At 51.1% G+C, this 57,671-nt stretch carries 42 protein-coding genes and 3 pseudogenes (1 of these 45 running past the window's edge); 9 read left to right on the plus strand and 36 right to left on the minus strand.

Going from position 1 to position 57,671, the window contains the following annotated elements; genetic code table 11:
* Positions 1-17 precede the first annotated feature (17 nt).
* Positions 18-206 (minus strand): annotated as a pseudogene (locus FEK46_RS08745) (acyltransferase family protein); the annotation flags it as partial.
* A gap of 987 nt (positions 207-1,193) precedes the next feature.
* Here FEK46_RS08745 and FEK46_RS08750 point away from each other — a divergent pair.
* Positions 1,194-2,300, plus strand: coding sequence for an acyltransferase (locus FEK46_RS08750; RefSeq protein WP_276608984.1), 1,107 nt, complete (start codon positions 1,194-1,196; stop codon positions 2,298-2,300).
* Between the two features lie 620 nt (positions 2,301-2,920).
* Here FEK46_RS08750 and guaA read toward each other — a convergent pair.
* Together guaA and guaB are read right to left on the minus strand one after the other, a co-directional pair.
* Entirely contained in the window at positions 2,921-4,498 is a 1,578-nt protein-coding gene (guaA, locus tag FEK46_RS08755; RefSeq protein ID WP_000138266.1) for a glutamine-hydrolyzing GMP synthase, read from the minus strand.
* Between the two features lie 68 nt (positions 4,499-4,566).
* A complete protein-coding gene (gene guaB / locus FEK46_RS08760; protein ID WP_001296289.1) occupies positions 4,567-6,033 on the minus strand; it encodes an IMP dehydrogenase in 1,467 nt (488 codons plus the stop codon).
* A 161-nt stretch (positions 6,034-6,194) separates the two neighbouring features.
* On the opposite strand from guaB, the gene xseA reads away from it, so the two are divergent.
* Positions 6,195-7,571 (plus strand): exodeoxyribonuclease VII large subunit, encoded by a 1,377-nt coding sequence (xseA, locus tag FEK46_RS08765; RefSeq protein WP_135559332.1) that lies wholly within the window; start codon positions 6,195-6,197, stop codon positions 7,569-7,571.
* A gap of 68 nt (positions 7,572-7,639) precedes the next feature.
* Here the strand turns inward: xseA and FEK46_RS08770 are convergent.
* The 14 genes and pseudogenes from FEK46_RS08770 to yfhM all read right to left on the minus strand — a co-directional run bounded on the left by FEK46_RS08770 (position 7,640) and on the right by yfhM (position 34,291).
* Positions 7,640-14,088, minus strand: a pseudogene (locus FEK46_RS08770) (DUF823 domain-containing adhesin).
* 116 nt (positions 14,089-14,204) lie between these two features.
* Positions 14,205-15,170, minus strand: coding sequence for a SinI family autotransporter-associated protein (locus FEK46_RS08775; RefSeq protein ID WP_135559331.1), 966 nt, complete (start codon positions 15,168-15,170; stop codon positions 14,205-14,207).
* A gap of 55 nt (positions 15,171-15,225) precedes the next feature.
* Positions 15,226-17,406 (minus strand): intimin-like inverse autotransporter SinH, encoded by a 2,181-nt coding sequence (gene sinH / locus FEK46_RS08780; RefSeq protein ID WP_135407542.1) that lies wholly within the window; start codon positions 17,404-17,406, stop codon positions 15,226-15,228.
* A 209-nt stretch (positions 17,407-17,615) separates the two neighbouring features.
* Positions 17,616-17,831: a zinc ribbon domain-containing protein gene (locus tag FEK46_RS08785; RefSeq protein WP_130207487.1), complete on the minus strand. Its 216-nt coding sequence runs from the start codon at positions 17,829-17,831 to the stop codon at positions 17,616-17,618.
* A 62-nt stretch (positions 17,832-17,893) separates the two neighbouring features.
* Positions 17,894-19,366 (minus strand): ribosome biogenesis GTPase Der, encoded by a 1,473-nt coding sequence (der, locus tag FEK46_RS08790; protein WP_032281443.1) that lies wholly within the window; start codon positions 19,364-19,366, stop codon positions 17,894-17,896.
* A 117-nt stretch (positions 19,367-19,483) separates the two neighbouring features.
* On the minus strand, positions 19,484-20,662 hold the full coding sequence (bamB, locus tag FEK46_RS08795; RefSeq protein WP_130207489.1) for an outer membrane protein assembly factor BamB: 1,179 nt from the start codon (positions 20,660-20,662) through the stop codon (positions 19,484-19,486).
* 10 nt (positions 20,663-20,672) lie between these two features.
* Positions 20,673-21,293, minus strand: a complete 621-nt coding sequence (yfgM, locus tag FEK46_RS08800; protein WP_130207491.1) for an ancillary SecYEG translocon subunit YfgM — start codon at positions 21,291-21,293, stop codon at positions 20,673-20,675.
* A 17-nt stretch (positions 21,294-21,310) separates the two neighbouring features.
* The gene (gene hisS / locus FEK46_RS08805; protein ID WP_130237914.1) at positions 21,311-22,585 is read right to left on the minus strand and encodes a histidine--tRNA ligase; all 1,275 of its coding nucleotides are present in this window, start codon (positions 22,583-22,585) and stop codon (positions 21,311-21,313) included.
* A 110-nt stretch (positions 22,586-22,695) separates the two neighbouring features.
* Positions 22,696-23,814 carry a flavodoxin-dependent (E)-4-hydroxy-3-methylbut-2-enyl-diphosphate synthase gene (gene ispG / locus FEK46_RS08810; protein ID WP_000551807.1) on the minus strand — a complete coding sequence of 373 codons (1,119 nt, stop codon included), beginning with the start codon at positions 23,812-23,814 and terminating at the stop codon, positions 22,696-22,698.
* Positions 23,815-23,840: 26 nt separating this feature from the next.
* Complete coding sequence (gene rodZ, locus FEK46_RS08815) at positions 23,841-24,851, minus strand: cytoskeleton protein RodZ (protein WP_131162570.1); 1,011 nt, start codon at positions 24,849-24,851, stop codon at positions 23,841-23,843.
* A 284-nt stretch (positions 24,852-25,135) separates the two neighbouring features.
* Positions 25,136-26,290 (minus strand): bifunctional tRNA (adenosine(37)-C2)-methyltransferase TrmG/ribosomal RNA large subunit methyltransferase RlmN, encoded by a 1,155-nt coding sequence (locus FEK46_RS08820; protein WP_130207500.1) that lies wholly within the window; start codon positions 26,288-26,290, stop codon positions 25,136-25,138.
* Between the two features lie 149 nt (positions 26,291-26,439).
* The gene (gene ndk, locus FEK46_RS08825; protein WP_135559330.1) at positions 26,440-26,871 is read right to left on the minus strand and encodes a nucleoside-diphosphate kinase; all 432 of its coding nucleotides are present in this window, start codon (positions 26,869-26,871) and stop codon (positions 26,440-26,442) included.
* Positions 26,872-27,019: 148 nt separating this feature from the next.
* On the minus strand, positions 27,020-29,332 hold the full coding sequence (gene pbpC, locus FEK46_RS08830) for a peptidoglycan glycosyltransferase PbpC (RefSeq protein WP_135559329.1): 2,313 nt from the start codon (positions 29,330-29,332) through the stop codon (positions 27,020-27,022).
* A complete protein-coding gene (yfhM, locus tag FEK46_RS08835; RefSeq protein ID WP_135559328.1) occupies positions 29,333-34,291 on the minus strand; it encodes an alpha2-macroglobulin in 4,959 nt (1,652 codons plus the stop codon).
* Between the two features lie 206 nt (positions 34,292-34,497).
* Between yfhM and sseA the strand changes: the two genes are divergently transcribed.
* Positions 34,498-35,343, plus strand: coding sequence for a 3-mercaptopyruvate sulfurtransferase (gene sseA, locus FEK46_RS08840; protein ID WP_135559327.1), 846 nt, complete (start codon positions 34,498-34,500; stop codon positions 35,341-35,343).
* Positions 35,344-35,685: 342 nt separating this feature from the next.
* Positions 35,686-35,811, plus strand: coding sequence for a small toxic inner membrane protein TimP (gene timP / locus FEK46_RS23910; RefSeq protein WP_252152855.1), 126 nt, complete (start codon positions 35,686-35,688; stop codon positions 35,809-35,811).
* A gap of 31 nt (positions 35,812-35,842) precedes the next feature.
* On the opposite strand, the pseudogene FEK46_RS23390 reads toward timP (FEK46_RS23910), so the two are convergent.
* Positions 35,843-35,929: pseudogene (locus tag FEK46_RS23390) on the minus strand (enhanced serine sensitivity protein SseB); the annotation flags it as partial.
* A 434-nt stretch (positions 35,930-36,363) separates the two neighbouring features.
* Here FEK46_RS23390 and timP (FEK46_RS23915) point away from each other — a divergent pair.
* Entirely contained in the window at positions 36,364-36,489 is a 126-nt protein-coding gene (timP, locus tag FEK46_RS23915; RefSeq protein ID WP_252152854.1) for a small toxic inner membrane protein TimP, read from the plus strand.
* A 31-nt stretch (positions 36,490-36,520) separates the two neighbouring features.
* On the opposite strand, the gene sseB is transcribed toward timP (FEK46_RS23915), so the two are convergent.
* The 11 genes from sseB to trmJ form a co-directional block, all read right to left on the minus strand.
* A complete protein-coding gene (gene sseB, locus FEK46_RS08845) occupies positions 36,521-37,297 on the minus strand; it encodes an enhanced serine sensitivity protein SseB (protein WP_135559326.1) in 777 nt (258 codons plus the stop codon).
* Between the two features lie 118 nt (positions 37,298-37,415).
* Positions 37,416-38,699: an aminopeptidase PepB gene (pepB, locus tag FEK46_RS08850; RefSeq protein WP_130260403.1), complete on the minus strand. Its 1,284-nt coding sequence runs from the start codon at positions 38,697-38,699 to the stop codon at positions 37,416-37,418.
* A gap of 58 nt (positions 38,700-38,757) precedes the next feature.
* On the minus strand, positions 38,758-38,958 hold the full coding sequence (gene iscX / locus FEK46_RS08855; protein ID WP_000523616.1) for a Fe-S cluster assembly protein IscX: 201 nt from the start codon (positions 38,956-38,958) through the stop codon (positions 38,758-38,760).
* Positions 38,959-38,969: 11 nt separating this feature from the next.
* On the minus strand, positions 38,970-39,305 hold the full coding sequence (gene fdx, locus FEK46_RS08860) for an ISC system 2Fe-2S type ferredoxin (protein WP_001124471.1): 336 nt from the start codon (positions 39,303-39,305) through the stop codon (positions 38,970-38,972).
* 1 nt (position 39,306) lies between these two features.
* Positions 39,307-41,157, minus strand: a complete 1,851-nt coding sequence (gene hscA / locus FEK46_RS08865) for a Fe-S protein assembly chaperone HscA (protein ID WP_097467019.1) — start codon at positions 41,155-41,157, stop codon at positions 39,307-39,309.
* A gap of 16 nt (positions 41,158-41,173) precedes the next feature.
* Positions 41,174-41,689, minus strand: coding sequence for a co-chaperone HscB (gene hscB, locus FEK46_RS08870; protein WP_000384413.1), 516 nt, complete (start codon positions 41,687-41,689; stop codon positions 41,174-41,176).
* Positions 41,690-41,784: 95 nt separating this feature from the next.
* Complete coding sequence (gene iscA / locus FEK46_RS08875) at positions 41,785-42,108, minus strand: iron-sulfur cluster assembly protein IscA (protein WP_000028953.1); 324 nt, start codon at positions 42,106-42,108, stop codon at positions 41,785-41,787.
* A 16-nt stretch (positions 42,109-42,124) separates the two neighbouring features.
* Complete coding sequence (gene iscU, locus FEK46_RS08880) at positions 42,125-42,511, minus strand: Fe-S cluster assembly scaffold IscU (RefSeq protein WP_000331707.1); 387 nt, start codon at positions 42,509-42,511, stop codon at positions 42,125-42,127.
* Between the two features lie 27 nt (positions 42,512-42,538).
* Complete coding sequence (gene iscS / locus FEK46_RS08885) at positions 42,539-43,753, minus strand: cysteine desulfurase (protein ID WP_001295373.1); 1,215 nt, start codon at positions 43,751-43,753, stop codon at positions 42,539-42,541.
* A 111-nt stretch (positions 43,754-43,864) separates the two neighbouring features.
* The gene (iscR, locus tag FEK46_RS08890; protein ID WP_001241357.1) at positions 43,865-44,353 is read right to left on the minus strand and encodes a Fe-S cluster assembly transcriptional regulator IscR; all 489 of its coding nucleotides are present in this window, start codon (positions 44,351-44,353) and stop codon (positions 43,865-43,867) included.
* A 268-nt stretch (positions 44,354-44,621) separates the two neighbouring features.
* A complete protein-coding gene (trmJ, locus tag FEK46_RS08895) occupies positions 44,622-45,362 on the minus strand; it encodes a tRNA (cytosine(32)/uridine(32)-2'-O)-methyltransferase TrmJ (RefSeq protein ID WP_000940020.1) in 741 nt (246 codons plus the stop codon).
* A gap of 118 nt (positions 45,363-45,480) precedes the next feature.
* Between trmJ and suhB the strand changes: the two genes are divergently transcribed.
* From suhB to csiE, 3 genes are all read left to right on the plus strand, one after another.
* Positions 45,481-46,284 carry an inositol-1-monophosphatase gene (gene suhB, locus FEK46_RS08900; RefSeq protein WP_130260405.1) on the plus strand — a complete coding sequence of 268 codons (804 nt, stop codon included), beginning with the start codon at positions 45,481-45,483 and terminating at the stop codon, positions 46,282-46,284.
* A 145-nt stretch (positions 46,285-46,429) separates the two neighbouring features.
* Positions 46,430-47,284, plus strand: a complete 855-nt coding sequence (locus FEK46_RS08905) for an alpha/beta hydrolase (protein ID WP_135407556.1) — start codon at positions 46,430-46,432, stop codon at positions 47,282-47,284.
* A 190-nt stretch (positions 47,285-47,474) separates the two neighbouring features.
* A complete protein-coding gene (gene csiE, locus FEK46_RS08910; RefSeq protein WP_135559325.1) occupies positions 47,475-48,755 on the plus strand; it encodes a stationary phase inducible protein CsiE in 1,281 nt (426 codons plus the stop codon).
* Here csiE and FEK46_RS08915 read toward each other — a convergent pair.
* Positions 48,747-49,886 carry a 3-phenylpropionate MFS transporter gene (locus tag FEK46_RS08915; protein WP_135559324.1) on the minus strand — a complete coding sequence of 380 codons (1,140 nt, stop codon included), beginning with the start codon at positions 49,884-49,886 and terminating at the stop codon, positions 48,747-48,749. The genes csiE and FEK46_RS08915 overlap by 9 nt on opposite strands.
* Positions 49,887-50,142: 256 nt before the next feature.
* Here FEK46_RS08915 and FEK46_RS08920 point away from each other — a divergent pair, with 256 nt between their 5' ends.
* Complete coding sequence (locus tag FEK46_RS08920; protein WP_001087245.1) at positions 50,143-50,565, plus strand: DoxX family protein; 423 nt, start codon at positions 50,143-50,145, stop codon at positions 50,563-50,565.
* 159 nt (positions 50,566-50,724) lie between these two features.
* Here the strand turns inward: FEK46_RS08920 and FEK46_RS08925 are convergent, their stop codons facing one another.
* The 6 genes from FEK46_RS08925 to FEK46_RS08950 all read right to left on the minus strand — a co-directional run.
* The gene (locus FEK46_RS08925; protein WP_135559323.1) at positions 50,725-51,597 is read right to left on the minus strand and encodes an aldose 1-epimerase; all 873 of its coding nucleotides are present in this window, start codon (positions 51,595-51,597) and stop codon (positions 50,725-50,727) included.
* 11 nt (positions 51,598-51,608) lie between these two features.
* On the minus strand, positions 51,609-52,703 hold the full coding sequence (locus FEK46_RS08930) for a zinc-binding dehydrogenase (protein ID WP_000700809.1): 1,095 nt from the start codon (positions 52,701-52,703) through the stop codon (positions 51,609-51,611).
* A gap of 32 nt (positions 52,704-52,735) precedes the next feature.
* Positions 52,736-53,734, minus strand: a complete 999-nt coding sequence (locus FEK46_RS08935; RefSeq protein WP_130260411.1) for an ABC transporter permease — start codon at positions 53,732-53,734, stop codon at positions 52,736-52,738.
* 24 nt (positions 53,735-53,758) lie between these two features.
* Positions 53,759-55,270, minus strand: coding sequence for a sugar ABC transporter ATP-binding protein (locus tag FEK46_RS08940; RefSeq protein WP_135559322.1), 1,512 nt, complete (start codon positions 55,268-55,270; stop codon positions 53,759-53,761).
* Positions 55,271-55,292: 22 nt separating this feature from the next.
* Positions 55,293-56,276: a substrate-binding domain-containing protein gene (locus FEK46_RS08945; protein WP_105268353.1), complete on the minus strand. Its 984-nt coding sequence runs from the start codon at positions 56,274-56,276 to the stop codon at positions 55,293-55,295.
* 96 nt (positions 56,277-56,372) lie between these two features.
* On the minus strand, positions 56,373-57,671 hold the 3' end of the coding sequence (locus FEK46_RS08950; RefSeq protein ID WP_135490556.1) for a DUF5107 domain-containing protein. Its footprint extends 1,983 nt past the window's final position; the window shows 1,299 of its 3,282 coding nt (coding positions 1,984-3,282); the start codon falls outside the window, past its right edge; it ends in the stop codon at positions 56,373-56,375.

Here is a 57,671-nt window from a genome sequence, read left to right on the forward strand (position 1 = left end):
GTTTCTGGGGGCTACATCATTATAAATCCGCTTATGACGAAAAAAATATCAACACCTACTTCTCCGATCCTAAACAGGATATCCCCTAAATCCTTTTGGGCATACACTCCATTTAAATATATTCTAAAATGGAACGCAATAACTAATAGCACTGCAATTCCCCTAAGAACTTGAATTGTGTCTAACTTATTTATTTTTCTTTCCATGTCAAAATTTTTCTTGCTGATGATTTTTTCAAACCTTATCAAATTGAGTTAGCTATTTCAATTCAAATATATTTTAAATTTCTCCTTACGAGTTAAATTTTACAGTCCCAGCATCACGGAATACGTTATATATCTACGAACTAACCTAACTGATGGATTACTATTTACAACTCTCTTTTTATCCTTAGTTCAAATTCGCAGAAAAATGGTAAGCAAATTGTTTTATATTTGTTTCAAATATTATTAAATACTGCCGATACTGCACATGCCGAGATTGGTTTAATTAACACACCACAACTTATTATTACCAATTATTAACATTAATAATAATCATTGTGTCTTCTATAAAATACTGCAACCGATAAATTTTCAATGAGATATTTAATACTTTAGTTAAGATAATTAACGTTGCAATATAGATTATTACCCAAAACAAAGTCAAAGTTTCAGCATAGTGATATAAATTGCGGTAATCGCGTAACATTATTTGACCATCATCAATATTATTTACACTTTTCAGTGTATTTTGTACGACATATTAAATGTGCATAAAAATACAGACCTTATCCAACAATCAATCAGGTCGAGTTTCTAGCTAAGGTTTTTATTGTGTGCATTTTTATAACAGCATTTTCCGCTGGCGTGATGTTGCATATTATGGACGTCGGAATAAGAACGGCTATAAGCAAGCCAACGCCCGATTTACAGCATTATAAAAAGAGATAGAATTTTTGTGGCTAAACATTTTTTCCAACATACCGGTGCAGCAAGCTATACCTTAACAACGATCCTTTTCATCAAACTTTTTCGCTGGGTGTACCAATTACCCAACAATCAAAAATCGCTAGCAGTGTTAATCCATAGAGAGCCTGTAATCCATTGATAGTATTGCTGCTATTTATATTCAGCTCAGTAAAGTGGGAAGCCTCATCGTTCACGGCGGCGAGCAATCATTTTTTCGAAAATTAAAGATGGGGCGGGCGAAAATTGAGCAAAAAAATCGAGTTTGTTAACACGTTACGAGGCGTTGCCAGCATGGTTGTTATGCTGGCTCATTATATAATATCGTTTAATGCATTTTCTGGAGGTTATGGTGGCCTGCCAAAAATAGAAGGCGGTGTGTTTGATTTTGCTTCTGGTCTGTTAGGTTTTGGAATGCCAGGCTTCAGTTACGGAGCATTTGGTGTAGCTCTGTTTTTTTTAGTAAGCGGTTTTGTTATACCATTATCACTAACAAAATTAACCACTCAGCGATATGGAATACTTGCCTTCATAGTTTCCAGGGTTTTAAGGATATGGCCAGTATATATAATAGGTTTTACTATATCATTACTGTTCAGGTGGCTTTCATTTCATGGTTCAGAACTAAGAGACACCTACAACATACATGATGTCATTTATCATTTGACTCTTTTCAGGGATTGGATTGGCGGAATGCCTTTAGATGGAGTAGGCTGGACGCTTGAAATTGAGATTAAGTTCTATCTTCTTTCTGCTGTATTCGCCTATGCAACGGTTAAAGGAAAACAATATCTAACAGTCGTCGCTATAATCGGTGCTTTAACTGGCTACTACTATGGCGTACAAATCCCAATATATTTCATATTCCCTCATAGCATTTTATATTGTTTCCAGTTCATACTTTTTATGACAATAGGAACTAATTTATACTTATTATATGCAGGCACGATAAGCAAGAAAAAAGCTATAATGTGGATATGGTTATCACTCGCTTCATTTATATACATTTGCCCTTCTGACGCCAAATTAGGATATCTGATCGCATTCTTGGTATTTGTATCATGCTATATTGGAAGAGATAACTTCACTGGTAGTATAGTGACATCATTCTTTGCTAAAATAAGCTATCCAATGTATGTGGTTCACGCACTTTTTGGATACGTGACAATGTGGTACATGATTAATGTAGGATTAAACGAATATATTGCTTTATTAATTCAAATAACTCTTACTATATCATTGTCGTATTTTATTCATTTGTATATTGAGATACCATCTCAGAATTATGGAAAAATAGCATCAAACTTCATAACAGGAAAGAAAAAGACAGTAAAAACTGGAGTGACAGTTTAGTGATATTTCTTCGCTAGAATTTCTGGCTTTTTTAGAAATAGCCTTCTGATAGATAACCATATATACCAGGCTCGCCAGCCATGTTACATGTCCAAACCTTTGGCTGGACTGGCGCTGGGTTACTATTTATGCCCTCTCACCAACATCCTAAAATTCTGTGTTCGGAGCGGATGAATATGGAACACAACTTTCTGATGTAGAAACTATTGTTTATTCACTTGTGCAAACCAGAGAATACAGTACGAGTTTCGTGTCAGTTTCATCGTAGCCATAGCTCCGACATTATCCATAGACTGGAAATATGCACCGATGTATTCAGACTGAAGCGAGTGGTCACGTGGCTTGAACATTACAATCAATGGAGATTTGATCTCGGTTGCCGGATTAAAAAACATGCACCTGCAGTAATTAGCATGGCAATTTACGCTACAGATAATCCCCCGAGCCTTTACCGCAAATGCTTCAGAATCTCAAATCTTTTTAATACCGTCACCAATATCGGCGAAAAAGTGAAATAGAGTTAATAGATATAAATGCATATAAACAAAAGCCCTCTGTAAATACAGAGGGCTAATGATGAAATTAAATAAGTGTATGAGTAGCTATGAACTAGCAGTTAATCATTCCCACTCAATGGTAGCTGGTGGCTTGCCGCTGATGTCATACACCACGCGGGAAATACCGTTCACTTCATTGATAATGCGGTTGGAAACGCGACCGAGGAAATCGTACGGCAGATGTGCCCAGTGTGCGGTCATAAAGTCGATGGTTTCGACAGCACGCAGAGAGACAACCCAGTCGTATTTACGACCATCGCCCATTACGCCAACGGAACGTACCGGCAGGAAGACAGTAAACGCCTGGCTGACTTTGTCGTATAGATCCGCTTTACGCAGTTCTTCAATGAAAATGGCATCAGCACGGCGCAGCAGGTCACAATACTCTTTCTTCACTTCGCCCAGCACACGAACGCCGAGGCCCGGTCCCGGGAACGGGTGACGGTACAGCATGTCGTATGGCAGGCCCAGCTCCAGACCAATCTTACGCACCTCGTCTTTGAACAGCTCTTTCAGCGGTTCAACCAGGCCCATCTTCATCTCTTTCGGCAGACCGCCCACGTTGTGGTGAGATTTGATGACGTGTGCTTTACCGGTTGCAGATGCGGCAGATTCGATAACGTCAGGATAGATAGTCCCCTGCGCCAGCCACTTCACGTCTTCCAGTTTCAGCGCTTCTTCATCGAATACTTCAACGAAAACGCGCCCGATGATTTTACGTTTTGCTTCTGGATCGTTTTCGCCAGCCAGCGCTGCCAGGAAACGCTCTTCTGCCGGAACGTGAATGATGTTCAGACCGAAACGATCGCCGAACATATCCATTACCTGTTCAGCTTCATTCAGACGCAGCAGACCGTTGTCGACAAATACACAAGTCAGGTTTTTACCGATTGCACGATGCAGAAGCATCGCGGTAACGGAAGAATCCACGCCACCAGAGAGGCCGAGGATCACTTTATCGTCGCCCACCTGCTCGCGAATGCGGGCTACAGCGTCGTCGATAATTTTAGCTGGCGTCCACAGCGCTTCACACTGGCAGATATCGCGCACAAAACGCTCCAGCATACGCATACCCTGACGAGTATGAGTCACTTCCGGGTGGAACTGAACACCATAGAAACGTTTTTCTTCGTTAGCCATGATGGCAAATGGGCAGCTTTCGGTGCTGGCGACGGTAACAAAGCCTTCAGGAATTGCTGTTACCTTATCGCCGTGGCTCATCCACACATCAAGCAGCGGCTTGCCATCTGCGCTTAACGCATCTTCGATACCACGAATCAGCGCACTATCAGTTTGAACTTCAACCTGTGCATAACCAAATTCACGTTCGTTGGAGGCTTCAACATGACCGCCCAGCTGCATTGCCATGGTCTGCATGCCATAGCAAACGCCGAATACCGGTACGCCTGCTTCAAAGACATATTGCGGCGCGCGCGGGCTATTTTCTTCGGTGGTGCTTTCCGGGCCGCCGGAAAGAATAATGCCGCTTGGGTTGAAGTCACGAATTTGTGCTTCTGTCACATCCCACGCCCACAGTTCGCAGTAAACACCCAGCTCACGCACGCGGCGCGCAACCAGTTGAGTGTACTGAGAACCGAAGTCCAGAATGAGGATGCGATGCTTATGAATGTTTTCCGTCATTGACGCTTATTCCGAGGCAAGTGAAACAGATAATATAAATCGCCCGACATGAAGTCGGGCGAAGAGAATCAGGAGCCCAGACGGTAGTTCGGGGACTCTTTGGTGATGGTCACGTCGTGAACGTGGCTTTCCTGAATACCCGCACCGCTGATACGTACAAACTCCGCTTTAGTACGCAGTTCGTCGATAGTACCACAGCCGGTCAGGCCCATACAGGAGCGCAGGCCGCCCATCTGCTGGTGAATGATCTCTTTCAGACGACCTTTGTAGGCTACGCGACCTTCGATACCTTCCGGAACCAGTTTGTCGGCAGCGTTGTCGCTCTGGAAGTAACGGTCAGAGGAACCTTTGGACATCGCGCCCAGAGAACCCATCCCACGGTAAGATTTGTAAGAACGGCCCTGGTAGAGTTCGATTTCACCCGGAGATTCTTCAGTACCCGCCAGCATAGAACCTACCATCACCGCGCTTGCGCCAGCGGCGATAGCTTTGGCAATATCGCCAGAGAAACGGATACCACCGTCAGCGATAACCGGAATGCCGGTGCCTTCCAGGGCTTCAACTGCGTCAGCAACGGCAGTGATCTGCGGAACACCTACGCCAGTAACGATACGAGTCGTACAGATAGATCCAGGGCCGATACCGACTTTGACCGCGCTGCAACCGGCTTCTGCCAGAGCGCGTGCACCCGCAGCTGTTGCCACGTTGCCGCCGATGATTTGCAGATCCGGATATTTAGCACGAGTTTCACGGATACGCTGCAGAACGCCTTCAGAGTGACCGTGAGAGGAGTCGATCAGCAGAACGTCAACGCCTGCGGCAACCAGCGCATCAACACGCTCTTCGTTACCCGCACCTGCGCCAACCGCAGCACCAACACGCAGACGACCTTGTTCGTCTTTACAGGCGTTCGGTTTACGTTCTGCTTTCTGGAAATCTTTCACGGTGATCATGCCGATCAGGTGGAATTCATCATCAACCACCAGCGCCTTTTCAACGCGTTTTTCGTGCATTTTTGCCAGCACAACTTCACGGGCTTCCCCTTCACGCACAGTTACCAGACGCTCTTTCGGCGTCATGTAAACGCTAACCGGCTGGCTCAGGTCGGTCACAAAACGCACGTCACGACCAGTGATGATGCCGACCAGTTCGTTTTCTTCGGTAACAACCGGGTAGCCAGCAAAGCCGTTACGCTCGGTCAGTTCTTTCACTTCACGCAGCGTCGTGGTTGGCAGAACAGTCTGCGGGTCAGTCACCACGCCAGATTCGTGTTTTTTCACGCGGCGAACTTCTTCCGCCTGGCGTTCAATGGACATGTTTTTGTGGATAAAGCCGATACCGCCTTCCTGAGCCAGAGCAATAGCCAGGCGCGCTTCCGTTACGGTATCCATTGCTGCGGAAAGCATAGGAATATTCAGACGAATAGTTTTCGTCAGCTGAGTGCTGAGGTCAGCAGTATTCGGCAGAACGGTAGAATGAGCAGGAACGAGGAGAACGTCGTCAAACGTCAGAGCTTCTTTAGCGATACGTAGCATGGGCAATATCTCGACCAGAGTGGTTAATAAATATTGCCGCGGCATTATACAGAGCGTAACCGATTGCATCTACCCCTTTTTGCAAATAATGCTTGCGCTCCCCGGTCAGCACGTTACTATCGATTGAATAACCTGCTGATTTAGAATTTGATCTCGCTCACATGTTACCATCTCAATCCCCCGCAATTTTTACGGTTAGTCGCCTGAATCAGACCGTCCGTTTGCTGCTTGAGCAGGAGATGGGGCAAGTGTGGATCAGCGGCGAAATTTCTAACTTCACGCAACCGGCTTCCGGTCACTGGTACTTTACGCTCAAAGATGATACCGCCCAGGTACGCTGCGCAATGTTCCGCAACAGCAACCGCCGGGTGGCCTTTCGCCCGCAACACGGGCAGCAAGTGCTGGTTCGCGCCAATATTACACTCTATGAGCCACGCGGCGATTATCAGATTATCGTCGAAAGTATGCAGCCCGCCGGTGAAGGTTTGTTGCAACAGAAATACGAACAACTCAAAGCGAAATTGCAGGCTGAAGGTTTGTTCGATCAAGAGCTTAAGAAACTACTCCCCACCCCTGCGCACTGTGTAGGTGTCATCACCTCAAAAATAGGTGCCGCACTGCACGATATTTTGCATGTGCTTAAACGTCGCGATCCGTCATTGCCAGTGATTATTTATCCTACCGCGGTACAGGGTGACGATGCGCCGGGGCAAATTGTTCGCGCCATCGAACTAGCGAATCAGCGCAACGAGTGCGACGTGTTAATTGTCGGGCGCGGTGGCGGTTCGCTGGAAGATTTATGGAGTTTTAACGACGAACGCGTGGCGCGGGCAATTTTTGCCAGTCGCATTCCGGTTGTCAGTGCCGTTGGACATGAAACCGATGTGACCATTGCCGATTTCGTTGCCGATTTACGAGCACCAACTCCGTCGGCTGCCGCTGAAGTGGTGAGCAGTAATCAGCAGGAGTTACTGCGCCAGGTGCAGTCTGCGCAGCAGCGGCTGGAAATGGCGATGGATTATTATCTCGCCAACCGCACGCGTCGCTTTACGCAAATTCATCATCGCTTGCAGCAACAGCATCCGCAGCTCCGGCTGGCGCGTCAGCAGACTACACTCGAACGTCTACAAAAGCGGATGAGCTTTGCGCTGGAAAATCAGCTTAAACGTGCCGGACAGCAACAGGTGCGATTAACACAGCGGCTGAATCAGCAAAATCCACAGCCGAAGATTCATCGCTTGCAAACGCGCATTCAACAACTGGAATATCGTTTAGCAGAAACCCTGCGCGCACAGCTTAGCGCCACGCGTGAACGTTTCGGTAATGCGGTGACGCATCTGGAAGCGGTTAGCCCACTGTCAACGCTGGCGCGCGGCTATAGCGTCACCAGCGCCGCAGATGGCGCGGTGTTAAAGCAGGTGAAACAGGTAAAAGCGGGCGATACGATGACCACGCGTTTAAATGATGGCATTGTGGTAAGCGTAGTGAGCAACGTGACGAAAACCCGCAAACCACGCAAAAAAGCGGCTAATCCGTAGGTCGGACAAGATGCGCCAGCATCGCATCAGGTAATATCGCCATGCTAACATCAGATACAACCAGGCCATCACTGAAAGCAGGCGATTAGACCAGCCTTATTTTGCAGAACTACACTACAATCCTGCGTCCCCGTGTCTTCAAACATTCCGCATTGCTCGGAGGATAAATAGGGATAGCTTGGCGTAATTGAAGGCCACCCCAACGAGCTAAAACTTGTGTGCAGCGTTTCTAACTCACTGTACGTTGGCGCATTGCTCATACTTCCACACTGCTTTGCTATATCCCATTTGGCTGAATCAACTCTGTGTCCCAACGCCCAAGTTTCGTTGACCACATTTGGAGCCAACACAGCAACCGCACCAGCAGGTAATTCTGTTTTCAGCAAAGGTCGATGTAATGTTTTGCCATTCACCACTACCGAGTCTGCCATATGTCCCCAGAAGTGCGCGGAAGAAACATTGGGACTGGTTAATACGGTGAAAATAGTGTCCATCGTTGCTGTCAATGTTGGGTAATTATCCAGCGTTACTGTCAGCGGCGTTTTATAACCCGGCGTATTGTCCTGACGAACAGTAAAGCTTGCCGTGCCGTCTGCACCTGTCACGCCACTGATCTCGTCCCCACTTGCAGCCAACCGAGTAGCCACTCCTGATGATGGCTGGATGGTGATATCATCCATTTCCGCTACACTAACTCCATTTGCAGGCGACAACGTCGCCCCGCTGTTACGCGGCGCAGCATCGCCGCGGTGTAACATAAAGGCCACGTTCGGCACCGCTCTTCCGGAACTGTCTTTCACCGTAACCATCACCGACATGGCATCGCCTTTTTTTGCCACCGCCGCCTGATAAGCAGAATCAAACGTCGTCGAGGTCAGCGTCACGGCAGAAACCGTCGAGTGTGGATGCACCAGGCACGCCTCATAGGCCCAGGTTTTCCCTGATGCCAGTAGCCCCGTGTACAGATCTATTGCTTCACAAACAGTGGACCCTTCTTTCGCTGGACAGGTTGCATTGGTCCACCACGCATAACCGCTCTGCTTCACTGGCCAACCAATCTCTTTCACGATAGTGCCATTAGGGTAGCGAGCGTATAACGATTTAAGTTCGTCCAGCGAAGGGTGGCGCGCTTCTTCACACGGATCGGTTCCCCCCGCATCGCCTCTCTGCGAGGAATGTGGCGCAGGCCAGTCTTCATTATTAAGCTTCACTTTAGTGAGCGTTTTACCCGCACCGCTGGTGGCACCCATTTCAGCCCACAGTTTGGGGCGTTCAAACTCCGTACCGTCAGCCGCTGTGACCGTTTCCGGCATATGGCCCCACATATGCGCTTTGTCGCTGTTCGGGCTGGTGATAACGGTAAAAATAACGTCCAGCGGTACTATAGGTTTATCGGCGCGCCCAAACGCCGTCGCACTCATCGGGGTTTTCAGGCCGGTTGATTGATCCTGATGGAGCTTAAAGGTGACCTGCCCCTGAGCATCCGTTTGCAAGAGCAGATAGTTAAGGTTGGCACTTCCGTTGAGGATACTGGATGTCATGGTTTCCGCCGGATTAAATTCATCCAGCACAAGATCATCGAAAGTAGATGAACTCCCGATAGTCGTACCGTCTCGTTGCGTGCTGACGCCACGCTGAATCCCCACCGACTCATACGCCGCAGGCGAACCATCCGTATGGGTTACCGTTACTGTCACAGGCATCGCCTCTCCCGCCTTTGCTTTTCCGGCAGACAGCGCGCTGTCCCAGTTTTCCGCCGCAGGCGCAAGGGTTACGCTGCCAATCGGTTCCGCTGTCGCCAGGCAAACCTGTGAATAGGTGTTGGACGTACTCGACGTCGCGCCGGCTTCGCCCGTTTTGAGATTCATATATTGATACAAAGGCGTGGTAGTTCCGGCGCTTGATTTCACATTACGCGACCAGAACAAAGGTGATGATAAATAGAGAGGCCATCCCTGCACAGTCTGTAACGTTCCGTCAGGCCAGGCATCATACAATGACTGGAGATCGTTCATCACTGGCAATTTGTCTTTGCAGCCGCCATTGCTGCCGTCCAGTGCAGACGTGATGTTAACCCGCGGCCACACTTCATTATTTACCGTTACAGTAGCTGTTGATGCGGCTTCAGCCTGCAACAGTGGACGGCTGAAAACCTTGCCATTTTTTGCCGTGAGGGTTTCAGACATATGGCCCCAGTAGTTCGCTTTCGGCGTATCAGGGCTGGTCACAACCGTAAAGATCGCACTCAAACTCTGCGACACTACGCTGGTATCATCCAGCGTAGCCTGCATCGGTATTCTTTCACCAAAACCGGTATTGGGCTGGTTGATGGTCAGCGTCGCCGTACCGTCCGACCCGGTCGTGCCATAAAAATTATCACCAGTGTTCAGCTGATAGGCTGGTGATTATACTGGTCTGTCACTGAAATCAGTCTGGACTGATAATCGGTCACCTCGACATTCTGGCGACTAACCGTTTTCCCGTGGCTCAGTAAGAATGGCGTGTTGCCTACAACATTCCCCTGGGCATCACGGGTCGTCACTTTGAACGTCATTTGCTCATGAACATCTTCATAATTGGTTTTGACTTTTACTGCATCAAGACCGTCGACGCTAACCGTTTGTTCTGACGTCAGCTCAATTTTCGCCACTTTCTTATTTGCCGTCGTCTGACAACTCAGGTATCCCCCGTTCGTCTCCAGCACGCTGCTGGTACCGCTACTGAGCTGTACGCCGAGATAATTACGATTTTCCACGCTGGCGCTATCCGCCGTACTGGAGTCATAAACTTTCAACACCGGCCAGCCGTCTACGGTATGCCCGCCCCAGTTGCCGGACAACATAGTCAGCGCGTCTTTTGTCGGGATAAAATCCGCGCCGCAGCCGTTATTTTTAGTATTTTTAGCAGCCTGCGCTTCGGTAAACAGCGCCCAAATCTCATTGTCTTCTTCAGGCCCTTTGCGCACATTGCCCGCTGAACCGCTCAGTTCCGAGAACAGCAAAGGACGTTTAAACGTTAGCCCGCCCGCCGTTAGCGTTTCCGGCATATGGCCCCACATTTTGGCATTTGCGCTATCCGGGCTGGTCACCACAGTGAAGATGGTGTCCATGCTGGCTTTTTTGGTCGGGTCGGAATACAACGCTGCGATCAGCGCCGTTTTAGTGCCGTGGGTATCCGGACGGGTAATGGTGAGGATCTTGCTGCCATCGCTGCCGGTCATTGCGATATAGCTCGTGGCGGTATCGCTCAGCGTTATCTCATCAGGCTGGCCGCCATCGACAACCACTGAGGATACAATGCCATCGCCGCTGCCCGCCACATGACGTTCCTCTGAACGGGTATAACCATCACCACGTTGAAGGATAAACGGCATATCTGCCATTGGATTACCCGCGGCGTCTTTTACTGTCACCTTGACCTGTAATGTCTCGCCCTTTTTCAGCTTTGCCGCATTGAGGCTACTATTCCACTGAGCTGGATCCACAATTTCTAACGTGATGCTGTTGGCAACAGTATTTGCAGTAGTCAGACAGCTTATATAAACAGGAGGGGTAACATTGCTTTGTACATTACCATTATTTAACCAGACTGCCGCAAAATGCGGCACCTTATCGACTGGAGTGCTACTCCAGTATTCCTGGAGCTGAGTCGGCCAACCGTGTACTGTCTGAATGGCATTGTTAGTGTTGGCGCTGTACAACGCAGCAAGTTGGTTTTTGCGTGGTACTTTATTTTTTTCACAACCGCCCGCAGCACTGTTTTCAATATCCGCCTGATTGACTCGTACCCAGCTTTCATTATTTTCTACTTGTGGACTACGCCCGCCACTGACCTCCTGAATTAATTTCGGGCGATTAAAGGTCATGGTTCCAACAGTAATTGAGTCATCCATATGCCCCCACATTTGTGCCACAGAAACATCAGGACTTGTTGGCACGGTAAAGGTCACATTGTAATTTACAATATTATTCGGAACCGCTGATTGAGTTGGGGTAATTGTCAGTGGTGTACTTAAGCCAACGCCTGCGGGCTGCTCAATTACGATTGTCGCCACTCCCTGCGCATCCGTAAGACCTGAATAAATTACTGATGGTTGCGAGGTACCATAGGCGGTTCCGTTCATTGTGAGAGCACCACCAGACGGATCGGTAAAACCAGATACCAACCCAGCTCTGTTCTGACTCATCCCTTTGGTAACGGTAAATGCGGTAAAAGGGACAGGAGTATCATTGTTCATCGCGTTAACGGTACGAACCGTCATGGTTATTTTTTCACCCACCTTCGCTTTAGCAGAATTGGAACCGGGTGAGATATCTTTGTCTGTTTCTACCACGACACGAGCCACGAGATCATTGGCAGAACAAGTGAGATAGTTTTGCCTGAAACCAGAATAAGTGGTAACCGAGCCATTATCGAGAGCAACAGAGGAATGTGAATCTGCTTGTTCAACCGCTGTGAGGTAATCTTGTTTTATCGTCGGCCAACCATACTCAGTACCAATCGCATTTCCTTGATTTGCTACGTATAAAGCTTCCAGAGAACGTTGCCTCGGAATATGTCCAACGCCGCATTCCTTCTGCATACTGGACTCTTGATCAAACAAAGCCCAGTCCTCGTTGTTTTCGCGCATTACCCCCACTTCATGCGCCGTTTCATCTGCCAGCAGTGGGCGTTTATAGATATTCCCATCGGAAATAATCCCTCTTGCCATATGCCCCCACATCCGGGCCTGATCGCTGTCCGGACTGGTGATAACTGTAAAAATCACGTCCTTCTCATCCGATGCAGCAAAGTTGCTGCGCATTGTCGCGGTGATATGCGTTTTAACACCAGCACCGTCTGGTTGCGAAAGTGTAAGCGTAGCCTGACCGTTAAAGTCGGTTATGCCTTCATAGTTGTGTGCATCAATCTGGTGTAAATTCGAGTCGCCGGAAATATGTACTGGGTGCGCTTCCCACGTGGGATCGGATTGATTTTTACGGTTAATTCCATCATCTAAATGAAGTGAGAAATAGTAGTAAGCCAGCGGCTGATTATTATTTTTTTTATCAGTAATGGTCAGGCGCATGAGTGTATCTTCACCCACCTGAACTTTTACTGCCTGCAAACTCTCATCATAGTTTTCGGGGGTCAGCACCAGTTCGGGGTCAACCTCCGGTGCGTCTTTGTCCACACAACTCACCAGATACTTCGTACTATCTGCTTGCTGTGTTTCGCTATGGTTCGTAACATCTGCGGCATGATGCTTCCCGGAGGTCCCTGCCAGCGAAGACCAGTAATAATCTCCCTGCATTGGCCAACCGACGACTTCTTGCACTGAAGTAGGAATGACGGTTTTCATCGCACCAAACTGCCGCATACCATGCAGAATGTCGCAGTGGTTATCTGCACCACTCCAGGTGAAGGTTGACCATGTTTCGTTATGATCGATGACTGTACCCGCTTTATTATCCACTTCTGCTGCCAGTTTCGGACGGCTGAAGGTGTATTGCATCGCCTTTAACGTTTCTGCCATATGGCCCCACATATTAGCCTGCGGGACATCCGGGCTGGTGAGAACGGTAAAGATCACCGCCGTTTCGCTGCTTTGCGTAATGCCAGAAAGACTGACAACCAGGGGCGTTTTTACACCGGGACCGTTCGCCTGCGTTACCGTAACAGTAGCGGTGCCATTGGCATCGGTAGTACCACGATATTCCGTTGCTGTAGTCGTTAACTCGGTACTTCCGAGTCTTACTGGACCGGTGTTATTCACAACATTCTGCCGGTTTACCGCATCTTTACGTTTGATAATAAAAGGTATATTACCTGCCGTATTACCCTGACAATCTTTGGTCGTTACGGTTAAAGTGATTGAGTTGCCAACGGTAGTTTTAGCCGCGTTTAGTGTTTCATCATAGTCACTGGCACTGACAGTAACCAGATCACCCACTGCGCTGGCAATATTTAACGTGACCTGTTTTTCATTAAGTAACACCGTTCCCTGATTAGGTACGCCTGTAAGGGTAAAGAGATCCAATGTTGGGAGCGTTTTGTCTGGATCAAACTGCGGAATCGCCACCAGTTTATGACCCGCCAGGTTTTGTACACAAAAGGAACGATCAGGACGTGGTTGTGGGGTGAGCGGCATATCGGGCGTAGCGGCGTCTGCCCAGATAAGGGTGACGGCTGGCAACATTTGATCTTCCCAGCGCAGTAATGGCGGACTGTTGAATATGTCACCTTCATTGTCGCGCGGGTTGGTTAAAATCATGCTCGTTGCGCTGGCCTCAATGCTGAAATTACCGGGCATAGCTGTATTAGCAATATCATGCTCCACAGTGGGATCAAGCTGAACACTTCCTTGATAGACGGGTACGCTGGCGCTATCTGCAAAGGGAACGGTGCCATTTATAGCATCAGTTGAAGCACTTGATTGTTGCCACTGTCCCCCTTTTAACACGGCCATTGCAGGCAAGGTCAGGGATAGCAATAAAATCGCCGTTATTACTTTTATTAGTTTCAAAGCCCCGTCCATGATTGAAACCTGCCCGTTTAAAGTTGCGTTTTCACCTCAACCCACTTTGCTTAACGCTGGCTAAGCAAAGTGCGCGGAAAAACACCATTCCCTGGCGGGAATGGTGCTGGTAACGATTATTTTCTCTGGTAGTCGATAGATAAGCCGTAGCCCTGAACGCCATCGTTGCCGAGGACAACGCCACTTCCGGCAAAATCGAACGCGGTTTTCGCTTCGGCATTGGTAACAGGGATAACCAGGTCGCTGTTGTTGTAAGTCGGATTAACAAGACCACCGGCTGTGCCCAACTGGAGGCTGGTTCCGGTAAAGCGCCAGCGATAGTTGTACTGGCTGGTAACCTCTTCGCCTGCATCATAAGTACTGTTGTTGTTTTTATCTTTCCACAACATGACTTGATAAGTGGTATTAGTTTTGAGTTTCGTCGTTTTACCCAACAGATTCGTATTGATGTCTTTTTCGTGAATTACGACGTGAACGGCATCATCAAATACCGGACCTTCCGGAATATCATCGCTGTCAGAACCACCGCCCGCATTGGTGGAAAGATCAAGCATCACCACCTCATCCGCAACATTCGGATCACCGGTAGTGGTAGTCGGCGTGATTTTCAAACCTATGTATCGATCAGCATCCGCAGCCGCGATGGTATATGTATCGCTCCCTACGGTACCAATCTCTTTAGGATCTGCTCCTGACTGGTCGCTATAACTCATCCACTGGAGGGTTGCTTTAGTCGCTGTGTTATTGTCATCAAGGTCCCCCTGAGTATCACCAATCGCCCAGTTGGCTGTCAGTGTGTCCCCCACATGAAACTGCTTATCACCGTCCGTTGTGACCGTGCGGCTGCCACGATCAATATCAATAGTGACATGTGATTTATCAGCATCCGCTGTCTCTGAAGCACTTCTGGTGATCCACGGCACGGTCCCCTGAATGGTGCCGGTACTTTGTGATTCTGATTGCCACTGACCCGCCCTGAGATTACCCTGCCCTTCAGCCATCGCGGCAGGCACTGCACAGTATCCCGCTAAAGCCAGCGCTAGCGCGACTTTCGTCAACGGCCGCGTTAAATGATTGTTCATTCAATTCTCTCCTTGATTAATATCCAGCGACTGGCCGATCGGCCATTACGCCGATCTAGTGCTTGCTGTAAACCACACGTAATCCATACCCCTGCACGCCATCTTCTTTTTGGGCACCAAATTTCTGTACGGCCTCTTCGTTTGTCGCAGGGATGACAATATCTTCATTACTGGTATTCGATTGCGCACCGGTATAGCCATTGACGCTGTGCCCGGTAAACTCCCACTGGTAGTCGTATTGCGCCATTTCCTCTTCCGTCAGTTTTTCCGACTGCTGGAAAACTCCATCGTTGTTGACATCGCGCCACAAGACAAAGCGATAGGCATTATCAACAGGCAAATGCTCTTTCTCATTGCCGATAAGATTGACAGGGTTAGTCGCAGATACACGGTAGATAAAGGCATTAACATCATTGCCCCCCGCGCCGAGGAAAGTCACATCTACATAGTTACTGTCGTCATACGGCGCGGCTCTCGCTTTCCAGCGGAAAGTACCGGGTAGCGTACTGGAGAGCGTAACGGTGCCTTTTTCTTTATCCTGCTTAGCGATAAAGACGCAGGGATTCTCGGTTGAACAGGGTTTATTGGTGAGCGTAACTTTTTTATCCTGCGCATCGTAAAGCTGCGGCGAAAGGTTATCTACTGGCAGAGCATTGCCGTTGCGGTCAGTGTCATCCCCAAAGCTATCGGTGACGTCGAGATCCATCACCACGCCATCGACGCCGTCTGCCTGGGCGCTGGCTTCGTGGCTGTGATTGTTCTCATCCGGCACATCTGCGATGTTGTTGACGATCAGCTCAATTTTACGATCCTGCTGCACGGTGATTTCCACCACACCGGAGTTTTGCCGGTTGCCCTTTTCATCTTCCAGCGCCAGACGCACGCGCCAGGTATTGAGTTTTTCCTGGTCGGCAGGATCGGAGCTGTACTGCCAGGCTGGCAGCACCAGATTCCAGTGGTTGTTGTTACCTTCAGTGATGGTATTCGCTTTAACAACAGGCATGACCAGCGTGCGGGAAGCGTTATTTTTCGCCTGCCACGAGGCGGCGACAATTTTGTAATGGTGGTTGATCAGCGCGTTGATGGTCCATTTACATTTTTCCAGGCCAACCGCTTCCTCTGGCGTGTCTTTAATCACGCATTCCGGGTGCTCATTGGTGGCGTCTGCTTTAAGCCACAAGGTGACATCAAGTGGGTCTTTTTCTTTGTATTCCAGCACGATAAAGTTATTACGTTCGACGAAGTCATGGCGACTGCCCATCAGCGAGTGAGCAACTTTGACGTTATCGCTATTCAGTTGATCTTTTAGCGGAACACCGAACTGATAGTTAATCGTGGCGTTAACACTAAGATCACTGTTATCTCCGGTACCTGCTTTATAGTCTGTCCCGACCGTCAGTAACGGAACGGGTTGATAGTTCACGCCGAGCGTCACTGCATAGGGATCTTTTTCTAAATTATCGGTGCCGAAGAGCGCCACTTCGTCACCATAATATTGCTCGAAAACAATTTTGCCCCCCAGCTGCGGATAAGAAGGTAACCAGGCTTCCGCCCGGATATCCCAGCCACGTGCGGGTCGTTCTAAATAGAAATCAAAATCTTTTGAATCTTTCCAGTCTGAAAGCGGATGATAATAGTTACCAGAAAATTTTAAATAATCCGTCCAGGCTTCTGTTCCTAAGCCTAAACGGCGATGTCCACGGGTGAAATCATAATCATAAAATATATTCCCCCCCAGAAGCCATTTATCAAAATTATGTCTTACGCCTAAACCTATATTACCTATCGTTCGATCTTCTTTTCGTTGCGCAGAAAACTGACTGAAATAGACCGTACTCTGATTATCATACCAGGGGACAAAATAGTCGATTGAACTGCCGTCCAGATCGCCATCCTGACCGATGGAAAGGTTAGAGCGAACTTTACCATAAGGAGAAAGCGCACCTTCGATATAAGACTGTGCGGATGATGTGATTTGCCCTTGCAGATAGCTTCTCGCCTGGGATTCAAGCGCTTCTGGAGTCAGGTTCTCAAAGCCCTGTTGGGCGGACTCGGTAACGTAATTGGCACCACGTTCCTTGACGGATTTGCCTTTGTTACTTTGTTCTTCTTGTTGAGCAGCTTCGCTTGCCAGATCAGGTAATGAAGATTCGCTTTGCTTAATATTTATCTCCGGTGCTGCATAAGCAGCACCGGAGATAAATATTAGTGTTATATAGCGGATCCATTGCAACATGTTTTTCCCTGTGGGGATTTAATTCTAAAATAATGTCTAACATTGTATTCCAGATAACGCAGCAACTGCACACCAGAAGTGCTAAACATAGTCTTAAAGTTATAACAATGAGACTTTGTTCATTTTTAATTAGCCATTTATCTAATAGAGAAGAGATTATAATATTTATATTAGGAATATATAATGCGAAATCATATATTCCAGTGATATTAAGCAATGACAAATTCAATACGGGTTTTAGAAATTAAACCGTGACCATGCTGGCAGAAATAATCCACCGCACCACACGCTTTTAACACCTGTAACGGTTGGTGGCAGTCAGGGCAAAGTGCCTGGACGATGAAATCTTTGTCGCAAGTTACGCAGTGAGCCGTCTCGCCTTGACGTTCGAGAGGTTTTTGGCAGATTGGGCAGCTGAGTTCCATAAATAATCCTCACATTTTCATGAGTTTCCCTTTCCATATGGAAAGGGAAACCAGATAAGTAATTACTTACTTTTCTTGATATGCTTCATCAGGCGCTTACGCTTGCGCATCTGGGTCGGCGTCAGGGTGTTACGCTTGTTCGCATATGGGTTTTCCCCTTCTTTGAACTGAATACGAATCGGCGTCCCCATCACATCCAGAGACTTGCGGAAGTAGTTCATCAGATAACGCTTGTAGGAATCCGGCAGGTCTTTTACCTGGTTACCGTGAATCACCACAATCGGCGGGTTATAACCACCGGCGTGGGCATATTTCAGCTTCACGCGACGCCCGCGTACCAGTGGCGGCTGGTGATCTTCAACAGCCATGGTCATGATTCGTGTCAGCATAGACGTACCCACGCGACGGGTAGAGCTGTCATATGCTTCACGCACTGATTCAAACAGGTTACCAACACCACTGCCGTGCAATGCAGAGATAAAGTGCACGCGAGCAAAATCAATAAAGCCCAGACGGAAGTCCAGCGTCTCTTTCACCTGCTCTTTCACTTCCTGGCTCAGGCCATCCCACTTGTTCACCACAATCACAAGTGAGCGCCCACTATTGAGAATAAAGCCCAGCAGAGAGAGATCCTGATCGGAAATACCTTCGCGTGCATCAATAACCAGCATCACCACGTTGGCATCTTCAATTGCCTGCAACGTTTTGATTACTGAGAACTTCTCTACCGCATCGGTGATTTTGCCGCGTTTACGTACGCCTGCGGTGTCAATGAGTACATACTCACGTCCGTCACGTTCCATTGGAATGTAGATACTGTCACGTGTTGTGCCTGGCATGTCGTAAACCACAACGCGTTCTTCACCGAGAATACGGTTAGTGAGTGTAGACTTACCGACGTTCGGACGCCCCACAATCGCCAGTTTGATCGGCAGACTTTGCGGGTCGAAGTCGTCTTCCTCTTCTTCTTCGCCGTTCTCTTGCGCTTCAAATTGCGCCCAGTATTCTGCGTCTTCGTCCACTTCTTCTTGCGGCGCGAGATCTTCCATCCACGGCAGAAGAACGTGCTCCAGCAGGCTTAATACACCACGACCATGAGACGCGGCAATTGGGTAGATTTCGCCTAAACCGAGCGAATAGAAATCAACAACTGCCTGGTCTGGATCTAAACCATCAGTTTTGTTTGCCACCAGGAAGGTAGGTTTTTCTCGGGAGCGCAGGTGCTTGGCAATAGCTTCATCTGCTGGCATCAGGCCAGCACGCGCATCAACCATAAACAGTACAACGTCTGCTTCTTCAATCGCCAGTAGCGACTGTTCCGCCATGCGGGTTTCAACACCGTCTTCCGTACCGTCAATACCGCCGGTATCAATACAGATAAACTCGCGGCCTTCAATTTCTGCACGACCGTACTTACGGTCACGAGTCAGACCCGGGAAATCCGCAACCAGCGCATCTCGGGTGCGAGTTAGACGGTTAAATAACGTGGATTTTCCTACGTTAGGGCGCCCGACAAGCGCGACCACAGGTACCATGTTTAAAGCCTCATTTTTATAAATCATCAGACAACGATCGCTTTTTTTGCGTCGTTGTTAAAAACAGGAAAACGGCCCCTGTCCAGGAGCCGTTTTCAAAGTGAACGACAGAGACGATTAACGTGTAATGGAGTACACAGTCCCGTCTTTTGCCTGGATCAGCAGTTTGCCATCAGCGGCAACCGGTTCGGTCTGGAAACCGGAGCTATCAACTTTTTGCTGGGCAACGAAACGACCATCTTCGACGTTAATCCAGTGCAGATAGCCTTCACTGTCACCCACCACCAGGTTGCCATTATACAGCACCGGAGAAGTCAGCAGGCGATGCAACAGATCGCTTTGCGTCCACAGCGTAACGCCGCCATCAATAGTCAACGCCATCACCCGGTCATTTTGATCGACCAGATAGATGCGGTTGCCGTCGACGATGAAATCATTCACCGAACCCAGTTCGCGTTTCCACATAATCTGACCGCTGCGCAGATCAAGCGCCGTCAGGTTACCATTATAGGCCAGTGCAAAAACAACGCCGTTAATGATTACCGGAGTTGTGTCAACATCGCTCAGACGGTCGATTTCAGTAGAGCCGGTCGCCTGGGAGATGCGCTGTTGCCAAATCATCTGGCCCTGTTGCATCAGTACTGCGCTGACGCGGCCATTATCACCACCAACAACTGCTGCGCCAAACGCTGTGGCTGGCGCAGATTCGCCACGCAAAGAGAGCGAAGGCATATCGAGGTTAACTGTCCATTTAACAGCACCGTCTGCTTCGTTCAGCGCTTGCAACTGACCATTACTGGTGTGGATAAGTACCAGACCATCGCTAACCACCGGGCGAGAAAGTGCTTCACCTGCGACTTTAGTTTGCCATGCTACAGTACCATCGCTGGTATTCAGCGCGTAAACCTGCGCCTTTTCGCTGCCAATGTAAACGTGACCACCTGCTACGGTCACGCCGCCAGAAAGCAATGCCGGCTCTTTAGACAACCAGCCATCTTTCTCGGCCAGACTGACAGACCAGATTTCTTTGCCGTCATCCGCATTCATCGCTTTTACTAAACCAGCGCGGTCTGCTGCATAGACAACGTTGTCCGCCAGTGCCGGATGAAGATTAGAATAGAAGTTGCCAATGCCGCTACCAACAGAGGTGCTCCACGCCGTGGTCGGCGTAAACTGGTTTTCAACGGTCGGCAATGGGGACATCTTTACCACATCTTCTTCGCTGTTAAACAGCGAACAGCCGCTTAAAAGAGTAACGGAAAGCAGTCCTGGCAGCAGTAATTTACGCAATTGCATCGGGTCCCTCTCAGATGGACAAATTATTAATTTTCATCTGCATCATTTCGCTCAGTGCCGGGGTAGCATCGCTTTTCACGCCTGCTTCCCATGCACTACGCGCACCTTGCTTATCACCTTTGCTCAGCAATGCTTCACCACGCAGGTCGGCAACAATGGCAGCCCACCCTTCACCTTTAATGGTTTCAAGGGTTTTCAGCGCGGCATCAGCCTGCTTGAGCTGCACCTGAACTCGGGCAAGACGCAGATTTATCACGGCTTTGAGATTTTCATCGCTCGTGTCCGCCAACCCCTGTTGCAATTGGGCGGCAGCTTTCTCTAGTTCATTTTTGTCAACAAATTGCTGCGCAAGTTCCAAAGAAGCCAGCGCGCCATAAGTATTTTTATTTTCAGCAGCGAATTTTTCCGCCGCCGGAATGCTGTCTGGTTTGCCTTCGCTAACTGCGGTAACCGCATTTTGATAGGCAAGAGAAGTGGAGCGTGCGGAATCAACCTGATGGCTGTTCCAGTAGCGCCAGCCAATCAGTGCGCCAACGCCCAAAATCACCCCAACAGCCAGTGCTTTGCCATTTTCAGCAAAAAAGCGTTTAACCGCTTCAACCTGGTCGTTTTCGTTCTCGTAAATTTCCACGCTGTCCTTCTCCTTCCTTAACCCAGTAACGTGCGCAAATGCGCGGCTACGCTATCCTGCGCAACTGCCGTTTGCTCACCAGAGCGCAAATCCTTCACTACTGCCGTGCCGTTGGCCACTTCGGACTCACCCAGCACCACAGCAACGCGTGCGCCCCATTTATCAGCACGGGCAAACTGTTTCTTAAAGTTGCCGCCGCCGTGGTTGGTCATCAATTTCACACCCGGTAATTCATCACGTAGACGCTCAGCTAATGCCAGCGCCGCAGATTGTGTATCGGCGCCTGAAGCCACCAGGTATATATCGACAACGGGATCGGCTTTAAATTCCGGATTAACTGCCTGAACTAACAATACAAGACGTTCGAGGCCCATCGCAAAACCTACTGCCGGTGTTGCACGGCCACCCAACTGTTCCACCAGACCGTCATAACGACCGCCTGCGCACACGGTTCCCTGGGAACCGAGGCTGTTAGTCACCCATTCGAAAACGGTACGATTGTAGTAATCCAGACCACGCACCAAACGCTGGTTGACGGTGTAGGCAATACCTGCGCTCTCCAGCAGTTTGCACAGACCAGCAAAATGCTCGCGAGACTCCTCGTCAAGATAATCGCCTAACGCCGGAGCGTCATTGAGTAACGCCTGCACTTCCGGATTTTTGGAATCCAGCACGCGCAGCGGGTTGGTGTACATGCGGCGTTTGCAGTCTTCGTCCAGCTTTTCTTTATGCTGTTCGAGGAATGCCACTAAAGCGTCGCGGTAGTTCGCTCGCGCTTCCAGTGAACCGATTGAGTTCAGTTCGAGGGTAACGTGTTCAGAGATACCCAGCGCACGCCACCAGCGAGCAGTAAGCATGATCAGTTCGGCGTCAATATCCGGACCTTGCAGACCGAAGACTTCACAACCTAGCTGATGGAATTGACGATAACGGCCTTTTTGCGGACGCTCATGGCGGAACATCGGCCCGATATACCACAGACGCTGTTCCTGATTGTACAGAAGACCATGCTCGATGCCGGCGCGTACACAGCCCGCCGTCCCTTCAGGGCGCAAAGTCAGGCTGTCGCCGTTGCGATCCTCAAAGGTATACATCTCTTTTTCAACCACGTCGGTGACTTCACCAATCGCACGTTTGAATAGCGGGGTCTGCTCTACAATCGGCAAGCGGATTTCACTGTAACCGTAGCTGCCGAGCACGTTTTTCAGTGTGCCTTCAATGCGCTGCCAAATGGCCGTTTCGCCAGGCAGGTAATCGTTCATGCCGCGAATGGCTTGAATGTTTTTTGCCACGTTTATTCTCTTTCTGAATATAAAAATGAACCCTCAACGCTTCCGTCAATGTTTCGGGAGCTATGCGGGTTCAATCATACACGGGAAGCGAGGCGCTTCCCATCACGTTATTATTTTTCAACCTGCTGAACGTCAATTCGACGCGCTTCGTCCAGCTGACTGGCTTTCGCACGAATGCGCGCTTCCAGCTGGTCGATCATGTCATTGTTGTCCAGACGGTCTTTGCGCACGCCATCTTCATAAAGGCCGCTTTTCTTATTGCCGCCCGTGACGCCGAGTGTAGAAACCAGTGCCTCGCCAGGGCCATTCACCACGCAACCAATGATCGAAACGTCCATCGGGGTAATGATATCTTCCAGACGCTGCTCAAGTGCGTTAACCGTACCAATGACGTCAAACTCCTGACGAGAACAGGTCGGGCAGGCAATGAAGTTGATCCCGCGCGAACGGATTCGCAGCGATTTAAGGATATCGAAACCGACTTTGATCTCTTCAACCGGATCGGCAGCCAGCGAAACGCGCAGCGTGTCACCAATACCTTCAGACAGCAACAGACCTAAACCGATGGCAGATTTCACCGCCCCACTGCGTGCGCCGCCGGCTTCGGTGATCCCAAGATGCAGCGGCTGATCGATCTGTTTTGCCAGCAGACGATACGATTCTACTGCCAGGAAAACGTCTGACGCTTTGACACTGACTTTAAACTGATCGAAGTTCAGACGATCAAGATGATCAACATGGCGCATGGCGGACTCAAGCAACGCCTGCGGCGTCGGTTCGCCATACTTTTCTTGCAGATCTTTTTCCAGCGATCCCGCGTTAACGCCAATACGGATCGGAATGTTTTTATCGCGCGCACAGTCAACCACCATGCGAATACGCTCTTCATTACCGATATTGCCTGGGTTAATGCGCAGGCAGTCGACGCCGTATTCCGCCACTTTCAGCGCAATGCGATAGTCAAAGTGGATGTCGGCCACCAGCGGTACGTTAACCTGCTGTTTGATGAGTTTGAACGCTTCTGCCGCGTCCATCGTCGGTACTGAAACACGAACGATATCGGCACCAACACGTTCCAGCGCCTTGATTTGATTGACCGTCGCTTCGACGTCCGTCGTGCGCGTATTAGTCATGGACTGTACGGCGATGGGAGCTCCATCGCCAATCGGCACATTCCCAACGTAAATACGTGTTGATTTTCTACGTTGAATTGGAGCCTGGTTATGCATGCAAAATCTCCCGCGTTACCCGTCTGTTACTGCGCCGGTGATTGTTCGGCATTTAGGGTCAGACGCGCAACCTGGTTAGTTCTGATAAAACGACTCAGATCGACAGGTTTCCCTTGATACTGGATCTGTACTGCGGCCGGCGCACCAATTTTCAGTTTATACGGTGCCTGGCCGGTTAAATTCAAATTACCGTCTTTACGCTGCATCCCGCTGAACAGTTTTTTACCGGTAGCATCAGTGACTTCCAGCCAGCAATCGGCAGTAAAGTTCATCACCAGTGCATTCGGGTTAGCCGCCGGCGTAGTCACGCCTGCCTGATCGGTTGGCAGTGGTGCTGTGTCATCTGACGTCGTTGCCGTTGGCGCGGTCGTAGCAGTGGTATCCACATTCGCCTGCGAAGGCGGAACAACTGCGTTCTGCTGTGGTTCAACGGCAGGTGCCGGCGTGGTCACGTCTGACGTTTGCGTGTTTGCAGCGGTAGTATCCGCAGGTGCTGACGTCGTGGTGGAGTCACTCTGACTAGCGTTTGAGGAGGTATCTAACGGCACGCTCTGCGCCTGGCCGCTATTACCGTTCAGTTCCGCTGTGGTCTGATCTGCCATAGTCGTGATCTCTTCCTGCTGGGCTTTGTGATCTTGCCACCACCAGGCACCGCTCAGTCCAATCACCACGAATAACACCAGCCAAGTGAAGGTCATCAGCCAGCCATCGCGTTTTTTACGTCGCTTGCCGAGAGAGAAACTCTGCATAGGCGCAACTTTTGCGGCCCGTAACGGAGCCTGTTTTTCCAGCCCCGGCAGCAGCTCTTCTTCCGGAATATGCACCAGTCGTGCATAAGACCGGATATACCCGCGCAGGAATGTTGATGCAAGGTCGGCTGGCGCCTTATCCTCTTCAATATCGCGTACCGTGGAAACCTTCAGACAAAGTCGTTCGGCAACGGCTTGCTGGCTAAGTCCAAGTTGTTCGCGGGCATTACGCAAGCGAGCGCCGGTAGTAAGTGCTTCATTTTGGTCGTGCGTGGCTTCAGTATTCATTCGCTGCAGGTACGTTTAAATGAGAATTGAGATGCCGGTGAGCCATCATGCTCACCCACACCGCGAGACATCCATTAAGTTAACCTTTATCATACAGTATAAGACTGTCTGTGTGCTCATGACAAAGCCCACATGAATCAAAGCTAACTCACTGTTGCATCGTTACATACTGCCTTAAAGTCAGCAAAAACGCACCGTTAATATTGATCAGACAATTGCAACTTAATGCTATATTCATAAAAGATTACGCCACGGTACAAAAAGTAACCGTGGCGCAAGAGACATCAAACCGTTTTCACGTCGATGGCTTCACCCTGCATCCGTTTGCGCAGGGTACGTTTAGTGCGGTCGATAACCTCGCCCGCTAATTGCCCGCAGGCAGCGTCGATATCATCCCCACGCGTTTTACGCACGATGGTTGTGAATCCATAGCTCATCAACACTTTTGAGAAGCGATCGATACGACTGTTCGAACTGCGGCCATACGGCGCGCCCGGGAACGGGTTCCACGGAATCAGGTTGATCTTACACGGCGTATCTTTCAGCAGCTCCGCCAGTTGATGCGCGTGCTCTGTACCGTCGTTAACATGGTCAAGCATCACGTATTCAATGGTGACGCGGCCCTGATTGGCATTGGACTTTTCCAGATAGCGGCGTACTGCAGCGAGGAAAGTTTCGATGTTGTACTTTTTGTTGATCGGTACAATTTCGTCACGAATTTCGTCGTTCGGCGCATGCAGAGAGATTGCCAGCGCAACGTCAATCATATCGCCCAGTTTATCCAGTGCCGGAACAACACCCGATGTAGAGAGCGTCACGCGACGTTTAGACAAGCCAAAGCCAAAATCGTCGAGCATGATTTCCATCGCCGGAACGACATTGTTCAGGTTGAGCAGCGGTTCGCCCATGCCCATCATCACTACGTTAGTGATCGGACGCTGACCGGTGACTTTTGCTGCGCCGACGATTTTCGCCGCACGCCACACCTGGCCGATAATTTCCGACACCCGCAGGTTACGGTTGAAACCTTGCTGGGCAGTGGAACAAAATTTACACTCCAGCGCACAGCCGACCTGCGAGGAGACGCAAAGTGTGGCGCGGTCGTCTTCCGGAATGTACACCGTTTCAACGCGCTGATCGCCCACGGCAATTGCCCATTTAATGGTGCCGTCAGATGAACGCTGTTCTTCAACCACTTCCGGTGCGCGGATCTCCGCCACCTCTTTCAGCTTGCCACGCAACACTTTGTTGATGTCGGTCATCTCATCAAAGTTGTCGCAGCAATAGTGATACATCCACTTCATCACCTGATCGGCGCGGAAGGGTTTTTCACCCAAATCTTTAAAAAACTCCCGCATCTGCTGACGGTTGAGATCCAGCAGGTTGATTTTTCCATCTTTCGTGGTGACGTTTTCAGGTGTGACTAATTGTTCAGACATATGCTATTCCGGCCTCGTTATTACACGTTATGGCCCCTGGAGGGTTGAAAAAAGAAACGCCCCGGTGAGCGACTGCTCGTCCGGGGGCGCTGCATTGTACAAATTCTGGCGCATGGATGCCACGTTTGCACGCGGCATTTACGAAAATATTAACGTGTGCGCGGACACACTTCGCCTTCACCGAAGAAGAAGGCGATTTCGCGAGCGGCAGATTCTACAGAATCAGAACCGTGGGTACCGTTTTCGGTCAGGCTGTCAGCATAATCAGCACGCAGAGTACCGGCCAGTGCGTTTGCCGGGTTGGTCGCGCCCAGCAGATCGCGGTGACGCTGAACGGCGTTTTCACCTTCCAGTACGGAAACCACGATCGGGCCAGAGGTCATGAACTCAACCAGACCATCAAAGAACGGTTTTCCATCGTGTTCAGCATAAAAGCCACGAGCCTGTTCAACGGTCAGGTGCAGCATTTTGGTGCCGACAATTTTGAATCCAACAGCTTCAAAGCGCGCAAAGATATTACCAATAACGTTTTTTGCTACCGCGTTCGGTTTGATGATGGAAAAAGTACGTTCAATAGCCATTTTTACCTCTGTAAATTATTCTGTTGTTGTCTGTACCAGCGTACGAGATGGCGCGGATTATAATGAGCTACAGGGCCGTTGACTATTGATGAAGGTAACATTTTTTTAAAATAAACCGAGTTTAAGCAACAAAATCTGACAAAACAGACTACTGCATGGCAAATCTCACCGTCGCGACCTGTCCCATTTCATCCATCACCAGTAACTGATAATCACCTTTTTCACTCAAACGCAACGTAATGTTACGCCCACGTTCAGTTAACGGCGCACCATTAAGAAACCACCATCGTTCACCTGTGCCACCCGTGGTTTGCACAGGCAAAGAAGCATCAGCAGTGCCAGGTAAACGTTTAATAATCGCGCCATCGCGAACGCCTGTCAGCTGCAGCGGGAGCTGGGCATCGTGACCGTACGGCGGGCAACTTGTTGATGCCGATGGCAGGCGTGCGGCGCGGCGCTCCGATGCAGGCAGCCAGGGTTCCAGCGGTAGCGGCCAGACATTTATCATTTCTTGTCGCGCCTGAGGGCAATCAGCGGCAACACGTTTGCCGTTTTCATCCAGCCAGATGGGGAAACGAATGCCATTAATGCCTTCCTGCTCCGGTAGTAATAGCGTTGGCGGCTGGCTCCCGTCCAGCAGCCAGGTTGCCAGGCGGCGGCGACAGTTACCGTCACCTTCCGGCAAAGACTGTCCGCCAGGCCAGCAGATAACGCCACGGCTTACGGAGTCAGGACGCGGGTCTTCCGGCAGATTCGCACTGCGCGACAGTAAGATATTATTGACCTGATTCAACAGCGGTACGGCGCTGGCAAAACCAAACTGACCGACAACGGGCGTGCCGTCCGGCCTGCCGGTCCAGATACCGACCACATAGCGAGCGTTTATCCCTATTGCCCATGCATCGCGGTAGCCATAACTGGTTCCTGTTTTCCACGCCAGTGGTACGACGCGTGGCAAGGCGCTATCCGGAAGCGGCTGCGCTTCATCTGCCATAATACGGCGGATAATCCACGCGGCCCCCGGCGACATTAACGGTCGCTCAAGTAATGGGTCGCCCGGCTGTAAGCGCAACTTACCCGCCTTACCGTGGCGAGCAAACGCGGTATACGCTGCAGCCATATCTTCCAGTTTTGCACCAGCGCCGCCAAGAATGAGCGAAAGATTGGGCGCAGCACCGTTGGGCAGATACAACGGCAATCCAACATTGCGTAATTTTGCCGCAAACCGTTTCGGGCCATAGGCTTCCAGCACCTGCACAGCAGGTAAGTTCAGCGAGCGCACCAGCGCCTCGCTCATGCTGATCGGGCCATGAAAACCGCTGTCAAAGTTACCAGGTCGATAATCACCGGTGCGTCGGGGGACGTCTTGCAACAGCGATGCCGGGTGGATCAAACCTTCATCCAGCGCCAGACCATAAACAAATGGTTTGAGCACCGATCCTGGCGATCTGATCGCATTAACCATATCAACATGACCAAAGCGTGAATCATCGTTGAGATCGACCGATCCTACCCAGCCGCGAACACGCATATCGGTATGATCAACCACGATCATCGCCAGTGAGCTGCGCGCCGGCAATCGTCCTTTCCAGTTTTGCGCCAATTCTTCCAGACGTCGTTGAAGACCTGCATCCAGCGTAGTAACGATTTTGTCGCTTTTACTTTTACCGAGCATCATGCGCGAAAACAGCGGTGCCAATTGCGGCATTTGCCTGGGGGCCAGCCAGATGGGCTCTTCACTAGATTCTTTTACCTGCTCACGGGACCACACTCCTTGCGCAGCCATCCGTTTGAGCACTTTATTACGTGCGGCCTCAGCACGTTCCGGCCAGCGATCCGGGCGCAGTCGGCTGGGCGCTTGCGGTAACACCGCCAACATTGCTGCCTCGGAATAGCTCAAATTAGCAGGCGATTTCCCGAGATAAGCCCAGCTTGCCGCACCGATCCCCTGTAACGTACCGCCAAACGGGGCGCGGTTAAGATACAAGGTCAGAATTTCACGTTTAGACAGGTGCCATTCCAGTTGAAATGCGCGCCAGAGTTGGCGAATTTTACCGCCAAAGGTTTTCGAATGTGGATCAAGCAGGCGAGCTACCTGCATGGTGAGCGTACTGCCGCCGGAGATAACCCGACCAGAAGTAAGATCCTGCCAGGCAGCACGAGCCACCGAGAATGGGTTCACGCCTGGATGCTTCCAGAACCAGCGATCTTCGTAATTGATCAGTGCTTCGAGATAACGCGGAGAAACATCTTCGATGGTTACCGGATAACGCCAGATGCCATCAGCATCGGCAAAGCGCCAGAGCGGCGTCCCATCCTGCGCCACGACGACGCGTGCGGGGTTAACTTCATGTAGCGGCAGAGGCCAGAGTTTATCTGCCCCCCACGCTGCCAGAATGATAATAAAGGGCGTGACTGCCAGTGTTATCCAGCAGCCACGTTTGGTTAACAGACGAGGCATTTACGGTCTGATAATCAGCAAATCTTCAGTAGCGCCAGTCGCCCGCCATTGGGGAACATACATTGATTCCACCATCGGTTGCGGAACCTGATACGTTCCCGGCGTTACCGCCCGCGCCAGATACACCAGCGTTACCGGCTGATATTCATCTACAGCAACCGCCGCTACAAAGCGATCGTCCCGAAATTCAATATGCTTAATGTTCGCTTGTTGCATTTGATTGAGTAGGTTTTGCACTTCGCTGCCACTTTGCTCCAGGCTGGCGCTGCCATTAGCCAGGTTCTGGTTTTCCAGTTCCAGGCCCGCTGGCAGTAAATCAACGACCAAAGCATCCGGCACGCTGTCACTGGCTTTTACCTGCAACCAGACCAGCACCAGATCGCCGCTACGCAACGAGTCCAGAGACTTACTCTTACCGTCAGTACCAAGAATATGACGCTCAATTTGCAGCACATTGCTCGCAGGTTGTGGTGCGGATTGCGGATAACCGCTGGCATCCACACGCAGCCATAACGGCTGGTCGCCACGGTTGGTCACCTGCAACGCTGCCAGTTGATCGCTATCCAGATTGCTGTTTTGCGCTTTCTCGCCTGTCAACGGCTCGGCAGACAAAGACGTCTGCGCCTGCCATTTACCCGGTAAATCCTGAAGAGTACGGGCAGCCAGGAACAGCGCGTTACTTTCCTGGGTCGAGAGCCAACGTTCGCCAAATGCCTGCTGTGAAAGGGTGTTAATCAATGCCTGCTGTGCATCAGGCAGTAGCTTGTTCTCTTCAAGTAAAGAGAGCATCAGCGCGTTATCGCGCAGTGGGCTACCGTAATCGCCCAGCCATTTCCGTGCATCGTTACGCGACGTTTTCAGCGCCAGCGCAATCGCTTCTTCACCACGCGTCGCATCACCCATGGTTTTCAGCGCAACGCCAAGTTGCAGCAGCGGTAAACCAGAAGCCGCATCTGCACGACGCTCCCAGATTTCACGCAGCGCACCCAGCGGCGCTTTTTGTTGCCGTGCCAGCACCAGCGCTGTGTAAGACTGAACGGCAAACTTACTGGCTTTAAGATTATCAGCGTACGGAATCGACATCATGCCCGGATCTTGTAAATAGCGCAGCAGACGCTCGTTTCCACGATTAATGGCTTCTGTCGGCACGCTGTAACCCTGTTCACCAGCACGGGTCAGGAAATCCATCACGTAGGCGGTCAGCCAGTACTCTTCGTCACCGTTTTTATCCCACAGGGCAAAGCCGCCGTTATCACGTTGCATTTGCAGCAAACGCGAAATGCCAATATCGACTGCCGCACGGCGTTTATCATCGCTGTCACCTTTTATACCCAACGCCTGCAGTTGGGCTGCATTGGTATAAAGTGACGGAAACAGGCCGCTGGTGGTTTGCTCCAGGCAGCCGTAGGGATATGCTTTTAACTCTTTGATATAACGCGCGATGTTCAGCGGTGGCTTGCCGCTCAACAACAACTGCCCTTCCAGCGTAACAGGCGAGAAGTTTTGCAACCCATCAGCCGGGAGCGCCCATGTTTCACCAGGCTGTAATGCCGTACCGTAATTGACCGTTTGTGCCGGGAATGCCGGACGGACGCCGATTTTCCACTGCTTATGCTGATCGGCAACGGTTTCACCAGGTAACGCTAACCCGCTAATGGTGGCCTGAATTTCACCATCGCCAAACCCCGTCAGAGCACGCACCGGGATAAACAGCGTGGTTCGCACACCTGGCGCTAATTCAACAGGTGCGGGGGAATTACTCACCAGTTCAAGCAAGCCACTGGCGGTCAGAGCAACGTTAAGTTTTTGCGGTTTATCGGTAAGATTAGTGATGTCCAGCGTCAGACGTGAGGTGTCGCCGCTAGCCATAAAGCGCGGCATGTTCAGTTCCGCTATCACGGGTGCCGCAACAACCACTTTGCTTTCGTTGCTGCCGAAGTCATCGGCCGTCCATGCTTGCGCCATGACGCGCAATTCACCGTTAAAATCGCCAATCGGCAATGTAACCGTGCCTTCGCCCTGTTCGTTGAGCGTTACCGGCAGCGCCTGTTGCGCGACAATATTGACGTGATTTACTGGCGGTTTGCCACCGCGTTTCAGTTCATCACCATCGCCACCAAAGCGCAGTGCAGCCAGACGCCCCTGACCTTCAATAACCTGACCGTAAATATCGTAAATGTCTGCGCCATAGCGTTTCTGACCAAAGAACGCCTGCCACGGATCTGGCGTGACGTAGTCAGTAATATTCAGCACACCACTATCAACGGCAGACACCAGCACATTCACCTGTTTTGGCTTCTCGCCATTTTTAGTGCTGGCTTTAATTTTCACGGTTAATGGTTGATTGGGACGCATTTTTGATGGTGTTTCCAGCGCCAGATCGAGGCGACGGTTTTCATCACCAAGCGGCAAATGCAACACACCAACCGCGCGTTTTGGCGTCGCGGAGCGAGATTTATCGCCAGGACGCACCACCAGAGTACTCAAATAAAGATCATGACGATTCCAGGTTTTATCGACCGGAATCGTCAGATCCAGCCCTTGAGCCGGAACATCAATCTCTTGCCACCACAGCGGCCCTTCACTGGACTCGACCATCGCATAACCTTTACCCGCCGTTGGCGCGGCGATATGCAACTTAATGGTGTCGCCCGGGCGATAACTGGCCTTATCCAGTTTCAGCGTGACACGGTCCGGACGCACTGCGCCGCTACCGTCGCTATTATCCTGCCAGCTATATCCGGCCCAAAAACGCACGCTACTGACCGCTTCATTCGGCGCTTTGACTTCCAGACGATAAGCGCCCCACTCTACCGGAAAACTTACCTTGCCGGTTTCATCCGCTTTCAGATCCAGCGTTTGCTCATTTTCGATCAGATCTTTTTGATCGAACTGTGACTTCCAGCCTTCATCTTCCGACCAGTTCCAGTAGTAATCGCGACGTTCGCGAATCAGTCGCACCTGCAAGCCCGACACTGCTTTTTTCACGCCCTGCGCATCGCTATAAACGATATCAAAAACAGCGTTACTGTCTTCATCAACAATGGGCTGTTTTACCATGCTGTCAGTGCGATAATCGTAAACTGATTTTGAAGAGAACTGCGGACGGATCCCTGGCAGCACATCGGCAGGCCAGATAGCCTGCTCAGCGCGGCGCGTCACCGGGCGACCGCCCGATTCCAGCAAACTCCCCTGGAAAATAACCTGTAATGGGGAATGTACTTCCTTCCACTGGCTTTCAGTGGAAACTTCGCCGCGCCCTTTATCATCCAGCGTCAGTTGGACTTCATCCAGCGTGCGCGAAAGGTTTTCGGCAGCTATATCGCCGAATTCGAAACCAGGTAAGGCTGACACAGCTTCACGCAGCGGGCGCAGGAAAAGTTGCCCTTGTAAAGTATTACCATTAGCAGGTGCACCATACAGGTAGTACCCCACCACGGAGAATTTCACTTCATCTTTTGGCGTTAATGGCGTTTTCTCGCCGGTCAGATTCAACGCCATGCGCTCCGGCATAAAATCTTCGACGTGGAAATCCCACATCCGATACTGGTTATCCCCAGTGTTGGCTCGGATATGCCACATTCCAGTTGCCGCAGTGCTATCCAGCGGCCAGGTAAAGTGGTAGAGGCCATTTTCCGGCTGGCTAACAACACTACGCAGTACCTGCCCGTCAGGTTTAATCACGTCCAGTTTGATGGGTTGATCCGGCAGAGCTTTACCGTCTGCATCACGCAGTAAGCCGTTGAGGATTACCGTTTCGCCAGGGCGATAAAGATCGCGCGGACCAAACATAAAGAACTGTTTGCTGTAGCCTGGCGCGCCAGCAATGTTAAATTCCGCTAAGTCCAGTGCCGGAAGTTTTAAATCGAGCAGCGTTGTCTGACCGTCTTTACGCGCCAGCAGTAGCGCCGCGTTTTTATCATTTTCCAGCTGTACATGGCCTTGTGAATCACTGGTCGCTTGAGTCAGGGTCTGCCCTTTTTCATTTAATAGCGAGACTTCAATTCCTTGCTGGGCCGCGCCGTTTTCCAGGCTTTGAGTAAAGATATCCAGACGATTGTGATAACGGTGGGCCGATACGCCGATATCACTTAACGTAAATAGCGTAGCTGGATTACTGTAATCGTAATGTCCGGCCTGATTCATTACAGCCAGATACACGCCCGCCTGCTGAAGCGGCTTGATATCGCCGAGCGGCAACAATAATTTTTCGCGGGTGTTACGCGCAGGATTGAGATCAAAACGTCCGGTGTAGACCAGGTCCGCCATCTCCAACAGTTTGTCCGATTGCCAGTTCGCCAGTGAGTTACGATATTTCCACTGGCTAATGAAAGCTGGCAACGATTCCGGATTAACACGGAAGAAGTTAACATCGACATTGTTAACGTTGAGCGCCATTACTGGCAGTCCTTCCACGACTTTTCCGGGCAGCAGCGAACCACGGCTGGCAAAGCCGACGCTGGGTTGGATATCGCGGGTGGTGATGGTTTTTTCGTAATCTTTACTGAAGGTTGCGTTATTGAGTGCCTTAACTTCCTTGCCAATAGTGACGATCAAATCACGTTTCGGTTCGAGGTGGCGTAAACGCAGTTCTTTGAGATTATCTGACAACTCCCAGGCGCCATCCACTTTGCCGCTCTTTTTATCGACGACATGAATAACACGCGAGAAGTCCTGATCCGGGTCGAGGGGAACGGAGAAAGTCAGTACCAGCGTGGCTGCGCCATCGAGCTGTACCTCAGAGAGATCCAGCAATGTCAGTGCCTTACCCGCACTCTGTTGTGCCAGTTTTTGTCGCGCCGGCGAGGAGAGTTTCGCAGAAGTCGCATTTGTCGAAGATGACTCTTTAGCAACTTCAGAAGACGTATCTTTTTTCACTGCAGTTGGCGCGTTATCGTTGTTGTCGCACCCTGCCAGCGCCAGCATCAACATACAGGCGGCTAAGCGTAACTTTTTCATCTCTCATCCCTGCCACAATGGCCCGTTAGCAACGTCGAATGATTATTATGCGTGAGAAATGACGTTATGTAATTCAGTATCACACCCATACAATCCGAATTTTAGTGAGAATTGTGGCTCAGACAGCCAAATCAGCCTCTTTTGCTTGTCGCTTTTCGGCAAACATCCGACAATTTAACTTAACCCCGGCAAAAATGGAGATGCCTATGTCCACGACATGGTTTGTAGGAGCCGACTGGCTCGCCGAACATATTGATGACCCGGAAATTCAGATTATTGATGCTCGTATGGCGCCGCCCGGGCAGGAAGAGCGTAATGTTGCCCAGGAGTATCTGAACGGTCATATCCCCGGTGCAGTATTTTTCGATATCGAAGCTCTTTCTGATCATACATCCCCCCTTCCGCACATGCTGCCTCGCCCGGAAACGTTCGCCGTCGCGATGCGTGAACTGGGCGTTAATCAGGACAAGCATCTGATTGTCTATGATGAAGGAAACCTATTTTCTGCGCCGCGCGCGTGGTGGATGCTGCGCACTTTTGGTGTGGAGAAAGTGTCAATCCTTGGCGGTGGCTTAGCGGGCTGGCAACGTGATGATCTGCTGTTAGAAGAAGGCGCAGTGGAACTGCCGGAAGGTGAGTTTAACGTCGCGTTTACCCCGGAAGCCGTGGTGAAAGTGACCGATGTGTTATTGGCAAGTCATGAAAAAACGGCACAAATTATCGATGCCCGCCCGGCTGCGCGTTTTAACGCGGAAGTTGATGAACCTCGCGCAGGTTTACGTCGCGGACATATTCCCGGCGCGCTGAATGTCCCATGGACAGAACTGGTGCGCGAAGGCGAACTGAAAACGACCGATGAACTGGATGCGATATTTTTTGGTCGCGGCATCAGCTATGACAAACCGATTATCGTCAGCTGCGGCTCTGGTGTAACGGCAGCCGTGGTTTTGTTGGCACTCGCAACACTGGATGTGCCAAATGTGAAACTATACGACGGGGCGTGGAGTGAATGGGGCGCACGGGCCGATTTACCGGTTGAGCCATTGAAATAAGCTTTTTACAGGCAATAAAAAACCGCCGAATTTGGCGGTTTTTTATTGCTGGTCTGGTTCGCGGCCTTTCCAGCAGGTTGACTTGTGTTGCATGAACAACGCAGGCACCCCACAGTGGTGAAATCCTCTCTTTTATACCTGGCTATGTCAAGATAATAAACAGAGTAATTATTCAAGCGTGAGAGTATTATTCTTAACGGCCCTTTTCGCCGTCTCGCAAACGGGCGCTGGCTTCAGGAAAGGATGTTCCATGACCGTAAATACAGGCACCCCACAGTGCTTGCTATCGCGGCAATATCGCCAGTGGTGCTGTCGTGATGCGGTCTTCGCATGGACCGCACAATGAAGATACGGTGTTTTTGTATCGTACTTATTGTTTCTGGTGCGCTGTTTTCCGAAGTAAATAATAACCGGAGTCTCTTCGGTAACAATTTACTGGTGGTTAACAACCTTCAGAACAGCAGGTAAGCCCGAATGCCGCCCTTTGGGGCGGCATATTTTAGATTATCCGATTCTGTTTAAAGTCACGCAAAAAACCATCCCAGCGACGTTTATAGAATGGCGCAATATGTCCGGTAATAAAATAACCTGGCTTAGTAGTCCGAATTCAGACAAATATAAACAAAGCCCGCTTAATATTAAAAACACTAACTGGTAAAAGATATTACTTAAACGTGTAAATTCACTTTCTTTAAACAACAAAAAACCGCCAAAATCAGGCGGTTATTTGTTGCCGGTTTGGTTCGCGGCCTTTCCAGCAGGTTGTATTACCGTAGTAATGCAAGCGCGTCTCAGCGAAGACAATACTCGCCAGTAACTCTCTTTTTGTCAAGCAAAAGAGAGTTATTATTGTTCTGTTAGTGTATTATCCACTACGGCCCTTTCCGCCGTCTCGCAAGCGGGCGCTGGCTTCAGGAAAGGATGTTCCGCGACCGTTAGGGCAAGCGCGTCTCAGCGCTTGCTATCGCGGCAATATCGCCAGTGGTGCTGTCGTGATGCGGTCTTCGCATGGACCGCACAATGAAGATACGGTGCTTTTGTATCGTACTTATTGTTTCTGGTGCGCTGTTTTCCGAAGTAAATAATAACCGGAATCTCTCCGGTAACAATTTACTGGTGGTTAACAACCTTCAGAACAGCAGGTAAGCCCGAATGCCGCCCTTTGGGGCGGCATATTTTAGATTATCCGATTCTGTTTAAAGTCACGCAAAAAACCACCCCAGCGACGTTCATAGAATGGCGCAATATGTTCGGTAATAAAATGGCTAATTCCTTTTTCCCCTTTTTTCACCTGACAAATATCGATTGGTTCATCGCCAGGTAATGTATCGGTCGCTACACTTCCCGCTGCCTGAATAATTTCTTCGATATCGCCATCGGCTTCAATGCCAATAAGTAAATTAGGCTGTGCCTCTTTGCTCTCTTTAATTGAACAAATAAAAGCACGCTTCACTGGCTTAATGGTTTTAAATAAGGTGGTGAGTGAATCAATCATTTGTGCTGGCGGCTCTGCGACTTCCGATAATATCAGCGATTCACCGCCTTCCAGTACTTCCTGACTGCTCAGCGGATTCCCTTCTTCACCAATCAGCAAACTGATTTCACGCGGCATAAATTCTTTACCGGTTGGCAGTTTGGCGTTAAGGAAGAGCGTTTCGCCAAGGGTCATCTCAAACAATGTGCGAACGGGCATTACGACAAATGCCTGTTCGTCTTCAACCGCCTGTTGAAGTGCTTCTAACGAGGTGAAAAAAGGAATGACGCTGGTGCCGTCATCTTTTTCCCAGTGCTGTAAATCGAGCGCGCTATCTTCAACTACAGCCTCGCCCTGCGCCGCCGTACAAGGCACCCAGACAGTGGATTCCAGTAGAGTACGGAAAAAGGCCGGGCGGTGCGCCGGTTCGGTTGCTGCTTTTTCCAGCAGGTCTTCAAGTTCGTTTTTTGTTTCGGACATAAGAACCACAATTCATTCAACGTTCGGAGCGAAAATGCCTGATGCGCTACGCTTATCAGGCCTACAAGTGAGTCGCAATCTATTGAATTTTCGCAATTTTGTAGGCCAAATAAGACGTTTACGCCGTTAACAGATTGGCAATCGTGCGCACACCCAGCCCGGTCGCCCCCGCTGACCACTGTTCAACCGGCGCTTTACGGTAAGTCGCCGAACAGTCAATATGCAGCCAGCCTTGCTGATAGTTCTCAACAAAGTGCGACAGGAAGCCCGCCGCCGTACTTGCACCTGCCGGATAAGCAGCACTGCCCGTGTTGTTCAGTTCGGCAAAGTTAGACGGCAGCTGGTTGCGATGGAACTCCGCCAACGGCAGACGCCAGAACGGTTCGTTCTCCTGCGCGGCACTCGCCAGCAAGCGACCGGCAAGCGCATCGTCAAAACTGAACAGCGCGTGATAATCATTACCCAGCGCGGTTTTCGCCGCCCCGGTGAGGGTCGCCGCATCAATGATCAGTTCCGGTTTCTGCGCACTGGCATCAATCAGGCCATCGGCCAGCACCAGACGCCCTTCGGCATCAGTGTTCATCACTTCGACTTTTTTACCGTTGCGATAGGTGATGATATCGCCCAGTTTGAACGCGTTGCCGCTGATCAGGTTATCCGCACAGCAGAGGAACAACTTCACGCGCTTGTTCAGTCCGCGCGTAATGGCAAACGCCAGCGCCCCGGTAACCGTTGCCGCACCGCCCATATCAGACTTCATTGAGTCCATAAACGCGGTCTGTTTGATGCTGTAACCGCCGGAATCAAAGGTGATGCCTTTACCTACCAGGCACGCGTACACCGGCGCTTCTTTATCGCCAGTTGGGTTGTAATCCAGCGCCAGCAATACCGGAGAACGTTCTGAACCGCGTCCGACGGTGTGCAGCCCCATATAACCTTGCTCACGCAAATCTTCGCCTTTGGTGATCCGGTAAGTCACACGATCGCCTGCGACGTTGCTGATCAGATCAACAGCACGCTGTGCCAGTTGCGATGGCCCTAATTCTTCAGCAGGTGCATTGATGGTGTCACGCACCCAGTCGATGATCATCAGGCGGTTATCCAGTTCCTGACGCTGGGCATCGTCCAGATCCGGCCACTCCACTTTACGCGTCCCTTTCGGGGCTTTGTAACCTTGCCAGAATGCCCAACAGCGATCCGCATCCCAACCTTCACCGCTTAACTGAACATGCTTGATGCCCAAACCGTCAATCTTGCGCGCCGCACGCTGGATCAGCCCCAGATCGTCAGCCCCATTCAAATGCAGGGTAATGCCATCATTATTAATGCTGTAAGTCGCTTTTTCTCCCCAGCGCGCGTCGGCAGGTTGGGGAGAGAGGGTAATCTTCATCGCTTCTGTCACTTTAGTTATCCTTATTCGTTTAACAGCAAAACGGGCTACCCCCAGGCAGCCCGTTTATTCATTCGGCTTCGTCCAGCCAGACCAACAAAATCGCTTCGAGGATTTTCTCGTTGGATGCCTGCGGATCATCGTCGAAATCTTCCAGATCGCAAATCCACTGATGCATATCGGTGAATCGAACCGTTTTCGGATCAAGATCGGGATACGCATCGTACAGTGCTTCGCCAATTTCGCGGCTATCGGTCCACTTAAGTCCCATACTAACCTCTGTTAATGCTCACGCGCATGGTTGATAGTGTAACGCGGAATTTCGACCACTAAATCTTCGTCGGTAACGCGCGCCTGGCAGCTTAAACGGCTTTCCGGCTCCAACCCCCAGGCTTTGTCCAGCATGTCGTCTTCCTGCTCTGAGCTTTCCGGCAGCGAGTCAAAACCTTCACGAACGATGCAGTGGCAGGTGGTGCAAGCACAGGATTTTTCACAGGCGTGTTCAATCTCGATACCGTTACGCAGCGCAACGTCGAGAATGGTTTCACCGCTATTCGCTTCCAGAACAGCGCCATCAGGGCAGAGATCCTGATGAGGCAAAATAACAATCTTTGGCATATTAAACCTCGTCCACGGAATGGCCTTTCAGCGCACGACGAACCGACTGGTCCATGCGGCGAGCGGCGAAATCCTGGGTTTGTTTGTCTACGTTTTTAATCGCTTGTTCGATGGCGTCAACGTCATCGCCCTGCGCCACTTCACTCAGGTGAGCGGCAGCATCGTCAATGACCTGACGCTCTGCGGCGCTTAACAGCGCGGCATCAGCAGCCAGCGCGCCGTGCAGACTTTCCAGCACGCGCGCCGCCTCTACTTTTTGTTCAGCCAGCATACGGGCTTTTACGTCCTGCTCGGCATAGCTCATTGAGTCTTTGATCATCGAAGCAATTTCGCTGTCAGTTAGACCATAAGAAGGTTTGACCTGAATAGACGCCTCAACGCCGGTGGATTTCTCCATCGCCGTCACGCTCAAAAGACCGTCGGCATCGACCTGGAACGTTACGCGAATATGCGCGCCGCCAGCCGGTAACGCCGGAATACCACGCAGCGCAAAACGCGCCAGCGAGCGGCAGTCCTGCACCAGTTCACGCTCACCCTGCATTACATGGATAGACATTGCCGTCTGACCATCTTTAAAGGTGGTGAAATCCTGGGCGCGGGCCACCGGAATCGTGGTATTACGCGGGATCACTTTCTCCACCAGGCCGCCCATCGTTTCGAGGCCCAGCGACAACGGGATCACATCAAGCAGCAGCATTTCGCTGTCCGGCTTGTTACCCACCAGAATATCCGCCTGAATTGCTGCACCAATGGCGACGACTTTATCAGGATCGATGGAAGTCAGCGGCGGACGACCGAAAAATTCACCTACCCGTTCACGCACCAGTGGCACGCGGGTAGAACCGCCAACCATCACCACTTCCAGAACTTCATCAGCCTCAACGCCCGCGTCTTTCAGCGCGCGACGACAGGCCAGTAACGTCCGTTTAACCAGTGGCGCGATCAGTTCGTTGAATTGTTCACGGCTGATTTCGCCCTGCCAGCCCGCAACATTCACGGTCACAGAGTCCGCATCGCTCAGCGCGATTTTGGCCGCAATGGCGGCATCCAGCAGTTCACGCTGAACGCGATTATCACTACGGTCAGGAATGCCCGCCTGCTCGCGAATGTAATCCGCCAGCAGATGGTCGAAATCATCGCCGCCGAGCGCGGAATCACCGCCGGTCGCCAGCACTTCGAACACGCCACGACTTAAGCGCAGAATGGAAATATCAAACGTCCCGCCGCCGAGGTCATAAACGGCGATCACGCCTTCCTGACCGGAATCCAGCCCGTAAGCGATAGCCGCGGCGGTCGGTTCGTTAAGTAAGCGCAAGACGTGAAGGCCCGCCAGACGCGCGGCATCTTTGGTGCCCTGACGCTGGGCATCGTCAAAGTACGCCGGAACGGTGATAACTACACCATCCAGCTCGCCCGCCAGGGCTTCAGTTGCCCGCGCTGCCAGTGCTTTGAGGATGTCCGCAGAAACGCGCACCGGGTTCAGCAGTCCCGCCGCCGTTTCAATCATCGGCAGGCCGTTTTCACTGGCCTGGAATTGATAAGGCAGATGCGGATAGCGTTGCTGGATATCAGCCAGCGAGCGCCCCATCAGGCGTTTAACAGAACTAATGGTGTTGGAGGTGTCGAGCGCTGCGTTAGTACGCGCGTCATAACCCACCGAATGCCCTTGCTGTTGATAGTGAACAACAGACGGCAGCAGGTGACGGCCTTCATGGTCGGCTAACGTTTCGGCCTGACCGCTGCGCACTGTTGCCACCAGCGAGTTGGTTGTGCCCAGGTCAATACCGGCCGCCAGACGACGCTGATGCGGCGCAGCACTCAAACCAGGTTCACTAATTTGTAATAAGGCCATGTTTAGCTTCCAGAAATTAAAAATCGAGCAGTTTTTCTTCGAGTTGTTCGGCACTGCTTCGCAGTTTATCGAGAAAACGCAGCTTACGCACGGTATCCGCCGCCGCGTCCCACGTCTCGTTGTCTAACTGTTCAACCATCAACTGATGGCGGGTATCAAACATCTTTTTCACACGTTTGATAAAGCTTTCCAGCCGCGCTTCATCTTTCGCCTGTTCGATCTCGTCCAGTTCTTCGCGCAGTTCCAGCTGTTCCATCAGGAACGCGGTGTCGCGCACAGTATGCTGCTCGCTGGCGAGATCAAAACCGTGCAAAGAAAGCAAATATTCCGCGCGCATTAACGGATGACGCAGCGTTTGCCAGGCCTGGTTAATGGTCGCGGATTGCTGTACGGCGGCGAGTTGTTCCGCCTGGCTTCCGCTGGCGAATTTATCAGGATGATACTGACGTTGTAGATCCTGAAAACGCAGGCTCAGCGCCTGAGTATCGAGTTGATAACGGGCAGGCAAGCCAAAGAGGGTGAAGTAATCCATAACATTCTCAGGGCTGCGATCCGCCGCGATAACGGCGAATCAGGTAAAACAAACCCCACGCGCAGGCGACCACGGTGGGGTTATCGGTATGCGCATCAAACGTGGAAGCTTTCGCCGCAACCACACTCATCTTTAACGTTCGGGTTGGTGAATTTAAACCCTTCGTTCAGACCTTCTTTTACGAAGTCCAGCTGCGTACCGTCCAGAAATTGCAGGCTTTTGCCATCGACCACGACTTTCACGCCTTTGTCTTCAAACACGATGTCTTCCGGCGTCGGTTCGTCAACAAATTCCAGTACATAAGCCATACCTGAACATCCAGAGGTTCTCACGCCCAGACGCAGGCCAAACCCTTTGCCGCGGTTAGCCAGAAAGGTATTTACTCGCGCTGCTGCACTGTCGCTCAGTGTAATCGACATAACCAAACCTCAACTCTTATTTTGCTTCACGTTTGCTTTTATAGTCCGCAATGGCGGCTTTGATCGCGTCTTCTGCCAGAATAGAACAGTGAATTTTCACCGGCGGCAGTTCAAGTTCTTCAGCAATATCGGTGTTTTTGATCGCCTGTGCTTCGTCGAGAGACTTCCCTTTCACCCATTCGGTGACCAGGGAGCTGGAAGCGATAGCGGAACCGCAGCCGTAAGTTTTAAAACGCGCGTCTTCAATGATACCTTCATCGTTGACTTTAATCTGCAACTTCATCACGTCGCCACAGGCCGGTGCACCCACCATGCCGCTGCCGACGTTCTCGTCGTTGTTGTCAAAGGAACCCACGTTACGCGGATTCTCGTAATGGTCGATAACTTTTTCGCTGTAAGCCATTATAAATTCTCCTGATTCCGATACCGATTAATGATGAGCCCATTCGATGCTGTTCAGATCCACGCCCTGCTTGTACATTTCCCACAGCGGAGAAAGGTCACGCAGACGACCGATAGATTTACGAACTAACTCGATGGTGTAGTCGATCTCTTCTTCAGTAGTAAAACGACCTAAAGAGAAACGGATAGAGCTATGTGCCAGCTCGTCGTTCAGCCCCAGCGCGCGCAGCACGTAGGACGGTTCGAGGCTTGCTGACGTACAGGCGGAACCTGAAGAAACAGCAAGGTCTTTCAGCGCCATAATCAGCGACTCACCTTCAACGTAGTTGAAGCTGACGTTGAGAATGTTCGGCGCACCGTGTTCCAGGTCACCGTTCAGGTAAACTTCTTCGATATCTTTGATGCCGTTCCACAGACGGTTACGCAGGCCGCGCAGACGTTCCATCTCGGTCGCCATCTCTTCTTTTGCGATGCGATAGGCTTCGCCCATACCGACGATCTGGTGAACAGGCAGAGTGCCGGAACGCATACCGCGTTCGTGACCGCCACCGTGCATTTGCGCTTCGATGCGTACGCGCGGTTTACGACGCACATACAGCGCACCGATACCTTTCGGACCGTAGATTTTGTGGCCGGAGAAAGACATCAGGTCAACTTTCAACTGGCTCAGATCGATAGGCAGTTTTCCCACGCTCTGGGTTGCATCAACGTGATAGATAATGCCACGAGCACGGCACATTTCGCCGATAGCCGCGATATCCTGCACCACGCCGATTTCGTTATTCACGTGCATGATAGAAACGAGGATGGTGTCGTCACGCATCGCCGCTTCGAGTTCTTTCAGGTCGATAATGCCGTTACGCTGCGGTGCCAGATAGGTGACTTCGAAACCTTCGCGCTCCAGCTGACGGCAGGTATCCAGTACCGCTTTGTGTTCGGTTTTGCTGGTGATGATGTGCTTGCCTTTTTTCTGATAAAAGTTGGCCGCACCTTTGATCGCCAGGTTGTCAGATTCGGTTGCACCAGAGGTAAAGACGATTTCACGCGGGTCAGCGCCGACCAGATCGGCAATCTGATTACGGGCGATATCTACCGCTTCTTCAGCCTGCCAGCCGAAACGGTGAGAACGGGAGGCCGGGTTACCAAAGGTTCCGTCCATCGTCATAAACTGCATCATTTTCTCGGCAACACGCGGGTCCACCGGCGTGGTTGCGGAGTAGTCGAGATAAATCGGTAATTTCATTGCTCTATAAACTCCGTACATCACTCAATGCAAGGAATCAGGCTACCGGCTGGATGTACGACCGTGTTTACGGAGCGCGATACGCCCCGGCCTGATTCTGAATTCTTTTTATTAAGCGCGTAACTTAACGTCGATCGCGTCTTGTGTGCGGGTGCGTGGCGCGTCGTGAGTATGCTGACGACCAGACACATCCAACACTTCCTGGTTATTAACCAGTTCGCCTAAAGTAATGTTGTTGAGAAAACCGGTGAGACGGTCGCTCAAATCACGCCACAGCGCGTGGGTCAGGCATTTATCCCCGCCCTGGCAACCGCCTTTACCCTGACAACGGGTGGCATCTACAGATTCGTCAACGGCGCTAATCACTTCACCAACGGCGATGCTGCTGGCATCTTTGCCTAACAGATAACCACCGCCTGGTCCGCGTACGCTGGAAACCAGACCATTTTTACGCAGACGGGAAAAAAGTTGTTCCAGATAAGAAAGGGAAATTCCCTGTCGTTCGGAAATATCAGCCAACGGTACCGGGCCTGCTTCGGAGTTGAGCGCAACGTCAAGCATTGCGGTCACGGCATAGCGCCCTTTAGATGTCAGTCTCATGTCTTACTTCACCTCAAACTCGCCCCTGCCCGGGGTTTTTATTGTAAAAGTGGGGGTATTGCATAGCAGGGTCAAGTCTGACATTCCCGAGTAATTTGGTCAACTATTTACTTGACTGATTTAGTCAGGTATTTAACCTTCAGTGCCATTTTTTATCGTGCCGTTTGTACCTGTTGTCGGATGCGTCGTGAACGCCTTATCCGACCTGGGATTGCGTGCACTTCCAGGCCTGATAAGACGCGTTAAGCGTCGCATCAGGCAATCACTGTTATTCGGTCTTATTACCTTTATTCTGCTGTTCAATAGAAGCCAGAATCCCGCGCAGGATATTCAATTCCTGGCTTTCCGGGCGCGCACGGGTAAACAGACGACGCAGTTTATTCATCACCTGACCCGGATGGTTTTCACGGATAAAACCGGTTGCCAGCAACGTTTGTTCGAGATGACCATAAAAACGCTCCAGATCATCGACCAACGGATACGGCGTCTCTTCATGCTCAACCTGCTCGCCGTTTTCCTGAGTTGCCAGCCAGGCCATACGCACTTCATAGGCAATAACCTGAACCGCCATCGCCAGGTTCAGCGAGCTGTATTCCGGGTTAGCGGCAATCGCGACATGATAATGGCACTTCTGCAACTCTTCATTGGTCAGGCCGACACGTTCGCGACCAAAAACCAGCGCCACCGGGGTATTTGCCGCTTCAGCGACGCTTTTCAGACCGCATTCGCGCGGGTCGAGCATCGGCCACGGCAACGTGCGCGAACGTGCACTGGTGCCAACCACCAGGCTACAACCGGCTAACGCTTCGTCGAGCGTATCGACGATGTGAGCATTACCAATCACATCGCTGGCGCCTGCCGCCAGGGCAATCGCCTGGGAGTCGGGTTTCACCAGTGGATTAACCAGCCACAGATTAGTTAATCCCATTGTTTTCATGGCACGGGCAACAGAACCCATATTGCCGGTGTGTGACGTCTCCACCAGCACAATTCGAATATTTTGCAGCATTGTCTTTCTTCGTCTAAAGATTATTCGCGCATCTTAACATAAAACGAAGACAGATGCCGATCTCGCTGCTATACTCTGCGCCGTTTTCCCGTTCTTTAACATCCAGTGAGAGAAACCGATGCATCCGATGCTGAACATCGCCGTGCGCGCAGCGCGCAAGGCGGGTAATTTAATTGCCAAAAACTATGAAACCCCGGACGCTGTAGAGGCGAGCCAGAAAGGCAGTAACGATTTCGTGACCAACGTAGATAAAGCTGCCGAAGCGGTGATTATCGACACGATTCGTAAATCTTACCCACAGCACACCATCATCACCGAAGAAAGTGGTGAACTTGAAGGTACTGATCAGGATGTTCAATGGGTTATCGATCCACTGGATGGCACTACCAACTTTATCAAACGTCTGCCGCACTTCGCGGTATCTATCGCTGTTCGTATCAAAGGCCGCACCGAAGTTGCTGTGGTTTACGATCCTATGCGTAACGAACTGTTCACCGCGACTCGCGGTCAGGGCGCACAGCTGAACGGCTACCGTCTGCGCGGCAGCACCGCTCGCGATCTCGACGGTACTATTCTGGCGACCGGCTTCCCGTTCAAAGCAAAACAGTACGCCACCACCTACATCAACATCGTTGGCAAACTGTTCAACGAATGTGCAGACTTCCGTCGTACCGGTTCCGCGGCGCTGGATCTGGCTTACGTCGCTGCGGGTCGTGTTGACGGCTTCTTTGAAATCGGTCTGCGTCCGTGGGACTTCGCGGCAGGCGAGTTGCTGGTTCGTGAAGCGGGCGGTATCGTCAGCGACTTCATCGGTGGCCATAACTACATGCTGACCGGTAACATCGTTGCCGGTAACCCGCGCGTTGTTAAAGCCATGCTGGCGAACATGCGTGACGAGTTAAGCGACGCACTGAAGCGTTAATTTCTCTGGCGGGTGACGTTCCTCACCCGCCCTTGCCTTTCAGGCGCTATTCCGAAATACTTTCGCACCACTTTACTTTCCTGCGCCACTCTCCCACCATCCTTTCCCGATTAATGGATTACAAAGCAAGTCGTAAGGAAAGGTCATGGTTCTGCCAGCGAACAAACGCGTTCTCAAGATTCTGTTTATTCTTTTTATTTCTGCTTTCTGCGTTTATTTAGTGCCGCGCATCGCCATCAACTTCTTTTATTATCCCGACGACAAAATTTACGGTCCTGATCCATGGTCTGCTGAATCTGTTGAATTTACTGCTAAAGATGGCACACGGCTACAAGGCTGGTTTATCCCCTCTTCCACTGGTCCCGCCGAAAACGCTATTGCTACCGTAATTCATGCTCATGGCAATGCCGGGAATATGTCCGCCCACTGGCCGCTGGTCAGTTGGTTACCAGAACATAATTTCAATGTTTTTATGTTTGATTATCGCGGGTTTGGTAAATCTAAAGGTACTCCATCACAAGCCGGATTACTGGACGATACGCAAAGTGCCATCAACGTGGTGCGCCATCGTAGCGATGTAAACCCCAAGCGGCTGGTGCTGTTCGGGCAGAGTATTGGCGGGGCGAATATTCTTGACGTTATTGGGTTAGGAGATCGCGAGGGCATACGTGCGGTGATCCTCGACTCCACATTTGCCTCTTATTCGACCATCGCTAACCAGATGATACCCGGCAGTGGCTACTTACTTGATGAGAGTTACAGCGGCGAAAATTACATCGCCAGCGTCAGCCCGATCCCGCTTTTACTGATTCACGGCAAAGCTGATCATGTTATTCCATGGCAGCATAGCGAGAAATTATTTGCCCTGGCGAAAGAGCCAAAACGCCTGATTTTGATCCCCGATGGCGAACATCTTGATGCCTTTTCCGATCGTCACGGAGACGTTTATCGCGAGCAAATGGTGGACTTTATCCTTAGCGCATTGAATCCACAGAATTAACCTTATGGTCGAAACCAGATAAAACAGCAAGAAATCACCTTAAGGGATGGCATTAAACTGCCAGAAAGTGTTTATATCGATAAAAATTCTGTGATGTTTGTCATCATTTCTGATTAATAGCATTCCATTCACCGTATCCCTAAGCAAACTTTAGCTATTCTTATAAATTATGCTTATGGGAGATCTACAGATGATACCTACACTTGCCCCACCATCTGTACTTTCAGCTCCCCAGCGCCGTTGCCAGGTATTGCTGACGCTGTTCCAGCCGGGGTTGAGCGCCACCACGGCAACTTTCAGCGAGATTAATGGTGTGAATGATGAAATGGTGGGTCGCGATATCAGCGAAACAGGACGGGAGATCCAGCGCTATCATCAACTCACCATTACAACTGGATATGACGGGAGCTACCGGATTGAAGGTACAATACTTAATCAACGCTTATGTTTATTTCATTGGCTACGACGCGCTTTTCGCCTTTGTCCGTCATTTATCAGCAGCCATTTTACGCCCGCGTTAAAGGGGGAGCTAAAGCGTCGGGGGATTGCTCGTAATTTTTATGACGACACCAATCTACTGGCGTTAGTTAATCTCTGCTCGCGAAGGCTGCAAAAACGCTTTGACGCGCGTGATGTTCATTTCCTGTGTTTGTATCTGCAATATTGCTTATTGCAACACCATGCCGGAATCTCGCCCCTGTTTAACCCGCTGCAACGCCACTGGTTGGAATCTTGCATTGAATTTCAGGTTGCACAGGAAATTGGCCGCCACTGGCAACGGCGGGCGCGTCAACCTGTTCCCCCAGCTGAACCGCTATTTATGGCATTACTTTTTTCCATGTTGCGGGTTCCCGATCCACTGCGAGACACCCATCAGCATGGCAAACAGTTGCGCCAGTCAATTAACCGTCTGGTACAGCATTTTCGGCAGTTGAGTAACGTCCGTTTCTATGATGAACAGGGGTTGTGCTATCAGCTTTATACTCACCTGGCCCAGGCGTTAAACCGCTGTTTGTTTTCTATTGGCATTGATAACACTTTACCGGAAGAGTTCCGTCGACTTTATCCACGACTCGTGCACACCACCCGTGAAGCGCTGGTCGGGTTTGAAAATGAGTACAATGTCAGTCTTTCCGATGAAGAAAGTTGTCTGGTGGCAGTGATTTTCGGTGCATGGCTGATGCAGGCAAATGAAATTCACGAAAAGCAGATTATTTTGCTGACGGGCAATGACAGCGAACGAGAAGCGAATATTGAGCTGCAATTGCGTGAGCTAACGATACTGCCGCTCAATATTAAACACATGTCTGTGAAGACATTTTTGCAGATTGGCGCGCCGCGCAATGCCGCACTTATTATTGCGCCTTATACCATGCCGCTACCGCTTTTTTCACCACCGCTGATTTATACGGATCTGACCCTGACGGCACATCAACAGGAACAGATCCGCAAAATATTTGAATCAGCATGAGGGAACGACTTTCGGGCGCAAAAACATTGCCGGAAACGCCACCAATGCCATCACCCAGAACACGCCATGCCCCAGATATTGATACAGAAAACCGGCGAAGACGGTCATGATGGCGATACTGCCGCCCATCGCGACGGCAGAATAAACTGCCTGCAAGCGGATAACCTCACTTCCCTGACGAGCGGCAATGTAGCGCATAGCGGCCAGATGGCACACGGTAAAGGTGCCGCAATGCAGAACTTGCACCATAATCAACCACGGCAACTCAGTGGTTGCCCCCATAATGCCCCAACGTACTACCCCGCATACCGCCGAGATCAGCAACATATCACGGGCGCTACAACGGCGGAAAAGCTTATTACTCAGCGCAAAGATAATGACTTCCGCCACCACGCCCAGCGACCACAAATAGCCCACCGCCGAGGCCGAGTAGCCAGCTGCCTGCCAGTAAATGGCGCTAAAACCGTAATAGGCCGCATGCGCCCCCTGCAATAAACAAACGCAGGCCAGAAAACGCCAGTTCTGGCGGACCAGCGCCAACCACGCTGGCCACCCCGTGCTCTCCTGTTGACGGCTGGCCCCTTGTGGCTGAATCGTCGGACGGATAAGAAAGCCGAGCAGCATGGATGCCACGCCCAACGTCAGCAATGCCAGAATAACCCGATAATCGAATACGCTGACCAGTTTCCCCGTTAGCGCCGAGCCAATGACAAACGCCACCGAGCCCCAAAGTCGCACTTTGCCATAATCAAGCGGGAACTGCTTTTGCCAGGTATTCGCCAGCGCATCGGTCAACGGCACCAGCGGTGAGAAAAAGAGGTTAAAACCAACCATCACCACCATCAACCACGCCACATGCGCACCCGCCCAGAAGGCGATGGCAAAGAGTAGCGTCAGCAACGCCAGCACACGCAGCGCAGAAATCAGGCGAGAAGGATCGCTGACGCGAGGCGAAATTATCAAACTACCGAGAAAACGGGCAACCAGCCCGGCCCCCAACAACAGGCCGATGGTTTCTGGCGTTAAGCCAATCCCCTTAAGCCAGACGCTCCAGAAAGGTAGAAAAATACCGTAGCTAAAAAAGTATGTGAAATAACCGAGCGCCAACCAGCGCGTGGATTGCAAAACCATGAGTCCCTCCCGTCAGGAGGCGTTAGTCTGGAGTTAATCGAATGTTGGTGCAAGTTGAAAAATAAGAAAATTCGAGTCTGCTTCCAGTACACAGAGCTGGAAAAAATATCGTTAATACCGCTAACAAAATGTCACCTAAAGAAAATGTGCTGGATATTGACCTGGATAATTACCAAATTTCTCATCCGCTGGGGCGTGGCGAGGTGCAAGAGTGTGTATTACGTTTAAATCACATTATCTTGCAAAGGGATTGGTTATGAACTCACTACGTTATTTTGATTTTGGTGCTGCCCGCCCCGTTTTGTTATTAATTGCCCGTATCGCCGTCATCTTAATTTTCATTATTTTTGGTTTTCCCAAAATGATGGGCTTTGACGGAACGGTACAGTATATGGCCTCGCTGGGCGCACCGATGCCGATGCTGGCGGCAGTTATTGCGGTGATTATGGAAGTACCCGCCGCGATATTAATCATACTTGGCTTTTTCACCCGTCCGCTGGCGGTGCTGTTTATTTTCTACACGCTGGGAACTGCGGTGATTGGTCATCATTACTGGGATATGACTGGCGATGCGGTTGGGCCAAATATGATTAATTTCTGGAAGAATATCAGCATTGCTGGCGCATTCCTGCTGCTGGCAATTACCGGGCCGGGGGCAATTTCTCTCGATCGGCGTTAGGAAAGATGCCGGATGCGGCGTGAACGCCTTATCCGGCCGACCGCTCCAACACCAATTGTAGGCCTGATAAGACGCGGCAAGCGTCGCATCAGGCATAGTGCGCCGAGTGCTACAAAATCGAAATTACCCTGTAGGCCTGTGCATCCGGCATTTTATAAATTACAGCCACTCTACCCGCAACGACATCTCTGAGGTTGTTGATTCACCCGGCGCAAGCGCAATGAGGTCACCACCTTCCGGGCGATGATGGTCATCCGGCGCATGACTCATCGGCTCCAGACAGAAGAAATCAAACGCATACCCTTTATCAAACGCGGGATCGGAGACAAAGATGAAATAGCACGGCGCAGGCGGCGTCGTTTCCATGATGACGGCGTAACCCTCCTGCGGCTGCTCGATGCGGGCCTGACCATTCCATCCGGCAAAACCATTGTTCACCCACTGGCGCGGCAACGGCGCAAGCTGGTTGAAATCCAGTTCTGGCGGTAACTGCTCGCAAAACTCGCCCGCCAACCACTGCTCCCGCTCCAGCCAGTAACCATTCGCCTGTGCCTGAATCCGCGTTTTCGACGACAACGGAAAATAAGGATGCCAGCCAGTACCAAATGGCAGCGTCTCAGTGCCTTCATTGGTGACAGAGAGCGTGACCGTCAGTGAATCCGCCGTTAAATGAAATGCCTGGCTTACACGATAATGATAAACGCCACAGTGATGTTCATACGCCAGACGCAAACTATCATCGCTGCGCGAGACACATTGCCACTGCCCCAACCAGCCATCGCCGTGTAGATAGTGCGCATCCCACTCAACATTCGGTTGCAGTTGATACTCTCGCTCCTGCCAGACAAATCGGTTACCACTCACCCGGTTTGCAAATGGCACCAGCGGAAAACAAGAGGCATCGGTTGCCACACCGCTTTTTTTACCAGGACGTAGCAGCGGCGTCGTATCGCGCCAGAAGCCTTCGATTACGCCGCCCTGGTCAGAAACGTCCAGCTTTAGCGGCCCGTGAGATAAGGTATAGATGGTCATCCGCTAACTCCTTAATCCGGGAAGTTAATCACAACTTTCCCGCACTTGCCGCTCGCCATCAGTGCGTAGGCATCTCCCGCCTGTTCCAGAGAGAAGCGGTGGGTAATGGCGTTACGTGGCCATAGTTTCCAGTCGGTCAGATCGTGAGCGCATTTTTCCATATGGAACAGACTGGTTACCCAGGAGCCAATAATCCGCCGTTGATGGTGCATCAGATCGGCGCTGACTTCGAACTCCACTTTTCCGGTTTCACCAATGTAAACCACGCGCCCCCAGTCGGCGGTGGATTGCAATGCCAGCAAGCGCCCCGCAGCATTACCGGAACAATCGAGCGCAACATCCGCGCCGCCGTGAGTGAGTTCAGCGATTATCTGCGGCAGACCTTCGGTCGTCGCTAAATAACCGTGATCCATCACCCCTAACTGCTTCGCCATCGCCAGACGTTCCGGCAACATATCAACGCCGATGATCCGTTTTGCACCGCGACCTTTCGCCAGCATCATCGCCATCATGCCGACCGGTCCCAGACCGACCACCAGCACGTTATCGCTGCCGGAGACTTCGCCGCGCAAAATCCCTTCATAGGCCGTGCCAACGCCGCAACTGATAAACGCACCATCTTCGTAACTCAGTGCATCCGGCAGGAGGATCAGATCTTTTTCTTCCGCCAGCAGATATTCGGCATGACCACCGTCACGCTGCCAGCCGTAAGCCGCTTTTCCTTTGCCAGTACAAGAGATAGGAAAGCCGCGGCGGCAGTTCGGGCAAAAACCACAGCCAGAAATGTGATACACCAGCACGCGATCACCCTCTTTAAAATGGCGACAGCCTTGCCCCATCGCCACAATTTGCCCGCACGGCTCATGACCGTTGATAAAGCCCTGGTATAACGGTTTATCGGGCGCCGCCGCCGTGGCGCGGTGTTGATGGTAGATATAGTGGACATCGCTTCCGCAAATCCCGGAGGATTTCATTTTGATCAGCACCTGGTTAATCCCCGGCGTCGGCACCGCAACTTCCCGCAGATCGACGGTCGAATTTCCTGGTAAATAAGCTGCCAGCATCGTTTTCATAAATCCCTCATTAACAATACGATTAATTTTCATCCCTGCCGCACCCGCGCCAGGGGCGTTAAGGTTTAGCGTTTCGCTTTATTGCTTCGCTGGGTCAGCAAGATATTCGCCAGGACTGCCACCACGATGATGACGCCGCGTACCACCTGCTGGAAAAAAGAGTTAATCCCGAGCAATACCAGACCGTTACCGATTAGCGTAATCACCAGCACACCAAGCAATGTACCGAACAGGGAACCGCGACCGCCGGAAAGTGCCGTACCGCCGACCACGACCGCGGCGATGACGTCAAACTCCAGACCGTTTGCGGCACCTGCGTTACCAGAACCAAGACGCGCCGCCAACAAAATGCCGGTCACCGCCGCTAATAATCCCGAAAGGGTAAAGATAAGAATGCGCACCCGACGAACGTTGATGCCGCACAACTGCGCCGCCGTAGCATTACCGCCAACGGCAAAAACCGAGCGCCCGAAGGCGGTTTTGCGGCTGATGAACACAAACAGCGCAAACAACACCATCATGATCAGCGCGGATACCGGCACTCCGAGAAATTGTCCACCCAGCCAGTCCAGTACCTCGTTTTCGTCAATCGGCACTGGCAGGGCGTTAGTCATAAACAGCCCCATTCCGCGCAGGGCGCTCCACAGCCCCAACGTGGCAACGAAACTTGGTACGTTAAACACACCGCGCAGCACCCCGGCCAGCGTTCCCATCAGCGCGCCTAACAGCAACACCAGCAGACAAGCAATCGCCAGCGGAACGTCAAATTGCAGCAAAAATGCCAGGCACACCGAGACAAAAGCCACCATCGGCCCAACGCTGACATCAATTTCCCCGGAGATAATAATCAGCGTCATCGCCCAGGCGGCGATCCCAATGGTAGCGGCATCGCGCAGCACGTTCATTTGGTTATTCAATGAGATAAAGCCAGGCGCGTTCAGGGAGAAGACCAGATACAAAATGGCAATCACCACCAGCAAACCGATCTCATTAATATGGCGACTGACAAATTGTTTGAGCGAGACGCTCTTGCCTTGCGGCAATGGTAATGACGAAGCAGACATCTTCAGGTTCCTCGGTAAAATTCATCAGTGCACAGACAGAATGGCGGACATCAGCTCATCCACATTGACTGGAGAGTGAAACTCCTGCGAGAACGTACCGTGCTGTAACAACAGAATGCGGTCGCACACCAGCGGTAACTCCTCCACTTCACTGGAGATAAACACCACGCTTTTTCCTTCGGCAGCCAGCTCGCGGACAATACGGTAAATCTGCTGTTTGGCTTCGATATCGACGCCGCGCGTTGGCTCGTCGAGCAACAAAATCTGGCTGGCGGCATAGACCCAACGACCGATCACCACTTTTTGCTGATTACCGCCAGAAAGCGTGCCGATGGGTGTTTCGCTACTGGCAGCCTTAACCGTCATCCGCTGCATCACCTCTTCGGTCAGGCGGCGGATGGTGGACCATTGCAGTACGCCGTTGGCGCTGATTTTTTGCCGATTGGTCAGCACTGTATTTTCGTCAACGCCCAGCCAGGGAATGATCCCCGCTTCTTTGCGGTTTTCTGGCGTATAGCCAATGCCGCGTTTCAGCATGTCGCCGTAATCAGGGCACGTGATTTTCTTGCCGTTGATAACAATTTCGCCCTGTTCATACGCTTCCAGCCCAACTATCGCTTTCAGCAATTCACTGCGCCCTGCCCCCAGCAGGCCAGCAATGCCGAGCACTTCGCCACGACGCAGTGAAAAACTGATCTCCGTAAGTTTTGGTCTGTGGCGTAACGCGCGAACTTCCAGTACGGTCTGGTCCGCAATCTCCTGAGCTGCAACCGGTGCAATATCAACGTGATCGCGCCCAAGCATCAACGACACAATATGGCGAGTTGAGGTGTTTTCGAGCATCACATCGCCCGCCACCTGCCCGTCGCGCATGACGGTGGCACAGGAAGCGATACGGCGGATTTCCTCCATCCTGTGGCTGACGTAAATCACCGCCACGCCCAGTGCCGACATTTTTTTCACGGCGCTGATCACCAGTTCAACTTCCGCACTGGCAAGCGAGCTGGTGGGTTCATCAAGGATGACCACGCGCGGCTCGCCCTTCATCACCCGCGCAATTTCCACCAGTTGCTTTTGCGCCGGGCTTAGCGTTGAAACAAGTTGTTCAGGGCTAACGTCAACGCCCAGCGCCTGTAAGCAACGTTGGGCATCCTGCGCCATTTGCGGGTAATCAATCATGCCGTTGCGGCGAGGCCATTGACCAAGGCAGAGGTTTTCTGCCACCGTCAGCCCTTCCACCAGACTTAATTCCTGATAAACCGCGCGTACCCCCAGTTCAGCGGCACGGCGAGTCAGCGTAGCTTCGTCGCCTTCCAGTCGCGTCTCGCCAATCCAGATATCACCGCTATCCGGACGTTCGCTACCGGTAAGCATTCGAATGAGGGTCGATTTTCCCGCACCGTTTTTGCCTAACAGCGCGCGAACTTCGCCTTTATTGAGCGTGAAGTTAACGTTATCCAGCGCAACGACGCCGGGGTAACGCTTATTTCCTGCCACCACTTTTGCTACCGGGACTGCCTCTGTTGCCGTGAACATAGGGACCTCTGCGAATCAGCTATTAGGGCAGACCATCAACGTGCGTTGCCAGCCACTGTTTACCGTCTTCAGTTTTGGTATAGAGATCGATTGGCACCTGAATCACTTTTTCACCGTCGGCTTGTTTATTGATAACCTTCAATGTTTGCGCGAAAACAGCATTGCCCATTTTCTTACCGGAAATATCCACTACCGCTTTCAGCACCTGGTTGTTTTCCAGCTCCTGAGCAATTTCAGTGGTCATGTCCGAACCGAAAACGGCAATTTTTCCGGCCTGATTTTGATTGCGTACTGCTTTTACCGCACCGAGTGTCGCTCCGCCCGATTCCCCCATAATGGCGTTGAGATCTGGCGTGGAGATAATCAGTTTTTCACCGACAGAAATCGCTTTATCTAAAACAGTCCCTTCCTGATTAGCGACAATTTGCGCGCCGGGAACGCGGGCTTTTAATACTTCTTCAAACCCTTTACGTCGTTGCACACAAACTTCAAAGGCTTCGCAATTGATGACGGCAATTTTCGGCTGGTCAATTTTGTTGGCAATAAAATAATCGGCGGCAGCGTTACCCAGTTTTTTACCAAATTCCAGCGGGTCACCAACCAGGTATGCCGAGACATATTTATCGACACCCTTTTGATTAATACAGGTGTTGTAGCAAATCACCGGAATACCCGCTTCACTGGCGCGACGAACGGTACGGCTACTACCATTTTCAGACACTGCCGATAAAATAATGGCATCGACATTACGCGCCACGAGGGTATCTACAAAAGTACTTTCTTTCGAAATATCGCCCTGGGCGTTAGTTTCAATTAACTGTACCTGTACTGAAGAATCTTTTGCCGCATCCTGAACGCCCTGACGCACTCCAGCGTAATATCCCTGGGTATCAAGGTATATTGCGCCAATGGTCATTTCTTTATCCGCAGCGTTGGCAAATAGTGCGCTACCTAATAGCGTAGCCATTAATAATAGATTACGGGTTGTTCTCATTTTTTTAGGCATAGTGCCTCCTGTAGGGTTTTTATTTACAACGGCTTATTTTAATTATTTGAGCGTGAGCGGCAGCGCGTGCCGCTCAAATATTACAGTTAATAGGGTTTAGTGAACGCGGTTAAAAATAAAAGGCATCACGGTGGTGAATAATGCCGCTTTCGGCCAGGCCGGATTAATCGCAGTCAATTCAGCGCGAGCAGATTCGTATTGCGCAATCTCCCCTAGTCCCGCGGCCGCCAGCATCGCCACCATCAGGCATTTTTCTTTATGCTGCTGTTGTAAATCGCCATACAGCGACAGCAAGTCAGGTTGCGAGACGGCAAAGAAATCCGCCTCGATACTGGTTTTCGCCATCTCTTGCGCCCACTGTTTCATTTCACTAAACAGTTGCTGTGCGGTTTGTTGTTCGCCCAGCAGTCGCAGCGCCATTCCTTGCCAGAAGAGATAATCAACCGGCTGATCGTTGTAATAACTGTGGATGTTAATGGTACGATCGCCGGTCGCCGCCAGACGTAAACAACGCGTCGCTTCAGTTTCATCGCCCTGAGCTTTGGCACATATCGCCTGCCAGAACCAGATGTCGTTGTCAGTTTGCCCCGGTAAACGGCCTTCGCTTAAATTCTCCGGATAGTGCAGCGCGGCATGAAGCAGTTCGCTGGCCTGCTGCGGTTGTCTGGCATCAAGGTGTTGCCAGGCGCGTAACATTTGGTTAAGGATAAACTGACTGGTGACCTTCCCTTCCCCGCCTTCCCACGGGTGGAATTTTCGCGTGGCGAGAATATCCGCCGCTTTGTCGGCCTGACCTGTGAGATGCCACAAATTGAGCAGTTCTGCGGTCATGTCGTCGCGTTTCAGAGCAATTTCCAGATTATTTTCCAGACGTGCCAGTCGTTTCTCCGGTGTGGCTCCGCTTAACTTATCCAGCAAATCCCGTTCGAAAAGCAGACGTGCATCCTGCGGCGCAAGCTGATAAGCATTATCAAGATAACGCGCGGCCAGCTCATAATCGTGTTGCTTATTCCACGCATGGATCGCTAACCCACGCCAGCCGTCGGCAAACTCCGGTGACATCTCTACGCAACGCAGCCATAAAGTAATGGCTTTGTTGTAGCTACGCTTGTTGTAATAGAAGCAGGCCAGTAAATGACGGGCAAACCAGCACTCTTCAATACTCTCCAGCGCCGCCACTTCTTCCAGCGTATTCGGGAAACGGACAAACTGTGGGAAGACATCAATGGCTTTTGCGACCAGTTCGCCGCGTTCGGCTTTCGGCAGCAAGCTGGCTTGCAGGTAAAGCGGAAGCGTGCGCTGGCAGTCCAGTACGTTCAGCATCTCTGCCGCCAGGGCGGGCATTCCCCAGTTAATCAGTTGCCCGGCGGTCATCAGGGCGTTAACGTCGCGTCC

The organism is Escherichia sp. E4736 (genome assembly GCF_005781225.1).
Lineage (GTDB): Bacteria > Pseudomonadota > Gammaproteobacteria > Enterobacterales > Enterobacteriaceae > Escherichia.

Bases quoted from the DNA above. Each gene is read 5' to 3' on its own strand.
- fdx (WP_001124471.1), bottom strand. From the start codon at position 39,305: ATGCCAAAGATTGTTATTTTGCCTCATCAGGATCTCTGCCCTGATGGC.
- rodZ (WP_131162570.1), bottom strand. From the start codon at position 24,851: ATGAATACTGAAGCCACGCACGACCAAAATGAAGCACTTACTACCGGC.
- iscX (WP_000523616.1), bottom strand. From the start codon at position 38,958: ATGGGACTTAAGTGGACCGATAGCCGCGAAATTGGCGAAGCACTGTAC.
- FEK46_RS08820 (WP_130207500.1), bottom strand. From the start codon at position 26,290: ATGTCTGAACAATTAGTCACACCTGAAAACGTCACCACGAAAGATGGA.
- FEK46_RS08925 (WP_135559323.1), bottom strand. From the start codon at position 51,597: ATGACCATCTATACCTTATCTCACGGGCCGCTAAAGCTGGACGTTTCT.
- hscA (WP_097467019.1), bottom strand. From the start codon at position 41,157: ATGGCCTTATTACAAATTAGTGAACCTGGTTTGAGTGCTGCGCCGCAT.
- ispG (WP_000551807.1), bottom strand. From the start codon at position 23,814: ATGCATAACCAGGCTCCAATTCAACGTAGAAAATCAACACGTATTTAC.
- FEK46_RS08920 (WP_001087245.1), top strand. From the start codon at position 50,143: ATGAACTCACTACGTTATTTTGATTTTGGTGCTGCCCGCCCCGTTTTG.
- FEK46_RS08785 (WP_130207487.1), bottom strand. From the start codon at position 17,831: ATGGAACTCAGCTGCCCAATCTGCCAAAAACCTCTCGAACGTCAAGGC.
- iscA (WP_000028953.1), bottom strand. From the start codon at position 42,108: ATGTCGATTACACTGAGCGACAGTGCAGCAGCGCGAGTAAATACCTTT.
- sseA (WP_135559327.1), top strand. From the start codon at position 34,498: ATGTCCACGACATGGTTTGTAGGAGCCGACTGGCTCGCCGAACATATT.
- yfhM (WP_135559328.1), bottom strand. From the start codon at position 34,291: ATGAAAAAGTTACGCTTAGCCGCCTGTATGTTGATGCTGGCGCTGGCA.
- iscS (WP_001295373.1), bottom strand. From the start codon at position 43,753: ATGAAATTACCGATTTATCTCGACTACTCCGCAACCACGCCGGTGGAC.
- timP (WP_252152854.1), top strand. From the start codon at position 36,364: ATGAAGATACGGTGCTTTTGTATCGTACTTATTGTTTCTGGTGCGCTG.
- FEK46_RS08940 (WP_135559322.1), bottom strand. From the start codon at position 55,270: ATGTTCACGGCAACAGAGGCAGTCCCGGTAGCAAAAGTGGTGGCAGGA.
- FEK46_RS08915 (WP_135559324.1), bottom strand. From the start codon at position 49,886: ATGGTTTTGCAATCCACGCGCTGGTTGGCGCTCGGTTATTTCACATAC.
- guaA (WP_000138266.1), bottom strand. From the start codon at position 4,498: ATGACGGAAAACATTCATAAGCATCGCATCCTCATTCTGGACTTCGGT.
- ndk (WP_135559330.1), bottom strand. From the start codon at position 26,871: ATGGCTATTGAACGTACTTTTTCCATCATCAAACCGAACGCGGTAGCA.
- iscR (WP_001241357.1), bottom strand. From the start codon at position 44,353: ATGAGACTGACATCTAAAGGGCGCTATGCCGTGACCGCAATGCTTGAC.
- FEK46_RS08935 (WP_130260411.1), bottom strand. From the start codon at position 53,734: ATGTCTGCTTCGTCATTACCATTGCCGCAAGGCAAGAGCGTCTCGCTC.
- timP (WP_252152855.1), top strand. From the start codon at position 35,686: ATGAAGATACGGTGTTTTTGTATCGTACTTATTGTTTCTGGTGCGCTG.
- guaB (WP_001296289.1), bottom strand. From the start codon at position 6,033: ATGCTACGTATCGCTAAAGAAGCTCTGACGTTTGACGACGTTCTCCTC.
- der (WP_032281443.1), bottom strand. From the start codon at position 19,366: ATGGTACCTGTGGTCGCGCTTGTCGGGCGCCCTAACGTAGGAAAATCC.
- FEK46_RS08930 (WP_000700809.1), bottom strand. From the start codon at position 52,703: ATGAAAATTAATCGTATTGTTAATGAGGGATTTATGAAAACGATGCTG.
- hscB (WP_000384413.1), bottom strand. From the start codon at position 41,689: ATGGATTACTTCACCCTCTTTGGCTTGCCTGCCCGTTATCAACTCGAT.
- sseB (WP_135559326.1), bottom strand. From the start codon at position 37,297: ATGTCCGAAACAAAAAACGAACTTGAAGACCTGCTGGAAAAAGCAGCA.
- pbpC (WP_135559329.1), bottom strand. From the start codon at position 29,332: ATGCCTCGTCTGTTAACCAAACGTGGCTGCTGGATAACACTGGCAGTC.
- xseA (WP_135559332.1), top strand. From the start codon at position 6,195: ATGTTACCATCTCAATCCCCCGCAATTTTTACGGTTAGTCGCCTGAAT.
- FEK46_RS08775 (WP_135559331.1), bottom strand. From the start codon at position 15,170: ATGAACAATCATTTAACGCGGCCGTTGACGAAAGTCGCGCTAGCGCTG.
- bamB (WP_130207489.1), bottom strand. From the start codon at position 20,662: ATGCAATTGCGTAAATTACTGCTGCCAGGACTGCTTTCCGTTACTCTT.
- suhB (WP_130260405.1), top strand. From the start codon at position 45,481: ATGCATCCGATGCTGAACATCGCCGTGCGCGCAGCGCGCAAGGCGGGT.
- trmJ (WP_000940020.1), bottom strand. From the start codon at position 45,362: ATGCTGCAAAATATTCGAATTGTGCTGGTGGAGACGTCACACACCGGC.
- sinH (WP_135407542.1), bottom strand. From the start codon at position 17,406: ATGTTGCAATGGATCCGCTATATAACACTAATATTTATCTCCGGTGCT.
- iscU (WP_000331707.1), bottom strand. From the start codon at position 42,511: ATGGCTTACAGCGAAAAAGTTATCGACCATTACGAGAATCCGCGTAAC.
- FEK46_RS08905 (WP_135407556.1), top strand. From the start codon at position 46,430: ATGGTTCTGCCAGCGAACAAACGCGTTCTCAAGATTCTGTTTATTCTT.
- csiE (WP_135559325.1), top strand. From the start codon at position 47,475: ATGATACCTACACTTGCCCCACCATCTGTACTTTCAGCTCCCCAGCGC.
- FEK46_RS08945 (WP_105268353.1), bottom strand. From the start codon at position 56,276: ATGCCTAAAAAAATGAGAACAACCCGTAATCTATTATTAATGGCTACG.